Origin of the sequence: Noviherbaspirillum sp., from assembly GCF_035254865.1 — a bacterium.
Classification (GTDB): Bacteria; Pseudomonadota; Gammaproteobacteria; order Burkholderiales; family Burkholderiaceae_D; genus Noviherbaspirillum.
Genome location: NZ_DATFAF010000004.1, coordinates 56,566 through 111,863, shown reverse-complemented (window position 1 = coordinate 111,863; position 55,298 = coordinate 56,566). Strand labels below are relative to the sequence as shown.

The 55,298-nt window shown below is 61.9% G+C and carries 54 protein-coding genes (1 of these 54 running past the window's edge); 20 read left to right on the top strand and 34 right to left on the bottom strand.

Annotated elements, in window-relative coordinates:
• Positions 1-591 (top strand): DMT family transporter (locus tag VJ651_RS01315; RefSeq protein WP_324105692.1); only part of this gene is annotated, 591 nt, incomplete at its 5' end.
• Positions 592-619: 28 nt separating this feature from the next.
• On the opposite strand, the gene VJ651_RS01310 is transcribed toward VJ651_RS01315, so the two are convergent.
• Positions 620-1,525, bottom strand: a complete 906-nt coding sequence (locus VJ651_RS01310; RefSeq protein ID WP_324105691.1) for a crotonase/enoyl-CoA hydratase family protein — start codon at positions 1,523-1,525, stop codon at positions 620-622.
• Between the two features lie 40 nt (positions 1,526-1,565).
• Positions 1,566-2,294 (bottom strand): aspartate/glutamate racemase family protein, encoded by a 729-nt coding sequence (locus VJ651_RS01305; RefSeq protein WP_324105690.1) that lies wholly within the window; start codon positions 2,292-2,294, stop codon positions 1,566-1,568.
• Positions 2,295-2,792: 498 nt separating this feature from the next.
• On the opposite strand from VJ651_RS01305, the gene VJ651_RS01300 reads away from it, so the two are divergent.
• Entirely contained in the window at positions 2,793-3,461 is a 669-nt protein-coding gene (locus tag VJ651_RS01300; RefSeq protein ID WP_324105689.1) for a hypothetical protein, read from the top strand.
• A gap of 139 nt (positions 3,462-3,600) precedes the next feature.
• On the opposite strand, the gene VJ651_RS01295 is transcribed toward VJ651_RS01300, so the two are convergent.
• Positions 3,601-4,473, bottom strand: a complete 873-nt coding sequence (locus tag VJ651_RS01295; protein WP_324105688.1) for an alpha/beta fold hydrolase — start codon at positions 4,471-4,473, stop codon at positions 3,601-3,603.
• 372 nt (positions 4,474-4,845) lie between these two features.
• On the opposite strand from VJ651_RS01295, the gene VJ651_RS01290 reads away from it, so the two are divergent.
• On the top strand, positions 4,846-5,889 hold the full coding sequence (locus VJ651_RS01290) for a hypothetical protein (RefSeq protein WP_324105687.1): 1,044 nt from the start codon (positions 4,846-4,848) through the stop codon (positions 5,887-5,889).
• A gap of 119 nt (positions 5,890-6,008) precedes the next feature.
• Here the strand turns inward: VJ651_RS01290 and VJ651_RS01285 are convergent, their stop codons facing one another.
• The 3 genes from VJ651_RS01285 to VJ651_RS01275 form a co-directional block, all read right to left on the bottom strand.
• Positions 6,009-6,491, bottom strand: coding sequence for a hypothetical protein (locus VJ651_RS01285; RefSeq protein ID WP_324105686.1), 483 nt, complete (start codon positions 6,489-6,491; stop codon positions 6,009-6,011).
• A 161-nt stretch (positions 6,492-6,652) separates the two neighbouring features.
• A complete protein-coding gene (locus VJ651_RS01280) occupies positions 6,653-7,303 on the bottom strand; it encodes an MlaC/ttg2D family ABC transporter substrate-binding protein (RefSeq protein ID WP_136418065.1) in 651 nt (216 codons plus the stop codon).
• Positions 7,304-7,472: 169 nt separating this feature from the next.
• Positions 7,473-8,027: a hypothetical protein gene (locus VJ651_RS01275; protein WP_324105685.1), complete on the bottom strand. Its 555-nt coding sequence runs from the start codon at positions 8,025-8,027 to the stop codon at positions 7,473-7,475.
• Positions 8,028-8,179: 152 nt separating this feature from the next.
• Here VJ651_RS01275 and VJ651_RS01270 point away from each other — a divergent pair, with 152 nt between their 5' ends.
• Both VJ651_RS01270 and VJ651_RS01265 read left to right on the top strand, forming a co-directional pair.
• Positions 8,180-8,719, top strand: a complete 540-nt coding sequence (locus VJ651_RS01270; RefSeq protein WP_324105684.1) for a Crp/Fnr family transcriptional regulator — start codon at positions 8,180-8,182, stop codon at positions 8,717-8,719.
• 170 nt (positions 8,720-8,889) lie between these two features.
• Complete coding sequence (locus tag VJ651_RS01265) at positions 8,890-9,093, top strand: hypothetical protein (protein WP_136417979.1); 204 nt, start codon at positions 8,890-8,892, stop codon at positions 9,091-9,093.
• A gap of 86 nt (positions 9,094-9,179) precedes the next feature.
• On the opposite strand, the gene VJ651_RS01260 is transcribed toward VJ651_RS01265, so the two are convergent.
• Positions 9,180-9,791, bottom strand: coding sequence for a hypothetical protein (locus VJ651_RS01260; RefSeq protein WP_324105683.1), 612 nt, complete (start codon positions 9,789-9,791; stop codon positions 9,180-9,182).
• A gap of 308 nt (positions 9,792-10,099) precedes the next feature.
• Between VJ651_RS01260 and VJ651_RS01255 the strand changes: the two genes are divergently transcribed.
• Positions 10,100-10,324: a hypothetical protein gene (locus VJ651_RS01255; RefSeq protein ID WP_324105682.1), complete on the top strand. Its 225-nt coding sequence runs from the start codon at positions 10,100-10,102 to the stop codon at positions 10,322-10,324.
• Here VJ651_RS01255 and VJ651_RS01250 read toward each other — a convergent pair.
• Entirely contained in the window at positions 10,321-10,971 is a 651-nt protein-coding gene (locus tag VJ651_RS01250; RefSeq protein WP_324105681.1) for a LysE family transporter, read from the bottom strand. The two genes, VJ651_RS01255 and VJ651_RS01250, sit on opposite strands and share 4 nt — an antisense overlap.
• Before the next feature lie 237 nt (positions 10,972-11,208).
• Between VJ651_RS01250 and VJ651_RS01245 the strand changes: the two genes are divergently transcribed.
• The 5 genes from VJ651_RS01245 to VJ651_RS01225 all read left to right on the top strand — a co-directional run bounded on the left by VJ651_RS01245 (position 11,209) and on the right by VJ651_RS01225 (position 14,399).
• A complete protein-coding gene (locus VJ651_RS01245) occupies positions 11,209-11,487 on the top strand; it encodes an acyl carrier protein (RefSeq protein ID WP_136417975.1) in 279 nt (92 codons plus the stop codon).
• A complete protein-coding gene (locus VJ651_RS01240) occupies positions 11,481-12,704 on the top strand; it encodes a beta-ketoacyl-[acyl-carrier-protein] synthase family protein (protein WP_324105680.1) in 1,224 nt (407 codons plus the stop codon). Before VJ651_RS01245 ends, VJ651_RS01240 begins: the two co-directional genes overlap by 7 nt.
• Positions 12,705-12,976: 272 nt before the next feature.
• Entirely contained in the window at positions 12,977-13,399 is a 423-nt protein-coding gene (locus tag VJ651_RS01235; protein ID WP_324105679.1) for a VOC family protein, read from the top strand.
• Positions 13,400-13,439: 40 nt separating this feature from the next.
• Complete coding sequence (locus VJ651_RS01230) at positions 13,440-13,967, top strand: N-acetyltransferase (protein ID WP_324105678.1); 528 nt, start codon at positions 13,440-13,442, stop codon at positions 13,965-13,967.
• Between the two features lie 24 nt (positions 13,968-13,991).
• Positions 13,992-14,399, top strand: coding sequence for a cupin domain-containing protein (locus VJ651_RS01225; RefSeq protein ID WP_414691279.1), 408 nt, complete (start codon positions 13,992-13,994; stop codon positions 14,397-14,399).
• A gap of 207 nt (positions 14,400-14,606) precedes the next feature.
• Here the strand turns inward: VJ651_RS01225 and VJ651_RS01220 are convergent, their stop codons facing one another.
• The 4 genes from VJ651_RS01220 to VJ651_RS01205 all read right to left on the bottom strand — a co-directional run bounded on the left by VJ651_RS01220 (position 14,607) and on the right by VJ651_RS01205 (position 18,051).
• Positions 14,607-15,362 (bottom strand): transporter substrate-binding domain-containing protein, encoded by a 756-nt coding sequence (locus VJ651_RS01220; RefSeq protein WP_324105676.1) that lies wholly within the window; start codon positions 15,360-15,362, stop codon positions 14,607-14,609.
• A gap of 64 nt (positions 15,363-15,426) precedes the next feature.
• Positions 15,427-16,200, bottom strand: a complete 774-nt coding sequence (locus VJ651_RS01215) for an ABC transporter permease (protein WP_136417965.1) — start codon at positions 16,198-16,200, stop codon at positions 15,427-15,429.
• Positions 16,201-16,285: 85 nt separating this feature from the next.
• Positions 16,286-17,281 carry an ABC transporter substrate-binding protein gene (locus VJ651_RS01210; RefSeq protein ID WP_324105675.1) on the bottom strand — a complete coding sequence of 332 codons (996 nt, stop codon included), beginning with the start codon at positions 17,279-17,281 and terminating at the stop codon, positions 16,286-16,288.
• Positions 17,278-18,051 (bottom strand): ABC transporter ATP-binding protein, encoded by a 774-nt coding sequence (locus VJ651_RS01205; RefSeq protein ID WP_324105674.1) that lies wholly within the window; start codon positions 18,049-18,051, stop codon positions 17,278-17,280. Before VJ651_RS01205 ends, VJ651_RS01210 begins: the two co-directional genes overlap by 4 nt.
• Positions 18,052-18,400: 349 nt before the next feature.
• Here VJ651_RS01205 and VJ651_RS01200 point away from each other — a divergent pair, with 349 nt between their 5' ends.
• The gene (locus VJ651_RS01200; protein ID WP_324105673.1) at positions 18,401-19,129 is read left to right on the top strand and encodes a glutathione S-transferase; all 729 of its coding nucleotides are present in this window, start codon (positions 18,401-18,403) and stop codon (positions 19,127-19,129) included.
• On the opposite strand, the gene hpaR is transcribed toward VJ651_RS01200, so the two are convergent.
• Complete coding sequence (gene hpaR / locus VJ651_RS01195; protein WP_324105672.1) at positions 19,124-19,624, bottom strand: homoprotocatechuate degradation operon regulator HpaR; 501 nt, start codon at positions 19,622-19,624, stop codon at positions 19,124-19,126. The two genes, VJ651_RS01200 and hpaR, sit on opposite strands and share 6 nt — an antisense overlap.
• A 253-nt stretch (positions 19,625-19,877) precedes the next feature.
• On the opposite strand from hpaR, the gene VJ651_RS01190 reads away from it, so the two are divergent.
• Positions 19,878-21,419: an acetyl-CoA hydrolase/transferase family protein gene (locus VJ651_RS01190; protein ID WP_324105694.1), complete on the top strand. Its 1,542-nt coding sequence runs from the start codon at positions 19,878-19,880 to the stop codon at positions 21,417-21,419.
• Between the two features lie 9 nt (positions 21,420-21,428).
• Here VJ651_RS01190 and VJ651_RS01185 read toward each other — a convergent pair whose 3' ends face one another.
• The 6 genes from VJ651_RS01185 to VJ651_RS01160 form a co-directional block, all read right to left on the bottom strand.
• Positions 21,429-22,979, bottom strand: a complete 1,551-nt coding sequence (locus VJ651_RS01185) for a fatty acyl-CoA reductase (RefSeq protein WP_324105671.1) — start codon at positions 22,977-22,979, stop codon at positions 21,429-21,431.
• A 63-nt stretch (positions 22,980-23,042) separates the two neighbouring features.
• Complete coding sequence (locus tag VJ651_RS01180; protein ID WP_324105670.1) at positions 23,043-24,050, bottom strand: DUF2156 domain-containing protein; 1,008 nt, start codon at positions 24,048-24,050, stop codon at positions 23,043-23,045.
• A 150-nt stretch (positions 24,051-24,200) separates the two neighbouring features.
• Positions 24,201-24,848, bottom strand: coding sequence for a class I SAM-dependent methyltransferase (locus tag VJ651_RS01175; RefSeq protein WP_136417960.1), 648 nt, complete (start codon positions 24,846-24,848; stop codon positions 24,201-24,203).
• A gap of 388 nt (positions 24,849-25,236) precedes the next feature.
• Positions 25,237-25,623, bottom strand: coding sequence for a nucleotide pyrophosphohydrolase (locus VJ651_RS01170; protein ID WP_324105669.1), 387 nt, complete (start codon positions 25,621-25,623; stop codon positions 25,237-25,239).
• A 69-nt stretch (positions 25,624-25,692) separates the two neighbouring features.
• Positions 25,693-28,200 carry a sensor domain-containing protein gene (locus VJ651_RS01165; RefSeq protein ID WP_324105668.1) on the bottom strand — a complete coding sequence of 836 codons (2,508 nt, stop codon included), beginning with the start codon at positions 28,198-28,200 and terminating at the stop codon, positions 25,693-25,695.
• 177 nt (positions 28,201-28,377) lie between these two features.
• Positions 28,378-28,614 carry a cache domain-containing protein gene (locus tag VJ651_RS01160; RefSeq protein ID WP_324105667.1) on the bottom strand — a complete coding sequence of 79 codons (237 nt, stop codon included), beginning with the start codon at positions 28,612-28,614 and terminating at the stop codon, positions 28,378-28,380.
• A 316-nt stretch (positions 28,615-28,930) separates the two neighbouring features.
• Here VJ651_RS01160 and VJ651_RS01155 point away from each other — a divergent pair, with 316 nt between their 5' ends.
• A complete protein-coding gene (locus tag VJ651_RS01155; protein WP_324105666.1) occupies positions 28,931-31,144 on the top strand; it encodes a sensor domain-containing protein in 2,214 nt (737 codons plus the stop codon).
• A 160-nt stretch (positions 31,145-31,304) separates the two neighbouring features.
• Here the strand turns inward: VJ651_RS01155 and VJ651_RS01150 are convergent, their stop codons facing one another.
• From VJ651_RS01150 to VJ651_RS01140, 3 genes are all read right to left on the bottom strand, one after another.
• Positions 31,305-31,697: a DUF4148 domain-containing protein gene (locus VJ651_RS01150; RefSeq protein ID WP_324105665.1), complete on the bottom strand. Its 393-nt coding sequence runs from the start codon at positions 31,695-31,697 to the stop codon at positions 31,305-31,307.
• Between the two features lie 233 nt (positions 31,698-31,930).
• Positions 31,931-32,335 (bottom strand): ANTAR domain-containing response regulator, encoded by a 405-nt coding sequence (locus tag VJ651_RS01145; protein ID WP_324105664.1) that lies wholly within the window; start codon positions 32,333-32,335, stop codon positions 31,931-31,933.
• Between the two features lie 146 nt (positions 32,336-32,481).
• The gene (locus tag VJ651_RS01140) at positions 32,482-35,334 is read right to left on the bottom strand and encodes a sensor domain-containing protein (RefSeq protein WP_324105663.1); all 2,853 of its coding nucleotides are present in this window, start codon (positions 35,332-35,334) and stop codon (positions 32,482-32,484) included.
• Between the two features lie 285 nt (positions 35,335-35,619).
• Between VJ651_RS01140 and VJ651_RS01135 the strand changes: the two genes are divergently transcribed.
• Positions 35,620-36,075 carry a universal stress protein gene (locus VJ651_RS01135; protein ID WP_324105662.1) on the top strand — a complete coding sequence of 152 codons (456 nt, stop codon included), beginning with the start codon at positions 35,620-35,622 and terminating at the stop codon, positions 36,073-36,075.
• A 58-nt stretch (positions 36,076-36,133) separates the two neighbouring features.
• On the opposite strand, the gene VJ651_RS01130 is transcribed toward VJ651_RS01135, so the two are convergent.
• From VJ651_RS01130 to VJ651_RS01120, 3 genes are all read right to left on the bottom strand, one after another.
• Positions 36,134-37,588, bottom strand: coding sequence for an alpha/beta hydrolase (locus VJ651_RS01130; RefSeq protein WP_324105661.1), 1,455 nt, complete (start codon positions 37,586-37,588; stop codon positions 36,134-36,136).
• Between the two features lie 347 nt (positions 37,589-37,935).
• The gene (locus tag VJ651_RS01125) at positions 37,936-38,397 is read right to left on the bottom strand and encodes a DUF1854 domain-containing protein (RefSeq protein WP_324105660.1); all 462 of its coding nucleotides are present in this window, start codon (positions 38,395-38,397) and stop codon (positions 37,936-37,938) included.
• Positions 38,394-40,673 (bottom strand): ABC transporter ATP-binding protein, encoded by a 2,280-nt coding sequence (locus tag VJ651_RS01120; protein WP_324105659.1) that lies wholly within the window; start codon positions 40,671-40,673, stop codon positions 38,394-38,396. Before VJ651_RS01120 ends, VJ651_RS01125 begins: the two co-directional genes overlap by 4 nt.
• 261 nt (positions 40,674-40,934) lie before the next feature.
• Here VJ651_RS01120 and cphA (VJ651_RS01115) point away from each other — a divergent pair, with 261 nt between their 5' ends.
• Together cphA (VJ651_RS01115) and cphA (VJ651_RS01110) are read left to right on the top strand one after the other, a co-directional pair.
• Entirely contained in the window at positions 40,935-43,106 is a 2,172-nt protein-coding gene (gene cphA, locus VJ651_RS01115) for a cyanophycin synthetase (RefSeq protein WP_324105658.1), read from the top strand.
• A 141-nt stretch (positions 43,107-43,247) separates the two neighbouring features.
• Positions 43,248-45,815 carry a cyanophycin synthetase gene (gene cphA, locus VJ651_RS01110; protein ID WP_324105657.1) on the top strand — a complete coding sequence of 856 codons (2,568 nt, stop codon included), beginning with the start codon at positions 43,248-43,250 and terminating at the stop codon, positions 45,813-45,815.
• A 12-nt stretch (positions 45,816-45,827) separates the two neighbouring features.
• Here cphA (VJ651_RS01110) and VJ651_RS01105 read toward each other — a convergent pair whose 3' ends face one another.
• From VJ651_RS01105 to VJ651_RS01090, 4 genes are read right to left on the bottom strand one after another with little or no spacing between them, the layout of a single operon-like run.
• Entirely contained in the window at positions 45,828-46,082 is a 255-nt protein-coding gene (locus VJ651_RS01105; protein ID WP_324105656.1) for a hypothetical protein, read from the bottom strand.
• Positions 46,083-46,087: 5 nt separating this feature from the next.
• Positions 46,088-47,224, bottom strand: a complete 1,137-nt coding sequence (locus tag VJ651_RS01100) for a PQQ-dependent sugar dehydrogenase (RefSeq protein ID WP_324105655.1) — start codon at positions 47,222-47,224, stop codon at positions 46,088-46,090.
• A 59-nt stretch (positions 47,225-47,283) separates the two neighbouring features.
• Positions 47,284-47,583: a hypothetical protein gene (locus VJ651_RS01095; RefSeq protein ID WP_324105654.1), complete on the bottom strand. Its 300-nt coding sequence runs from the start codon at positions 47,581-47,583 to the stop codon at positions 47,284-47,286.
• Positions 47,584-47,587: 4 nt separating this feature from the next.
• Positions 47,588-48,067 carry a hemerythrin domain-containing protein gene (locus VJ651_RS01090; RefSeq protein WP_324105653.1) on the bottom strand — a complete coding sequence of 160 codons (480 nt, stop codon included), beginning with the start codon at positions 48,065-48,067 and terminating at the stop codon, positions 47,588-47,590.
• A 191-nt stretch (positions 48,068-48,258) separates the two neighbouring features.
• On the opposite strand from VJ651_RS01090, the gene VJ651_RS01085 reads away from it, so the two are divergent.
• Both VJ651_RS01085 and VJ651_RS01080 read left to right on the top strand, forming a co-directional pair.
• Positions 48,259-49,158 (top strand): DMT family transporter, encoded by a 900-nt coding sequence (locus tag VJ651_RS01085; protein WP_324105652.1) that lies wholly within the window; start codon positions 48,259-48,261, stop codon positions 49,156-49,158.
• A gap of 341 nt (positions 49,159-49,499) precedes the next feature.
• Positions 49,500-49,796, top strand: coding sequence for a YkvA family protein (locus VJ651_RS01080; protein ID WP_211097343.1), 297 nt, complete (start codon positions 49,500-49,502; stop codon positions 49,794-49,796).
• Here VJ651_RS01080 and VJ651_RS01075 read toward each other — a convergent pair whose 3' ends face one another.
• On the bottom strand, positions 49,797-50,618 hold the full coding sequence (locus tag VJ651_RS01075) for a metal-dependent hydrolase (protein ID WP_324105651.1): 822 nt from the start codon (positions 50,616-50,618) through the stop codon (positions 49,797-49,799).
• A 98-nt stretch (positions 50,619-50,716) separates the two neighbouring features.
• Here VJ651_RS01075 and VJ651_RS01070 point away from each other — a divergent pair, with 98 nt between their 5' ends.
• Positions 50,717-51,313, top strand: coding sequence for a helix-turn-helix domain-containing protein (locus VJ651_RS01070; protein ID WP_324105650.1), 597 nt, complete (start codon positions 50,717-50,719; stop codon positions 51,311-51,313).
• 21 nt (positions 51,314-51,334) lie between these two features.
• Here VJ651_RS01070 and VJ651_RS01065 read toward each other — a convergent pair whose 3' ends face one another.
• The 4 genes from VJ651_RS01065 to VJ651_RS01050 all read right to left on the bottom strand — a co-directional run.
• On the bottom strand, positions 51,335-52,759 hold the full coding sequence (locus VJ651_RS01065; protein ID WP_324105649.1) for a diguanylate cyclase domain-containing protein: 1,425 nt from the start codon (positions 52,757-52,759) through the stop codon (positions 51,335-51,337).
• A complete protein-coding gene (locus VJ651_RS01060; RefSeq protein WP_324105648.1) occupies positions 52,756-53,163 on the bottom strand; it encodes a response regulator in 408 nt (135 codons plus the stop codon). The genes VJ651_RS01065 and VJ651_RS01060 overlap by 4 nt, the downstream gene beginning before the upstream one ends.
• Positions 53,150-55,000 (bottom strand): PAS domain S-box protein, encoded by a 1,851-nt coding sequence (locus VJ651_RS01055; protein ID WP_324105647.1) that lies wholly within the window; start codon positions 54,998-55,000, stop codon positions 53,150-53,152. Before VJ651_RS01055 ends, VJ651_RS01060 begins: the two co-directional genes overlap by 14 nt.
• A gap of 273 nt (positions 55,001-55,273) precedes the next feature.
• Positions 55,274-55,298, bottom strand: the 3' portion of a protein-coding gene (locus tag VJ651_RS01050; protein WP_324105646.1) for a hypothetical protein. It continues 179 nt past the right edge of the window; only the last 25 of its 204 coding nucleotides appear in the window; the start codon falls outside the window, past its right edge; its stop codon occupies positions 55,274-55,276.

Genomic DNA, 55,298 nt, shown 5'->3' with positions numbered 1-55,298 from the left:
CGCATCGGAGCGCGCATCTGGGCGGCGGTGGCCTGCGGCGCGCTCGGCATCGGCCTGCTGTCGCTGGCCAAGCCATCGCATGCGGCGGGGGATGCGCAGCAGGCGGCCTGGCTCGGCAATCTGCTGGTGTTCGGAGCGGTGCTGTGCGAAGCGTCTTATGCGGTGATCGGCAAGAAACTCACCGCTGTGCTGAGTCCCAAGCGCATCAGCGCCATCATCAATCTGTGGGGCTTCGCGCTGATGACGCCGCTCGCCCTGTCCATGGCGCTCGGCTTCGGCTTTGCGGCTGTGAAGCCCGGGATATGGCTGCTGCTGGTGTTTTACGGACTGGCCGCGAGCGTCTGGACCGTGTGGCTGTGGATGACCGGGCTGAAGTCGGTTCCCGCCGCGCAGGCCGGCGTGTTTACCGTGATGCTGCCGGTGAGCGCTGCGCTGGTCGGCGTGCTGGCGCTCGGCGAGACGCTGACCGGCATCCAGATGGCCGCCTTCGCCGTCTCGCTGGCCGGTATCCTGCTCGCCACTGCACCGGTGCGGAGTTCGGATGCTGCGCTGTCCCGTCAGGCCGGCAGCACCGGGAAGCGGCAGGTTTAGCGCATCCGCCGCTGCACAACCCGCATCTTTACTTGTACTCTTTCTCCTCCCACCACGGGAAGAACGACGGCATGTCCTGCGATACCTTGTTGGTGAATTTCGCCGGGCGCTTTTCGAGGAAGGACATCACGCCTTCCTTGGCATCCGGTGCGGCGCCGCGGGCGTAGATGGAACGGCTGTCGATGCGGTGCGCGTCCATCGGGTGTTCCGCGCCGAGCATGCGCCACATCATTTGCCGTGTCAGCGCAAGCGAGACCGGGGCGCAGTTGTCGGCGATCTCGCGTGCCAGCGCGCGGGCCGTGGGAAGCAGGTCTTCCGCCTTGCACACCTGTTGCACCAGCCCGCCTTCAAGTGCTTCCTGGGCTGAAAACACCCGGCCGGTATAAGTCCATTCCAGTGCCTTGCTGATGCCGACCAGGCGCGGCAGGAACCAGCTTGAGCAGGCTTCCGGCGTGATGCCGCGGCGGTTGAAGACGAAGCCGAAGCGCGCATCCTCGGAGGCAATGCGTATGTCCATCGGCAATTGCATGGTGACGCCGACACCGACGGCTGCGCCGTTGACGGCGGAAATCACCGGCTTGAGGCATTCAAAGATGCGCAACGATACGCGCCCGCCGCCATCGCGCACCGACGCATGGCTCCAGTCCACCTCACCGTCCGGCGTGCGCGGCGTGCCTTGCTTGTCGGGCCGGTCTTCGCGCGCCGCGAAGTCGAAGGTCTTTGCGCCGGACGATAGGTCCGCGCCGGCGCAATAGGCACGGCCCGCGCCGGTCACGATGATCGCGCGCACCTCGTCGTCCGCGTCGGCCTTGTCGAAGGCGTCGATCAGCTCCAGCATCATGGTGCCGGTAAAGGCATTCAGCTTTTCGGGGCGGTTCAGCGTGATGGTAAGAATGTTTTCCTGGATGTCGTATGTGATTGTCTCGTAGTGCATCGTTTTTCTTTTCCGTTCAAGTAATGGAGGCCGCTTTTCATCATAAATCGAGGGAGGAAACGGTGTGCGGTGGCACCGGTGCGCCGACCGCCCGCTTCAGCGCCGCCCGCGCCAGCAGCCGTGTCGAATCCAGCGTCGGCAATGGTGAATTCGCATCATGGATAATCAACGGGATCTCGGTGCAGCCGAGCACAACTGCGTCACATCCCTGGTCCTTCATGCGTGCAATCACTTGCTGGAAGCATGCAATCGACTCCGGCCTGAAAACACCAAGCACAAGTTCTTGCATGATGATGCGTCCGATCTCGTCGCGTTCGGCGCTGGTCGGGCGCACAAACGCGATGCCGCGCGCCGCGAGTTTTTCCGGATACACATCGCTGTCGACGAGCCAGTGCGTGCCGGTGAGGCCGACGCGCCGGAAGCCGCGTGCGACCGCTTCTTCCGCAACGACTTCGGCGATGTGCAGCCACGGCAACGGCGATTGTGGTTCGACATGGGGGAATGCCTGATGAATGGTGTTGTCGGGGCAGATCAGGAAATCGGCACCGGCCTTGGCGAGCTTGTGCGCGGAGGAGAGCATCAGCTCGGCGACACCATGCAAGTCGTGGCGCTCCAGGCAGCGAACGTAGTCGGCGAGCGAGTGCGTGTGCATCGAGATTTCGGGATGGGCGTGCGGACCGAGAAGCCGCGCGCCTTCGGTGCATATGGTGCGATAACACAACGCTGCGCCTTCGGCGGAGCAACCGATAATACCGATGTGATGAATCATGATTTGATCCTTCAATGCGCGACGGTTCCCGTGATCATAGCAAAGGCGGAAGTGCAGTGCGGCATTCGACCAAAGGTTTCACATACTTGACATTCTTGGCTGCGGAATCGATCGCATCAAACAATGATGCATGGCAGACGCGACACTGATGCAGTGTATCGATCAATAGCGGTGCAATCGCTCTCCTGCGCGAATCTGTTCGCACCACGCGGCAATTCTTCCTGCAATAAAAATTCCCCGACGCCGTCTTGCTCGCGCACGCCGTGCGTGCATCAACCACGCGGGTTCGACATCCATCAAGCCACCCTGATCGGCACTGCCTATATTGGAGCGGGGCTGCCGCATTTGCCGGCCTTGCCGTAACGACTGCGCCTCGCTCGGCAATGCCGTGTGTCATGAGTGGATCGGCATGCGCCGCGCAACGCAAGTCCGCGGCAGTGTCGGCGAAGCCCCTTCATCCTTGATCTTCCAGACAATCTTGAAAGGAGTATGGTCGATATGACTAACGCAACTACGAACGAAACAGATACCCCTTCGGTCCCGCGCTCGCTGACATCCGCATTTCGCCGGCTGGGCGTGGCGGCACTCGTTGCCGCTGCACTGGCCGGTGGCGCGACCTCGTCCGGCGCCACCAACGGGCCGGCGCTGTTCGAGATGGTGCGCTCGCCCGGCATCGTCAACGCCGGCTGCCTGCCGAACGCAAGAGCGACCGTCACGATACTGCCGCAGGGGCCGGTCGAGGTGATGTCAGTGTTGGTGCGAGGGCTGCCGCCAAGGACCGGGTTCGATTTCTTTGTAATCCAGGTGCCGAACGCGCCGTTCGGCCTGTCATGGTATCAAGGAGATATCGAAACCGATGCCAACGGAAACGGACATGCGACATTCATCGGTCGTTTCAATGAGGAGACCTTCATCGTCGCACCGGGCGTGGCCGGGGCGCCTTCGGTACACAACAATGCCTTCCCCGATGCGACCTCGAATCCGCAGAGCGGTCCGGTGCACACCTACCACCTCGGCATGTGGTTCAACTCGCCGCAAGATGCCGCCGCTGCCGGTTGCCCGAGCGCCGTGACGCCCTTCAATGGCGAACACAATGCGGGAGTGCAGGTGCTGAACACCAGTCAGTTCCCTGATGCCGCAGGTCCGCTGCTGAAAGTCAAACCCTAACGTACCCTAACGCGCGGCGAGGCAGCATGAACATTGTCCAGCCGGAGCGTACACGTTTCACCGTGTGCGGACATGCAGTACAGGGGGCCAGGCTCTGCCGCCGACCATTATCGAGTCTGCTCCCTGCCGAAATGGGCCTTTATGCCGCGTCCTGCGCACGTGCGAGGCGCGTCTCCATCCAGGTCTGGATCTTCGCGAAAATTTCCTCGCGATTGAGCTCGTTGAAATTCTCGTGGTAATTGTCCGGATAAAAATGGTATTCCAGCAGATCGGGGCGGACCGTCTTTAACATCGCCGCAACCGCCTGCGCGTCGGCCAGCTTGTCATTGCCGGCAACCACGGCGAACATCGGATACGGCCACGACGACAGCTTTCCTGTCAGTCCTGCCTGGGCCTGCGCCAGTTCATTCGCGAAGCGGAACGTCACCTCGGTCGCGCGGATATCATCCTTCTCGTCCGCATAATGCCGCGCGGTGATGTCGGGATCGTGGGTCAGCGCGTCGGTCAGGGATGCCAGCGGCACTTTTGCCTTGGGCATGAGCCTGGCCAGCACGGTGGACAGCGAGACCAGCAGTGCCGGCACCTTGATTGCATTGACGTAGTAGGGCGAGGAAATGATGAAGCCCTTGATGTCGCGATCGCGCGGGAAGCGGGTGAGGCCGAGCCAGGTGCTGATCAGCGCGCCCATCGAATGGCCCATCACGAAGATCGGCAGGCCGGGGTAGCTGCGCTGCACCCATTGCAGGAACAATTCTCCGTCATCCAGAAAGTTGTTGAAGGAAGGAATGTCGACGCGCTTCTTGCGGTCGTGGCCGCACATGTCGTAGCTCACCGTGGCGAAGCCCTTGTCACGGAAATACAGCGCCGGCGTGACATAGTCTCCCGCATGCGCCATGCCGCCGTGCAGCGCGAGGATGACCGCTCGCGGCTGCTTCGGCTCCCAGATGTGGATGCTGCGCTCGATGCCGTCGCTGCATGCGAGCGATGCCAGCCTGTCCTCGGAAAATCTCATTGGTCACCCCGGATCATGTTTGCTCAGAACTTTCAACTCGGCGAGCGGGCCGCACGAGGGCTGCACGGTACGCGATATTATGCGCGCGGCGGGAAAATGCCTACCGTCAACGCTTGATTCTCCCGGCCAACGACTTGTCTTTGCGGGCCATTCTCGAATTATCTCAGATCAAGATATTCCGTTTCCACTGCCAAGCGGGACTGGCGCGCAGGGAAAAATCGGCTGTAATTGTCTTATGGACGACCGTTTTGCCATGCCGCGTCGCAAGCGGCGGGAAGACCGGGCCGGCATTCATTTTATCGACGCGGGAAACGCGGCATTCTGCCTGTTTCCGCGATATTGTTTTTCCCATCTGACAGAGGGAGTTTTACCATGCAACCCCGTCTTCGCAAGTTTTCTTCCCTGGCATTATCGATCGGCTTCGCGCTGTTGCTGGCCGCATGTGGCGGCGGCGGATCGTCCGGTTCGCCGGGTTCGTCCACGCAGGCCGCATCCACCATCACCTCCGCCAATGCCAGCGATGTGGCCGCGCAGGCCTACGCTGCCTCCGATGCGCTCAACAGCCAGGCCGTCGCGGGCGGCACCGCCGGCGCCGATCTTGTGACGGCCGTGTCGGTGCAGACGCCGATGCCGACGACCGGCCTGATCGATGCCGGCCTCCAGCAGATGTACCGGGTGCTCGCGCACAAGCCTGCCGACATGGTGCTCGGCGTGATGGGCACGGGAACCATCACCTGCAGCGGTGGCGGCATGATGACCGGTTCGTACAACATGATGAACGCGAACATGGTCTCGAACGGCGATACGCTGACCGTCACCAGCAGCGGCTGCCGTGAAGGCATGCATCAGTTCAATGGCGGGCTGACCATCGCCTTCAGCAATATCAGCGGCTTGCCATCGTCCATGGGAGCGTGGAACGCGACGATGAGGATGACGCTCAACAATTTCTCCGTCATGCAGAACAACATCACGGAGACGGCCAACGGCGACATCAGCCTGAACTATGGCCAGAACCTGTCCGGAACACGGGCTTTCACCGTCAGCGGCAGCTCGCTGCAGATGAGTACGACACGGGGTGGAGCGATGGTGACGCGCATGCTGACGAACTACAGCTATGACGCCTCCGTGACTTCCGCCAACCTGTACACCTATCGCTGCGACTACACGCTGACGGGCGACCTGCCGCGCATAGGCAACAATGTTTCCTACACCGTACGCACAATGACCCCGTTCCAGCAGCAGGGCGGCCTCTATCCGAACCAGGGCGTGATGACGGTGAGAGCGAGTGACGGCACCAGCCTGACCATGACGGTGCGCGACGCCACGAGCGTGCAGATCGCCATCGACAGGAACGGCGACGGCATCGTCGATGAAACGATCGTCAAGACCTGGACCGAGCTGAGCGCCTTGATCTAGCAGGCTGTTGAAAAACTAGCCGATCCTGGGGCCTGCGGTGCTCTGCGTACAGGCGTACGCGTGCGCTCCTCGGCCCCAGTCGCGGCCCGCTCGCTACGCTATTGAACAGCCTGCTGGCACTACTGCTTGCCGCCGCTCGGCGCTTCGCCCGCCTTGGTGTTGGGCGCGGCATCCGGCGCCGAGGTCGCGGGCGGCAGGGTGACTTCCTTGTATTCGCGGTAGATGCCGCCTTCGGACACGCTGCCGCTGGTGACGCCTTCGTCGCGCGTGCGGCGCTGGCAGGCGTCGCGTTCTTCCGCGGGCAGCGCTTGGCAGCGGGCGAGCGCGTTCTGATCGTAAGTGGTCTGCGCGTCGTTGAGCTGTCCGTGCCGCGCTTCCGCCCTGGCGGCGGCGGCTTCGCGCAGGCATGCCGCGCGGTCCTGGCTCGGCGGTGCCTTGTCGCAGGCCGCGCGCTCGCTCTGGTAACGCGCCTCGATGTCGGATGACTTGCTGCCTTGCGCCGGCGCGTGCGCAGATAGGGCGGCGCCCATGACAAGAACGGCAAGGGAAATCAGCTTGCGGACAGTGCGGACATCGCCGCTGGTTGGCATTGCATTGGGCATGTGGACCTCCATGAAGCGGGACGCCGGCGGTCCGTGGTGGCGAGGCCGTGCCGCGCGTCGATCAATGCTTCTTTCTCATGGTAGGGCAGCTTGTGGCCGAGGAGAATGCCGCATTCTTGATCCAGGACAGCTTGCGGCGAACGCATCGCTGCCGGCGCGAATCACGAGGCCTTGCCGTCCTGCGGTGGCTGCGCGGCGAGGCGCTTGTTCTTTTCGGACAGCGTACGGATCAAGCCGTCGATGCCGCCATTGGCGATCTCCGCCGAGAAGCTTTCCTTGTAGGTTTCGATCAGCCATACGCCCAGCACATTGACGTCGTACACCTTCCATCCATCCGGTGTCTTGTACACGCGATAGGTGACCTGGACCGGATCGGGATTGCGCGGCTGCAGCACGTCGAAGCGGACTTCGACTTCGGTGGCGCCCGGCTCGGCGCGCAGCGGTCGGAACACCACCTTCTGGTCGCCCACCTGGGACAGCGCGCCCGCATAGGTGTACATCAGGAGCGCGCGGAATTCCTTGGTCACTTGTGCGCGCTGCTGCGGCGTCGCTTCACGCCAGTGGCGCCCGAGCGTGAGCTCGGTGGTGCGCTCGAAATCGATGTGCGGCAGGATCAGATTGTCGACCAGTTGATGGATGCGGCGCCGGTCGCCGGCCTTGATCGCCTTGTCCGTCCTCGCGGTATCCAGGACTTCCATCGTGATGCGCTTGATCAGGACATCCGGCGCTTCTTCAGAAGGCGCCGGCGCGGCGAAGGCAAGTGTGCCCAGGGCCAGTGTGGCCAGGAAAACCAGTTTCGTGAGTATCTTCATCATTTCTCTTCAATCCGCCAAACATGATGCCTGACAACACCAGCACCGAAAAGTTTTGGCCAAGCGGTCGATCTGTTCCAGCGATGCGGACCAGCCAAGGTTTTGGCAGTGGAGAAAGGAAGCCTTCACGTGAATGACAACAGGGTCAAGACGATGGGGCCCGCCAAAGTCAATTGTACCCGCGCAAGTGCATGTACATGTTGACTTGTTCGTGATTAAGTACATCGAGCATGCTCACGTGATAACGCAGGTGCGCCGCACGCAAGCGGCCTTGCGCCTGCGCCGCGTTTGCCGTTGCCTGCTCGAGCGACGCGGCGCTGGCCTTTCTTTCGCGGAACAGGCGGTCGAGTTCGCGTTCGGCGGCGATCAAGGCAAGACCGAGCGTCTTCGTTTCCGACTGCATCTGTTCGAACAAGGCCTGCGTCTTGCGCTTCTGTTCATCGCTCAGGTCGAGCGGCGCTGCCAGTTCGAGCACATGCGCAGGCCCTGGATAGCCGTTGAGCTCCGCCGGCAGCGCGAGCGCCATGCCCTTGCCGGCACGCAGATCGTTGAGTTGCTGTTCGGACAGCGCCTTGATGCTGCGAGCCTGCATGCCGGCGTAGGGCGAATGCGCGTGCGGCATGGCCGGCGAGGGCGCATCCGGCGCCGCCTGCGGATGCATGTGCTGCGCCCAGGCGGGAATCGAGGAAATGGCGAGCGCCAGTGCGAAGATGAGGGTTTTCATGCGGTGTCTCCTTCATGCGGTGAGCGTGCATTATTGCCCGGCAGCTGGGCGGCGCATATGATTGCAATCATATGGTAAAAAAATCATTCATACCCGATGATGCGCCCGCGGCGACATCCCTGCCTGCCTGTTTCGCCAATGTGAAACCGGAGATGCGCCACCTCCAGGCCGGCGACATGCTGTTTCGTCAGGGCGACAGATCCTTCGGCATGTTCCGGCTGGCGACAGGCCGCGTTCGCCTGTTGCGGACGACGCCGGGCGGCGCCGACATGCCGATGCACACCGTGCGCGCCGGCGAATTGTTCGCCGAGGCTTCGCTCTTTTCAGAGCGCTACCATTGCGATGCCATCGCGCTGCAGCGCTCCGAGGTGCTGGTCTATCCCAAGGCCGCCTTGCAAGGGGCGCTAAGGCAGGATCCGGACGCGCTGTGGGCGTTCGCCGCCGAACTTGCGCAGCGCGTGCAGGGCCTGCGCACCCGGCTGGAACTCAGCCGCATCCGCTCGGCGCCAGAGCGCGTGCTGCAAGCCTTGCGGCTGCGTTGCGACACGAGCGGGACATGGAAGTGGGACGCGACGCTCAAGCGATTTGCGGAAGAAATCGGGCTCACGCACGAGGCCTTGTACCGTGCCTTGGCGGTGCTGGAACGCGAGGGCCGCATCGCGCGGCACAACGAAGAACTCAGGCTGCGTTAGCAAGCTGTTCTGGATCAAGCAAAATCATTTTTCCTCTCTCGATCGGTGTGCCAAACGGCAAGAAAGCGCGTTAAATGCCGAATGAACTACGTGTGTTTGAACAATATCGGCAACATCGTATTTCACGCTCCGCTCAAGTGCGCGATCCGCACGGAAAACAGGAGGTCGACATGGCCAGTTACTACGTGAACAGACATGCTGAAGCGAACGGCGATCACGAAGTGCACAAGCACGACTGCCCTCGGTTGGCGCTTGCGGACGACAAGCAGTTCCTGGGCGACTTTGTCTCCTGCTACGGAGCCATGGCCGAGGCGCTACGCCTGTATCCCACCGCGAACGGTTGCATCGACTGCGCGCCGCACTGCCATTCCTGATTCGGGCCGACACCGCTGATGCAGCAAATGCCATGCGCCGGGAAGGCGAAGGCTTTGCCGCATTCATTGATGCATCCCGGCGGAGATCAATCGCTCTTCGCGCTCGCCGGTGCCGCATCCACCACGTGCTGACGCACCGCGAGCGGCAACACCGCACCGACCACCTGTCCAATGCCGTCGCTGGCGCCGAGCGCGACATCCTTGATGGTCTTGATCGCCAGCTTGCCGATCCTGCCCACACCCTCGATGCTGCCCTCGGCCGCACGCCGCGCCGCCGTGCCGGCGTCGGCGCCGACCGATGCGACATGCAGGATGATCGCGTGCGCGGTTTCGGCGGACGCGGTGATGACGTCGCCACCCACTTCATGCACGCCCAGCACGATGCCCTTGGCCACGCTCTTCATGCTCGCGGTCAGATCGAGGCCGAGCTGTTCCACCGCCTGAATCGCGCCGCGCACGACATCGTGAATGAGCTTGGTTAGCTGATGTGCGGCGCTGCCGCCGGCCTTCAGCGCATCCGCCACCGTGGCCTTGACCACGATCACGATATCGGCGTCGATCGCCTTGGCGCCGGACAGACGGCGGACAATGCCTTCCCTGACCGCGTCCGCCGCCGCGCTTGCGGGCGCGTGCTGCTCATGGTCGGCATGGCCGTCATCCAGTTGCACAGGACTTTCCTTTGCGTCGATTGCACTCATGCGGTTTCCTTTTTAGTCGTTGAGGGAAATGCGTCGGGCCGGCGCCAGAGACGCTGCGGCCGACGGTCAATAAGACGGGGTTAACTTTCGTCGGTCGAGCCCCGCAGGAGCTTGATCCATCTCACGCGAACCGGATGCAAGACGGTGAAAATACAACAGCTTGCGGCAGGGAAAATGCATGCCGGAAAAGCAGGCACCAGAGATTGAGGCGATTCAAATCCGCGCCCTGATGCGGCACAAGCCGGGGCTCGCAAGGTCAATACAGGATGTCGTTACGGGATGTGGCGTTTTCACGCGAGGAGGTGCAGATGGAAGAGTGCGCTGACTGCAAGGCGCTCGACGGCAAGAATGCCGTCGTCTCGCCGCATGCCAACTTGCTGCTGCACTCGCAGGCGGGCATCAATTTCGGCGGCACCGCCACCGGCCATATCGAGTATTACGTGTGCCACGCCTGCGGCGCCCGCTGGGAACGCAATGTTGCCCGCAGCGAGCCGGGCGCGGTGTGGCGGCACACCGCGCGACGGCTCGACTAGCCCGGATTGCGCTTGACGAAGAACAGCGCCGCGCCGACCGCCATCAATACGCTGCCGAAGAACATGTTCTGTTTTTTCACCGCATGCGCGTTGCGGAAAAAGCGCTGCATCGAGGACGCCGCGAATGCGTAGCCGTGCATCACCGCCAAATCGACCGCGCACATGGTTGCCGCCAGGATCAGCAACTGCGGCAGCAGCGGCGCATTGTGCGCGATGAATTGCGGCAGCACCGCGACCATGAAGATGATGCCTTTCGGATTGGTGGCATTGGTCAGGAAACCGGTCAGCAGGCGCTTGCGCAACTGCGGCACTTCGGTGCGCGCCGTCATCGGAGCGCGCTGGAGCTGGTCGGGTTGCACCTGCACCTTGGCGCGCCACTGGCTGAAACCGAGATAGATCAGATATAGCGCGCCGACCGTCTTGACCACGTTGAAGGCGACTTCCGACGCCAGCAGGATGGAACCGACGCCGGCACCGGCGATGAACAGCACCAGCAGCAGCCCGAGCTGCAGGCCGAGGATGGTGCCGGTCGTCTTCCTGACGCCGTAGGCGAGGCCGTGCGACATCGACAGCACCGCGCCCGAACCGGGGGAGACGGCGATGATGCAGGCGGCGACGAGAAAAGTGATCCAGGTAGTGAAGCTCATGCGTGTTCCGGGTTTGACTTGTGAAGACAAGATTATGCAACGGCGCGCGCAATCCTGCCGACGCGGCTTGACCCTGGAAACCAAGACTTGACCCTGGAAGCCATGCCCTGTTTTTCCCTCGGATAGCTTGTCGGGGATCAAAGTTGGTGATGATTGCAATGATATTTTCTTCCAAGGAATAGTTTCGCGGACGCGCAAACTGCCTGAAACCCCGCCTACAAAAATCGTGGAGACAACATGCAACTCGCCAATATCAAGGAAAAAATCGCCGCCTGCCTGGAGAAGAACCTGGAAACGGACAAGCAAAAGCTCATGTCCGACACCCCTTTTAGCGAGCTCGACTACGATTCGCTGACCATGGCCGAAGTCATCTTCATGCTGGAAGATGAATTCAACGTGAAATTCGACAACCTCAGCAGCACCGACTATCCCACCAACCTGACCGAACTCGCCAAACAGATGCTGCAACTGATGCCGGCCGCATCCATGCTGCATCCCGAGGCACAACAATGCTAGCCAGGCAGGGGCGGCGCGTTGCCGTCACCGGCATCGGCCTGATGACCTGCGTCGGCGAGACGCCGAACACCTTCTTCCAGAACCTGATGGACGGCGTTTCCGGCATCCGGCGATCGGCCAGATTGCCCGAGACGCACAAGGTCGGCGGCGTGGAATTCGATTCCAGCCGCCATTTCAGCAAGATCCAGCTGCTGTCGCTGGATCGCGTCTCGCAGATGGCGATGGTGGTGTCCGACCGCGCGCTCGATGCGGCGCGCCTCAAGCCGGAAGACACCTCGCGCTGCGGCGTGTTCCTCGGTACCGGCATGGGCGGCGCCGAAAGCCTGGAGAACGCCTACTGGAATTTCTTCAAGGCCGAGCAAAAGAAACGCCTGCTGACGGTGCCGCTGGCGATGAACCACGCGCCCGCCTCGCAGATCGCGATGCGGCACGGCATCCATGGCGAATGCCAGACCTTCTCCGCTGCCTGTTCCTCATCCTCCATCGCCATCGGCGACGCCTACCGTCGCATCAAGGACGGCTATCTGGACACGGTGCTGGCCGGCGGTGCGGAATGCATGCTCACACCCGGCGTCATCAACGAATGGCAAACGTTGCAAGTGCTGGCCACCTCGCAGGGAGAACCCTCCACCGGCTGCCGTCCCTTCAGCAAGGGGCGCACCGGTTTTCACATCGCCGAGGGCGCGTGCATCGTGGTGCTGGAAGAAATGGACGGCGCGATGCGACGCGGCGCGCGCATCCTGGCCGAGATCATCGGCTACGGACTGAGCAACGACGCCTCGCACATCACCAAGCCGGATGAAGCGGGGCAGAGCAGGGCCATCGAAGCAGCGCTGTGCGATGCGCAAGTCGAACCGCAGGATATCGACTACATCAACGCGCATGGCACCGCGACCCTGGTCGGCGACGTGGTGGAGACGCGCTCCATCAAGCGTGTGTTCGGCGACTATGCGCACGCCATTCCGGTGTCCTCCACCAAGTCCTCGCACGGCCACGCGATCGGCGCCACCGGCGCCATTGAATTCGCCGCCTCGGTGCTCGCCATGCAGCATCGCGCCGTGCCGCCCACCGCGTTCTGGCAAGAGCGCGATCCGGATTGCGATCTGGATTACGTGCCGGGCAAGGGGCGCCCGGTCGATCGCCTCAAGACCGTGATGTCCAATTCATTTGCCTTCGGCGGCAACAACGCGGTGCTGGTCGCGCGCGCCGTGGAATAGATCAAGCAGTGCGGCAGGGAGAAGGCCGGACCGGTTTGCGGAATGTACAACCGGATCCGGCCTTGCGCTGCTTGTTGCTGATGGTCAGTAGGGGCGCGTCCCGTATCGAGGTCTGACCAATGCCTTGTCAGGTCTTGTCGCTGTGGCGGGCTGAAAATAATCGGCGTATTCTTTTATACTTCACATATTCGTCTCCTTGCCCAAGCCGCCAATCACCTGCCAGCGCAGCGCGGCTGAACATCTCAAAGCTTATTTCCGCGAAAGGCCACCGAATGAAGCCGCGCATTTCCGTTATTACCCTGGGTGTCGACGATCTGGAACGTGCCGTGCAGTTTTATCGCGACGGGCTTGGCTTCGCGTCCGAAGGCATTGTCGGCAAGGAATTTGAATACGGAGCAGTCGCGTTTTTTGATTTGCAGGCTGGGTTGAAGCTGGCCCTTTGGCCGCGCAAGAGCATTGCGCATGACACCGGCCTTGCGCAAAGCGCACCCTGCGAAACTGCGCTGACATTGGGACATAATGTTGGCTCGAGAGAGGAAGTCGACGCCGTGATGAGGCAGGCCGAGTTGGCCGGGGCAGTTGTCGTCAAGCCGGCTCACGAAACTTTTTGGGGCGGCTATGCTGGCTACTTTCAAGATCCGGACAAGCATCTGTGGGAGGTGGTCTGGAATCCGCAATGGTTGCCTCAGGACTGAGGTTTAAGGTCGCTACATACTGACTCCATCGATGAAATCCATGAATCAGCAGGTCAAACTCAGGAGCGAAACCGACGCCGATGCCGACGCCGACGCAATAAGCGAGGTGACAGTAGCTGCATTCAAGACCCTGGAGATCAGCAATCACACCGAGCAGTTCATCATCGCGGCGTTGCGTGCGGCCCAGGCTCTCACGGTATCGCTCGTCGCAGAAGTGGATGGCCGGGTGGTTGGTCATATTGCCTTTTCCCCCGTGACCATTTCGGACGGCACACGCAACTGGTACGGCCTTGGGCCGGTTTCAGTCCAGCCAGCGTATCAGCGGCAGGGCATAGGCAAAGCACTGATACAGGAAGGGCTGTCACGATTGAAAGCGATGCATGCTCAAGGCTGTTGTCTTGTCGGACATCCCGATTACTACAGGAAGTTCGGATTCAGAAACATGCCGGAACTCGTGCTTGAAGGAGTGCCACAAGATGTTTTCTTCGCGCTGTCATTCGACGGTCATACCCCACATGGCACTGTCACTTTCCACGACGGATTCAAGGCCGGTGGCGTGACGCTCTAGTCTGACCTTGCTCGCAGGGAACATATGAACATGGAACAGCCAACAGTCAAGGGCCTGCGCCCCGACACCGAAGTCATGACGACGCAGCGTCTTCCCTATTTCATTGGCATTTCGGGCCAGACGGTCGGCGCCAAGGGCTTGTCGATGCATGTCGTCGTCATTCCGCCGGGCGGTCGTGCGCAGCCGCACATCCACATGGGTTACGAAACCGGCATCTATGTGCTCGAAGGCAAAGTCTGTACGCGCTGGGGCGCGATGCTGGAAAATGAAATCGTGAGCGAGGCGGGAGACTTTCTCTTCGTGCCGCCCGGGGTACCGCATGAGGCGATCAACCTCAGTGAAATCGATGCGGCACGCGCCATCGTTGCGCGCAACGACCCGGCCGAGCAGGACAAGGTGGAGCCGTATACCGGTAACACAGTATTGCCCTAGCAGGCTGCGCGGACCGATTTTTGGGTCTGCGGTACTCTGCGTACTGCTTGTACGCTTGCGCTCCTCGACCCAAATCTCGGCCCGCTCGCGACGTTTTTCAACAGCCTGCCAGTCACGGCATTGCTGGGGCCGCATTGTCGTGCGCCCTGGCCGCGTTTCACCGAAAGCGATGACGCAGGAATGTGGCGAGCTGCTGAGGGCGCCGCTTCAATGGCAGTCCGGCACGGCCTGATCCAGATACACCTCGAACGCGATGTTCTGCACGGCCTTCTTCGTCAGCTCGTTCACAAATCCGCTGGCGGTCCAGTCCTGCACGACTTGCGTGAGAAAGGCCGTGGTATTCGTGTCCATCTTCGTGAGGACCAGCGCGAGCGGGGCGCGCTGCGGAGTGGTGAGCGTGGCGGAGAACTTCTTCCATTCCGGCAGCTTGATCAGCTCTTCCAGCAGGGTGTTGTCGTGGACGGTCGCGTCGCATGCGCCGGTGCGCAGGGCGATGAGTGCATCGGCGGGGGCCCTGAAGCGCATTTCGATGGCGCCGTATTGCAGGGCGGGCATGCCGACATAATGGCCGCTTTCCGCGACGCAGACCTTGCGGCCTTTCAGGTCGTCCCAGCGCTTGATGTCGGTATCGTCGCGCATGATGGCCATCGGGCCGGCCGTGTAGCCGGTGGGGATGATGGTTGCCGAGCGCGGCAAGCGGCGCTTTTCCGTCAGCGTGACGAGGGCAATGTCGGCATTGCCGGTGTCGGCGCGCACGGTGACCAGCGGCAGTTGCAGGCGTTTGGCGATGTCTTCCGCGAGTGCGGTGTCGATGGTTTCGGGCGTGCGAAACTTCGTGCCTGCCTTGTATTCGGGCGCGACGTAGTGGACGGCCGCAACCAGCTTCTTGCGCTTGCGCGCATGGTCGAGTGCCGGTGCCGCCAGGGCGTCGGCAAAGAGCGCGATCAGCGCGAGACCAAGCATGGACATCTTCATTCGGCGATGAGCGAATGAGGATGGCGACACGCAGCGTTGAAAAGTCGTCGTCTCAGACATATTGATAGCGCAGCACGCGATGCTTCAGCTTCTCCAGCAACAGTTGGTCGATCAGCGGGGCGAGGATGGCGATCGCAAGAATGTTGGTCATCACGCCCACCATGTCGGCGGTTTCACCAGCATAGGACAGCGAGCGGCCCAAACCTTTCCCGAAACCGACCAGCATTTCGCAGGAAATCAGCGCGCGCCAGGCATTGCCGAAGGCGAGTTGCGCGCCGGTGATGAGTTCCGGCATGACGGCGGGCAGGTAGACGCGCTTGATCATGTCCCAGCGCGATGCGCCCATGACGCGCGCGGCGGAAACATGCACGTGTTGCACGCTCTCGGTCGCATTCATCACGGACAGCGCAGCGGGGAAGAAGGCGGCGACGGCGACCACGACGATGATCGGCATGTTGCCGAAGCCCATCAGGATCAGGAACAGCGGCACCCAGGCGATCGAGGGGATCGATTGCAGGATGATGATGGCGGACTTGAGCACTTCACGGAAGAAGAACAGGATCGCGCCGATCAGGCCGAAGCCGACGCCGAACAGCATGGCCGAGCCGTAGCCGACGGCAAGGCGCGACAGGCTGCCCCAGAGCGCGGCGCGGAAATTGTCGGTCTGTACTTCCTGCCACAGACGCGCGATCACCGTGGGCACATCCGGCATCAGGTAGGCGGGCAGCGACCAGGCGGCCACTTGCCAGCCGAACAGGATGAAAACAACCGCCAGTCCGAAGGCGAGTTGTTTGCGATAACCGGAGATGCGGGTTCTGGTGCTCATGTTTGTCTTTAAACGAGATGGCCGGCGCGAGCCGGCCATTTTATCGATGTTTCCTCCCCTGCGCAGGTGCGGAGAGTGGTGCTGCTTACAGCTTGCGTTCCTTCTGCCAGCTCAGATCCAGGATGTTCTTCACGTCATACGGTTTGCCGTCGCGCGTCTTGAGCGAACCCTGTTCTTGCAGGATGCCGGCGATTTCCTGCATGCGTGCCTCGTCCTTCGCGGCGATGATCGGGCTGAAGGTCTGGCTCTTGATGGCGCTGGTGATGACGGTTTCGCGCGGCACCTCGCCTTTCTTCAGGGTCTTGAGCGTCGGCTCGGCGATGAAATAGCCGGCGATCAGCTTGGCCGCGTCAGCCGGCTTTTTCTGCAGCATCTCGATCGCGTCGCGTTGCGCGTCCAGCGATTTCCATACGGCTTCCTTGCGCTTCTTCAGCGTGTCGCCGGAGGTGATGACGACCATGCAGGGGAAGGGCCAGACTTCGCCGATTTCATAGATTTCCTTGACCGGCGCCACCAGCTGCGCGATGGATGCCTGCGGCTCGAACAGGAAGGCGGCATCGACGCGCTTGCCGACCAGCGATTGCACCGCGACTTGCGGGCTGACGCCCATGATGTTGACTTCGTCCGGCTTGAGATGCGCCTGCTTGAGCACCACACCCTTCAGCACGGTGTCGGCGGTGCTGCCTTCGGCTTGCGAAGCGAGCGTCTTGCCTTTCAGGTCGGCGACAGTCTTGATGCCGGCGTCTTCACGCACCACCAGCGCGTGGTAGCCTTGCTGCGCGCCGCCCACCACTTTCAGGTCTGCGCCCTTGGAGGCCCAGGCCAGCGCATTGGTGAAGCCGAGCACGCCCGAGTCGAGCTGGCCGCCGACGATGGCCTTGATCAGGTCGGTGCCGGACTTGAATTCGACCAGTTCCACATCGAGCCCCTGCTTCTTGTAGAAGCCGGCTTCCTGCGCGACGATCGCCTGCGCATCGTCCATCACGCGCAGGTAACCGACCTTGAATTTTTCATTGGCAGCGGCTTGTCCGGCGATGGCGAATATGGCCAGCGCGGAGATGAGAAATTTCGACAACTTCATATTCCTGCTCCTTCCAGTAAGGCGGTGTTTTCTTCGTGCTCGGCATGGATGCCGAGCAATCCCAAAATCTGACGGCGCACCGGCGCGAACTCCGACAAGTCGTGCGTCTTTTCGTAGTGCGCCAGATTGAATTCCTGCAGCACGGTCGCGGGCCGCTTGCTGAACACCAGGATGCGGTCGGCGAGAAACAAGGCTTCGTCGACATCATGCGTGACCAGCAGCACGGTCGGGCGCGCTTCGCGGATCAGGTCGCGCAAGGCATCCTGCAGCGTCATGCGCGTCAATGCGTCGAGTGCGCCGAACGGCTCGTCCAGCAGCAGCACTTTCGGATGCGAAATGAAGGCGCGTGCCAGGGCGGCGCGTTGCCGCATGCCGCCGGAGACCTGGTGCGGGTAGTAATCTTCGAAGCCTTTCAGGTTGACCTTGTCGAGCCATTCGAAAGCCTGCTTGCGCGCCTGCTTCTTCTCGACCTTTTGCAACTCCAGTGCCATCGCCACGTTTTGCGCCAGCGTCATCCACGGATAGAGCGCGTTTTCCTGAAACATCAGCATGCGCTCCGGATTCGGCCCCTGCACCGGATTGCCGTCGGCGAGCATGCTGCCGGCGCTCGGCTTCTCCAGGCCGGCGGCGATGTGCAGCAAGGTCGACTTGCCGCAGCCGGAAGGACCGACGAGGGCGATCAACTCGCCTTCTTCGACCTCGCGACTGAATGTCTTGATGACATGCAGGTCGGCAAAACGCTTCTCGATGTTGTTAAACGATAGTTTCATTCAAATCATTTCGTGTCGCCGCGGGCGACGTCGCAAGAAAGACAGTGGAGGCGATGCGCCGATGTGCGCACCTGGGTAATGTGAATGCGGGGCTTAATTACTTTTCGCAATATCGAACTTTAATGATGGACGGTGGCAAGTACAACAATTTTTCCGAACTATGCTTATGCGCAAATCGAATAAGAGCTGAGGCGGCGCAATGCACTGCTTGCAGAATTGGCAAGCATGGATGCGTCGGCCGACAAAAGGGTGAAGCATGATGACAATTCATCAACACGCTGGGCAAGGTCGTTGTGCGCAATGCCTTTTTGACCGCGGCGCTATCGATTAGATGCACGAGGGAGAGGCCATGCGCTATGAACTGTATTACTGGCCCGAGATACAGGGGCGCGGCGAATTCATTCGACTTGCCCTGGAAGAAGCGGGTGCCGATTATGTCGATGTCGCGCGGCGCGCGGAGCGCAATGGCATGGGAATGACGGCCATGATGCGCCTGATGGAAAGCCAAGCGGTTTCTTGCCCGCCGTTTGCGCCGCCGTTCCTGAAAGCGGGCGAACAGATCATCGCGCAGACGGCGAACATTCTGCTGTTTCTCGGATCGCGTCACGGGCTTGCCCCGGACGATGAGGCGGGCCGCTTGTGGGTGCATCAATTGCAGCTCACCATCGCGGACATGTTGTTGGAAGTGCATGACACGCATCATCCGATCGCCGCCAGTCTTTACTACGACGAGCAGAAGCCGGAAGCCTTGCGTCGGGCAGAGGAATTTACCGCGTCGCGCCTGCCGAAATTCCTCGGCTACTTCGAGACTGTGCTTGCACGCAATCCGAGCGGGGAATCATGGCTGGCCGGCGATACGCTGACTTATGTTGACCTGTCGATGTTTCAGATGATCGCCGGTTTGCGCTTCGCGTTTCCGCGCAACATGAAGCGCCTGGAGTCCGACTATCCCTTGCTGATTGCACTGCATGATCGCGTCGCGGCGCGCACGCGAATCAAGGCTTACCTGAAGTCGAAACGGCGCATCCCCTTCAATAACGAGGGCATCTTCCGCCACTACAAGGAGCTGGACTTATGATTTTTCGCTGCGCCTGCCGGCATTGCGGCGCTCGGCGGCGGATGGCAGTTCCACCGCAGGCACCGGGCTCTCGTTGGCCGCGATGAATGCTTCCAGCGAGCCGAACAGCGCGTTGATGGCCGGCTTGCCGAAAGTCTTTTCTATCTCGTCGTATTGCGCGTCGATCAGGGGCGCGATCTCCGCGATCAGCCGGTCGCCCTTCGGCGCCAGTCGCACCATCACGCGGCGTTGATCTTCCGGCAAGCGCGCGCGGCGCACCAGGCCCATGTCTTCCATGCGCGCCAGCACCCCGGCCATGCTGGGACTCTGGATCTGGCACAGATCGCAGAGCTCGCGCGGTTCGAGCTGGCCGCGCTCGTCCAGCACCCGCAGGATGCGCCATTGCTGCTCGGTGACCCCGAAGTGATTGAGAATCGGGCGGAAATGCGACATCAGGCACTCGCGCGCCTTCAAAAATAGCTGGGGCAGGTTGCGGTATGTAATGCGATGTTTCACGGAACCTCCATGTTCGCCGGTGTCGTCCGTCAAAGCGGATCGATGGGGGAACTATTATACTCATTGACTCACTAACATATTAGTGATTTAATCGCTCATATATTAGTAAACTGCCCGCCGGCCGCCATCGACTTTCATTGTGATTTGCATCGGGGCGAGCCTCTCTCCGACGACGCCTCCTGAAGGCAACATCATCGCCATGCCGGTGCGCCGGCTTGAGCCGCGCGGCGGTTTCCCGTTCCCGACCGATTTCATGAAGGAGACCATCTTGCTGAATCCGATCAAGCTGACCCGTTACGATGACCGCATCCGTCTTCCGCAACTGCGGGAAAAAGTCACGACTGCGAGCGCCGCGGCCGCCTGGGTGAAAGACGGCATGACCGTCGGCATGAGCGGCTTCACGCGCGCCGGCGATGCCAAGGTGGTGCCGTTCGCGCTGGCCGAGCGTGCTCGCCACGAGCAACTCAAGATCACGCTGATGACAGGCGCCTCACTCGGCGCCGACGTGGATCGCACGCTGACCGAAGCCGGCGTGCTGGCGCGCCGCATACCCTTCCAGTCCGATCCCGTGCTGCGCGCGGCGATCAATCGCGGCGAGGTGATGTACGTCGACCATCATTTGTCGGAGACCGTGGAATTGCTGCGCACGCGGCAGATCGCGCCCATCGACGTCGCCATCATCGAAGCCGCGGCCATCACCGAAACCGGCGCCATCATCCCGACGACCTCGGTCGGCAACAGCGCCAGCTTCGCCATCCTGGCCGACAAGGTGATCGTCGAGATCAACCTGACGCAACCGGCCGAACTCGAAGGCCTGCACGACATCTTCATTCCCAAGCCCCGCCCCAACCGCGAGCCGATTCCGATTACCGGCGTCGAGGACCGCGTCGGCACCACTGCCATCCAGATTTCGCCGGAAAAGATCGTCGCCATCGTCATCACCGAAAAGCTCGACAGTTCCTCCACCGTCCTGCCGCCGGACAACGAGACGGCGGCCATCGCGAAGCATCTTGTCGCGTTCTTCGAGAATGAAGTGAAGCTCGGGCGGCTGACGGAAAGCCTGTTGCCGCTGCAGGCAGGCATCGGCACCATCGCCAATGCCGTCATGTCGGGCTTCATCGACAGCCCGTTCAAGCACCTGCGCATGTATTCGGAAGTCCTGCAGGATTCCACCTTCGAGCTATTCGATGCCGGCAAGCTGGATTTCGCATCCGGATCGTCGATCACCCTGTCGCCGCAAAAAAGCGCGCATGTGTTCGCCGACATTGAGCGCTACAAGGACCGCCTGGTCCTGCGTCCGCAGGAAGTGAGCAACCACCCGGAAATAATCCGGCGCCTGGGCATCATCGCGCTCAACACCGCGCTGGAAGCCGACATCTACGGCAACGTGAATTCGACGCATGTGCAGGGCACGCACATGATGAACGGCATCGGCGGCTCGGGCGACTTCGCGCGCAATGCCTATCTATCGATCTTCGCCACCAAGTCGATCGCCAAGGGCGGCAGGATTTCCAGCATCGTGCCGATGGTGACGCACGTCGACCATACCGAGCACGATGTCGATATCCTGGTGACCGAAGTGGGTCTGGCGGATTTGCGCGGCCTCGCACCGAGGGAAAGGGCGCAGGTCATCGTTCGCAATTGCGTGCCTTCGCCCTATCGCGAAATGCTGGAAGCGTATGTGGCGGAAGCCGATCAGCGCGGCGGCCACACGCCGCATGTGCTGGAAAAAGCCTTCTCCTGGCACGAACGCTATCGCGAGACCGGCTCCATGCTGCCGGCCGCGCAAGCGTAAGCAAATTGATCAGGGCACGGCCTGCGGTGCCGGCAAGGCAGCGTCGAGCGTCGCTTCCACCGTGCTCACTGCCGGCGCAGCACCCTTGCCGCGCAGCGCATAACGATTGAGCCCGGCCATGTGGACACGGCACAGGTAGTCCGGCCAGCTGATCAGCCGCGCATCGACCGGAAACAAGGCCTTCTCCTCGGGGCTGAAACGCTCCGCCAGCGCAAGCAGGCGCGTGTTGTGGAAACGGTAGCGCGGCAGGGTATAGAAAGAGAAGGTCACGGCCAGCGTCTGCGTGGTGCGCAACTTTTCCAGCGAGCGCGATTCGCCCTGGCGTCCGAGCAGGCGGCGCGCGCCCGACCATAGGCTCACCCCGGCGTGCATCGCCGCCATCGCCAGATGGAAGCTGGTGTGATTGACCACGCGGAAATCGTGCGTCGGCTCGCTCAGGAACAAGCGATCATAGCTGCGCCAGTTGCGCTTGCATTCCTCCTGCAATAAACCGATCACCTCACCGATCCGCACCGGATTGCCCAGGCTGCTGCTGCATTGATAGATGCGATGCTGGGTCGGTTCCATCAGGGCCTCGGCGGTCGCCATGATGATGCTATTGGCAACCAGGTCGGCCGGGATGATATCGATGACGCCATCCGGTTTCGCCGGAAAGAAATCCGTCTTGCCGCGTGCATAGGCGAGGATGATCGCGTCCGCCACCTTGACGCCTTCAACCCAGCCGGCAGTCGGCTCCTGCAAGGTGCTCTCGATGATGGCGGGGCGCACGATGCTCAGTGCGCGACCCTGCATGCCGCGCATGGCAAGCTGTTCGCCCATCCATTTTGTGAAGGTGTAGGTATCGTTCCAGCCGTAGCGGTTTGCCTCGCGGATGCCGAGTTCGGTCAGCTTGCGGTCGCGCAGCTTGGGTTCGCTGAAGCTGGCTTTTACCTGCTCGATCTTGTGCTGCAGCTTGCAGATCAATCCTTCGACGTCGTAGTAGCCGTCGCGATGGCGCGTGATCGCCGCGCCCGCCGGATGCACCATTTGCTCGCGCATCTCGCCGCGGTTGTAGCCGTTCACGTAACAGGTGGAAATCTGGATCAGCGGCACATCGGCCGCACGCGCCAGCGAGGTGATGTGGTGCAGGCTCAGCGCGTTGATGGCGAGCGCCTGATCGAGCGGCTCGCGGAAATCGACGCTGGCCGCGGCATTGATCACCACGTCCACGCGCGTGGCGAGTTCGACGAACTTGCCTGCTGACAGTCCGAAGTTCGGCTCGGTCACTTCGGCGGTGATGCATTCGATCCGCTCGTTGAAAAAGCGCTCGAGGTAATCCGGATTCTCGGCGCGCAGCTTGTCGAAAACCGACGAGGTCGCGACCTCCCTTTCGAATCGCTCGCGCGCGCTGTCGCTGCCGCGCCCGCGCCGGATCGGCAGAATCACGCGATCGACATCGGGAACGGCACGGATGAGCTTCTCCAGCACGACCTTGGCCAGGAATCCGGTGGTGCCGGTCAGCAGGACACGCTTGCCGCACAATGCGGTCCAGACGCTCAGGTTGCGCGCGTTTCGTTTCATTTCTTCTTCTCTCATTCTGGGCGGGACCATGCAAACCGCTCCCGCCTTGCGGACAAAGCTTGCTCAGATAATGCGGGTCAGGCGGAACATCGCGAACATCGCCAGCCCGGGCATGGCGTTGCGATGGCAGCAGTAGGTCTTCTCGACCACGCCCTGGAAGCGCGACTTGGCGAACTCCAGTCCCTTGAAGTTGTACAGAAAATCCATGCGCTCGCGGATCACCGACATCGTGCTGCGCAGCAGGCGCGATTCCTGCGGCTCGACGCCGTCGGCCAGCATCAGCGGCACCAGTCCGAGGTCGAGGTAGGGCACGCCTTCGGCCTTGAAGACTTCCATCGCGTGCACCATCAGTGCGTACCACAGGCCCTGCTTGAAGTTGGCCGAGGAACGCGAAATGTTCGGCACGTAGCTGATCAGCTTGCCGTTCTGGTAGATCGGATCGAAAAAGACGAAGCCGACCGCTTCGCCATGGTGATAGGCGTAGAAGTAGCGCGTACCTTCGCGGTAATCGATCAGCATCGGCCGGATCAGGAAGCGGATCTCGTTGTTCTTGCAGCGGCGTGTGCGTATCCAGGCTTCGGATATCCGCTTCGCATCGGAATTGAAGCCGGTTTCGCGGATCTCGATGCCCTGGTTGCGCGCCTGGTTGATCGCGGTGCGGATCACCTGTTTCTTCGCGCCGCGCAGCGACCAGTTCGCCAGATCGACTTTCGATTCGCTGCCGAACTGGGTGCCGTAGTAACCGTAGCGGCGGTGCAGATGGTCGACCACCGGTTTGCTGACCTGCACGAACATGGCATTCGGATATTCCGCGAGAAAGCGGTCCAGCAGCATCTCGCGGTGGTGCGGCGCGCAGACCGGATCGGCCAGCGCAAAGCGCATGCCCCAGTGGCGCGCGTAGGCGACGTAGCCCATGCCGGACACCTCGAAATACGACATGTCCGGCTGCATGGTCGAGAACGCCATCGAATGCGAGCCGAATTGCTTCAGGCAGGCAACCCGGCGCGCCATGTCGAGATGCGCGATGCTGGTGTTAATCGGCCTATCCAGCGCAAAAGCCTGATCAGACAAAGTGACCTCCGTGATGTTAGGTAGAGGAGCCAGCGATCGATCATTCTTCAACGGACGCACGGGCGACAGCGCGAGTGGCGCCTGCGAACGCCGCACAGCGGCATTCGCGCCCGATGCGATGAGAAAAACGTGACGGACCGCCTGCCCGGATCAGACAGGTTTCTTGCCGAGGACCGACCAGTAGCAGTTCAGCAGCAACAGGCGGAAATGCCTTTGCTCGCGGATATGCAGGCCGAGCCGCTTCATCCATTCGGGATAGTTGTAGATCTTGTGGACGGCATTGCCGGCAAAGGCCCAGAAGAACAGGACCGCGCCGTACCAGTAGGCGACCTTGACCGCGCGCGAGAGGATGTTTCCGGTCGGGTAGGAGAAATCGCCGACCACGACGTCGGCGCCGGGCTTGCCGAGCTTGATCAGATGCTCCAGCACGCGCACCATCATTTCTTCATCGAACACATTGAGGAAGAAGTTCGCGACCACCATGTCGTACTGCTCATACTCCTCGACCTTCATGATGTCGCTGTGCACCTGGCGGATCTTGACGGTGATGCCTTCCTTGTCCATGTTGCGCTGAAAGTTCTTCAGCATGGTTTCCGACAGATCGACCACGGTGACCTCGGCGCCGAGCTTGGCCGCATGCACCGCATCCTTGCCATGGCCGACTCCGGCGAACAGCACCTTGTCGCCGGGCTTCAGATGGTCCAGCATCGCGACCTTGCAATGATGAATCGACTTGCCGCTGTAGAACGCGCTCAACCAATCGTAGACGGGACCAACCAGCTTGTATTTGTCTTTCATCGCTTCTTCCTCAGGTCTTTTCAACCTTGTCGTAGGCGCCGGCGGTGTGACCCGCCGGCGTGTCTCCTCGCACCCGGTATCGGGTGCTCTTCACCGCAATCATTCAGTGCCGCGGGGGGCGCAATAGAGTGGCTGCACTAGAGCGTTAAGATTAAGCCAAGACAAAAAATAAACATCGTGTTTCACCTTGGCTTCGCAGGCCAAACTTATGACCTTGAAAGTCACGACGCGGGGAGTTTTCGCGGAGTAATTTTTGTGCTTGAAAGGAAAGTTTCGCCAGCGCAACGGATGGCCGGCGAAAGCTCTGATCGAGGACTATCGGTTCTTGTTCCGAAGGGGGCAGCGTGATTTTTTGTGGAAAAGGACGATCAGACCTCTGCGGCGAGGCTTAGCGCTCATCCTCTTGGCCGCGGGCCAAGGCCTTCAGCTCGGTGTACTTGCGCGCGGAGCCGTACGACTGGTCGACCGGGTAGCGTTGCGCGTTCTTGGCGATCTTGTCCTGCGCGGCCTGCAGCAGGTCAATGCCGCTTTCTTCCGCAATCAGCAGCAGATACAGGAACACGTCCGCGCATTCATCCTTCAGCGCCTGTCGGAAGCGGTCGTCGTTCTGCAGGGAGGAAAGCTCTTCATCCGTTTTCCATTGCGTCAGTTCCAGCAGCTCGGCCGATTCGAGATTGAGCGAGATGATGAGGTTCTTCAGCGTGTGAAACTGCTTCCAGTCCCGCTCGTCGCGGAACCGGAGCAGCAGCGTCTTTACCGAATCGATGGTGGCCATGGCATGCGCGCGTTGAAAGGGGGTAAGGAACGAGTATAGCGCTGCTGCTGCTGATGCTGATGCGTGGCCTTAGAGAATCGTCATTTGCAGGTGCGCCGTCATCAGCGTGACGAACTCGCCCGCCGGCACTGGCTTGCTGAACAGGTAGCCCTGCATCTCGTCGCAGGCATGTTCGCGCAGGAAGGTTTCCTGTTCCTGCGTTTCCACGCCTTCCGCCACCACCGTCAGCTGGAGCGTCTTGCCCATGGCGATGATGGCCTCGGTCAGCGCCTTGTCTTCCGCATTGGTGGCGATGTCGCGGATGAAGGAGCGATCGACCTTGAGCGTGTCGATGGGGAAGTTCTTCAACTGGCCGAGCGAGGAATAGCCTGTGCCGAAATCGTCGATCGCCAGGCGCACGCCCATCGCCTTGATCTCGCGCAGCAGGCGCAGCGCATGGTCCGGATTCTGTATGACCATGCCTTCGGTGATTTCGAGTTCGAGCAGATTCGGCGCCATGCCGGTTTCCTGCAGGATCGCGGCGATGTCCTGCACCAGGCGCTCGTCGGTGAACTGGCGGGCGGAGAGGTTGACCGCCATATGGATCGGCGGCAGGCCCATGCGTTGCCAGGCGACGTTCTGTTCGCAGGCGGTTCGCAGCACCCACTTGCCGATCTGGACGATCAGGCCGGTGTCTTCCGCGATCGGGATGAAACGCGCCGGGGAGACTGTGCCGAGTTCCGCGTTGTCCCAGCGCAGCAGCGCCTCGACGCCGGTGATGCGGCCCTTGTCGAGTTCGCGCTTGGCCTGGTAGTGCAGGGTGAACTCCTCCCGTTCCAGCGCCTGCCGCAGATTGGTCTCCAGCGCCAGGCGTTCCAGCGACTGGGCGCGGATGTCCTTCGAATAGAACTGGTAGTTGTTCTTGCCTTCATCCTTGGCGTAGTACATCGCAATGTCGGCGTTCTTCATCAGCGACTGTTCGTCGCCGCCGTCCTGCGGATACATGGCAACGCCAATGCTGGCCGTGATGTGGCAGTCGCGCCCGCCCAGCGTGATCGGTTTGAGCGTCGCCGACAGGAGCTTGCGCGCGACCGTCGCCGCCTGGGTCTCTTGCTGCAAGTCCTGGATCAGCACCACGAACTCGTCGCCGCCAAGGCGCGCGACCACGTCGCTGGCGCGCAGCGCCTTCTTGAAGCGCTTGCTGATTTCCTTGAGCAGCTGGTCGCCGGCTTCGTGGCCGAGCGAATCGTTGATGAACTTGAAGCGGTCGAGGTCGATGAACAGCACCGCGCAATTGCGCTGGTAGCGCTGCGCCGAGGCGATCGCGTTGGCGACCAGATGGCTGAACATCACCCGATTGGGCAGGCCGGTCAGGCTGTCGTGCGTGGCGAGGTGCTGGATGCGTTCTTCCGCGATCTTCTGCTCGGTGATCTCGCGCGATACGCCGCGATAGCCGGCGAACGCGCCGCTGGCGTCGAACACCGGTTCCGCGCTGACGCTGATGTAATACGGCCGGCCGTCGGCGAGCAGGCGGTGCATGATGATGTCGCGGAAGGACTGGTGCGCGGCCAGCAGGTCGCGATGGGTCTGCCATCCGCCGAAGCCCTCGATCTCCAGTTCGGTTTCCCATGGACGTTTGCCGAGGAAGGAATTCTCGATCGAATCGGCGCCGGTGCGCCGGCTTTCCATGCGGGTGTAGCGAAACTCGTTATCCTGTTCCCAGTACCAGTCGGAGGACAGGTTGGTCAGCGCACGGAAGCGCGCCTCGCTCTCGCGCAATGCCTGCTCCATGTTTCTGCGTTCGGTCACATCGCGCAGGATGCCGCGAAATCCGATCGCTTGGCCGTCGAGGTCGCGCACCAGTTGCACCGAGCCTTCGCCGGTGATGGTCCGGCCATCCTTGCAGATCATCTGCCAGTCGAAGCTGTGCGCCGGCACGCCGGTGCGATAGACCTGGTTGAAGGTTGCATAGACGGTAGCCGCGGCCTCCGGTCGCTGAAAGCGGCGGTTGTTCTGGCCGAGGAGTTCCTCGGCGCTGTAGCCGAGCATGCGGCAGAAGGCGCTGTTGCACAGCACGATATCGCCATGCAGGTCGACTTCGTAGTAACCGTCTTCGATGGTATCGAGGATGCCGCGGTATTTCGCCTCGCTTTCCCGCAGCGCCTGTTCGGTCCTGCGGCGCTGGGTCACGTCGCGCAACATGCCGCGAAATCCGGTCGCCTCTCCCTGCAGTCCTCGCACCAGATGCACCGAGCCTTCACCTACCACGGTGCTGCCATCCTTGCGGATCATCGCCCAGTCGAAGCTGTGCGTGGGTGCGCCGGTGCGAAATACCTCGCTGAAGGTGGCATACACGCTGGCTGCAACCTCGGGTGTCTGGAAGCTGCGGTTGTTGAGGCCGATCAGTTCCTCCGCCGTATAGCCGAGCATGCGGCAAAAGGCGCTGTTGCAGCGCACCACATTGCCCTTCAGGTCGACCTCATAGTAGGCATCCTCGATCGATTCGAGAATGTCGCGATATTTTTCTTCGCTCGCGCGCAGCGCTTCAATCGCGCTGTCACGCTCATTGCGCTCGTTATCTCCTGCGCGGCTGTTCACGCTATCTCCTTCGCTGTCGATTCCCGGCATTTCCGGAAACCGCCGGTCTATCCTAACAGGCTGTTGAAAAACGTAGCGAGCGGGCCGAGACTGGGACCGAGGAGCGCACGCGTACGCCTGTACGCAGAGCACCGCAGGCCCCGGGATCGGCCCGCGCAGTAGTTTTTCAACAGCCTGCTAATTCTTGTAAAAACCCGTGGTGATCACCACGTCTTCCGCCTTCTCCGGATAGGCGGATTTCTGCTGGATTGCATTGGATGCCGGATTCACCCACTCATAATTCACCCGTCCGCGGCCGACGCTCCCGGCTTTCGCCAGGATCTCCTTTATGAACGGCTTGTTGTCGGCATCCTTTAATTCGCTGCTTGATGCCGTCCGTGCGAAAACGCCGGCGGCTTGACGCAGCCGAAACACATACTACGCCGATTTGAAAAAAATTGCTGTACGGCAATAAATTGATCTGAAATAGACTTCTCTTGTTGCAATCGCGTGATTCACTTCCTTCATTGTCATTTTCTTATTTTTTCGAGGCGATTAGAGCGCTAATTCTGTTGCTGGGGTTCAATCGCGCCGATACCATGGTCGAGATAAATATCCAATAGGCAATCCAGCATGCCCTACCAAGCCAATATTTGCTTCCCTGCGCGCAGATCGCCAAGCGCTGCCCGCACGGCATGTTCACCGATGGATGATTGAGCCGATGGAATGGCCATCCGAACTGAACAAGCGAATGAAGAAAATGCCGCGGCAACGCGTCGGACTGGCCGTCGGTCTTGCGGCAGCGGCCGGGACATTGATGGCGGCCTCGCTGCCGCATTGGCTGGTCGCCGCGCTTGCGGCGGGGCTGTGCGCACTGATCTATTTTGTGGTTGCCGGGCCGCTGCCGGAAACCGACCACAGCTTGCGCGAATCGGAACGCAAGTTCCGCAACTTCGTCGAGCAATCGCTGGTCGGCCTGTACGTGGTGCAGGACGGCAAAATCGCTTACGCCAACAGCAAGTGCGCGGAATTCCTCGGTTATGACTCGCCGGAACAACTGGTCGGCACGCCGGTCGCCGCGCTCACCCATCCGGACGACCTGCCCACCCTGCAGGAAAATCACCGCCGCCGTCTGTCCGGCGAAGTGACCAATCTGCGCTACACCTACCGCGCGGTGCGCCGCGACGGCAGCATCGGCTGGGCCGACGTGCATGGCAGCGTGTGCGAATACGAGGGCCGCCCGGCCATCATGGGCGTTGCGCTCGATGTCAGCCAGCAGGTCGCCTTTGAGCAGCAGTCGCGTCTCGCCAACCGCGTGTTCGATTCGGCCAGCGAAGGCATCGTCATCACCGACGCCGAATGCCGCATCGAGGCGGTCAACCCGGCCTTCACCCGCATCACCGGCTACAGCGCGCCCGAGGCGACCGGCAAGTTTTCGCGCATGATGACCGGACACGGCGCCGAGGTGAACCACGACATGCTGTCGCATCTGGCACGCGACGGCCATTGGCAGGGCGAAATGCTCGACCGTCGAAAGAGTGGCGACTGGTACCCGGCCTGGCTGTCGATCTCGACCGTGCGCGACGTGGAAAAGAAGATCACCAACTACGTCGGCGTGTTCACGGACAATACCAGCCGTAAGGAAGTCGAAACGCGCCTGCAATTCCTCGCCAGCCACGACAGCCTGACCGGCATGCTCAACAGGACCGGCATGATGGCGAAATTCGCGCAGCAGATCGAAGGCGCACGCATCGCCGACCGCCAGATTTCCCTGCTGTTTATCGACCTCGACCGCTTCAAGACCGTCAACGATACGCTGGGCCACCTGGCGGGCGACCAGTTGCTGGTCGCCGCCGCCGACCGCTTGCGCCGTCAGCTCAAGGAAGGTGACATCGCGGCGCGCCTGGGCGGCGATGAATTCACGGTGCTAATGGACGACCCGCCGTCCTCCACGGCAGCCGCTGAATTGGCGGAACGCGTGATCGCCGCCATGGCGCAGCCATTCACGATCGACGGCCAGGAAATGTTCGTCACCGCCAGCATCGGTATCGCCTGCTTCCCGGCGGACGGCCATGACGCGGCCACGCTGCTGAAGAATGCCGATGTCGCCATGTACCGCGCCAAGCAGCGCGGCCGCAACACCTACCAGTTCTTTACCAGCGACATGAACACGCGCGCCTTCGAGCAGCTGCTGCTCGAAAACAGCCTGCGCCATGCGCTGGAGCGCGGCGAATTCGTGCTGCACTACCAGCCGCAGTTCGACGCCCTCAGCGGTCGGGTCGCCGGCGTCGAAGCCCTGATCCGCTGGCGCCATCCGGAACTGGGGCTGGTGCTGCCGGGCACCTTCATTTCGCTGGCCGAGCAAAACGGCCTGATCGTGCCGATCGGCGCCTGGGTCTTGCAGGAAGCCTGCCGCCAGGCCAAGGAATGGCTGGACGCCGGCTGGCGCATCGGTCATATCGCGGTCAATCTGTCGGCCAAGCAGTTCTCCGCCGGCGACCTGCTCGACACCATCCGCAGCGCACTCGATCGCAGCGGCCTGCCGCCGGCCATGCTGGAGCTGGAGATCACCGAAAGCACCATCATGAACAATCCACCCGAAGCGGTGCTGCTGCTCGACCAAATTCGCGACATGGGCGTGGCGATCTCCATCGATGATTTCGGCACCGGCTACTCGTCGCTGGCCAGCCTCAAGCAATACCCGCTCGACAGTTTGAAAATCGATCGCGGTTTCGTGAAGGGCATCCCGCATGACGCCGACGACGTCGCGATTACCGAAGCGATCATTGCGATCGCGCACAAGATGCGACTGAAGGTGGTGGCGGAGGGTGTGGAAAACAGCGAACAGGCCGATTTTCTGCGGGCCGCGGGCTGCGACATGGAGCAGGGCTTCCTGCTCGGAAGGCCGATGGCCGCCGCTGACCTGGCTCGCCAGTTCGCCGGCAGGGGCCTGAGCGTTTCCTGAATTTGCGCTGAACGAGCAATAAAAAAGCCCGCGAATCAGGAGATTCGCGGGCGTAAATCCAACTCTTGGAGGGAGTGGAGGAGACGCTTTACACGGAAGACGGCGCCATCACGGGCGGCTTCCCAATGCAGGCGAAGGTCTCGCCTGCATCTTCATTCGATCAGCTTCCGGAATGGTTGCCCTGGGCATTGCGCGCTGCCTGCATGGCTTCATTGCGCACTTCTTCGCGGCTGCGGGTGGATGCAACATGCGTGAACTCGACGTATTCATTGTTGCCGGTGGCTACCTGGCCGGATGCATACGCTTGTTCCAGTTCGGCGCGTACTTCGGCGCGAGTCTTGCCGGGCACTGCCGCGGTCTTGAATTCGACGTATTCGGTATTCTTTGCCTGCAGTTCTGCCGGAGTCGCAGCCTGCATTTCGGCGATCACTTCGGCGCGGGTCTTGGTCGACGCGTGGTTGGAGAAATCGACGTAGGGGTAGGTTTGGTCGGCCAGGGCCGATCCGGCGGCGGTCAAAACGGCGACAGCGGCAATCAGGTTTTTCGCATTCATTTTCATTCTCCACAGATTAATTGATGACTCCGGGCTCGGCGGTTCAGGCGTATGTGCAGCCGTCGGGTCCTGCCGTCGTGAGTCGCACTGCGTTGTGTTGTGTGCTCATCGATGACTGCAGTGTAGCGATACCGGACTGTTTGAAAAACAGCAAAGAATACAATGATTTATTTCTGATTCAGAAATAATCAAGGGGGTGGGGAGTCAGAGGAAACTTTTATGACGGTAAGCGTTTACTCCGCGGCCTGCTCAGCGCCGGCGCGATGCTGGTGTGCGACCTTGATGACGGTCTTGCGGATCGTGTTGAGAACGGTGGCCGATTTGAAGGGCTTGACGATGAAGCCGTGCACGCCGCGTTCCAGCGCGATCTGCACGGCGACGGGATCGAAATTCCCCGACACCATGAACACCAGTGCCTTGGGCAGGCCGGCGCGCAGCGTGTCCAGCCGCTCCAATCCTTCCGCGTCGACGGCACCGATGTCCACGCAGATCATTTGCGGTTTCAGCTTGATCATCGCGGCCAGTCCCGCCGAGGTGGAACTCGCATCGCCCACCACATCGAAACCGCCGTCGACCAGCACGGAAGTCAGCAGATTGCGCGAGATGGCATTGGCGTCGATAACGACCACTTTGAGCATGTGGGGCGGTCCTCAGGCTTGTCGCGGGCCGGGTGCGCGGGCGCATTCCGGCGTCTCCGTGTTTGTATTTTTGTCATGTGCACGGTCATCGAATTTTCCGTGTCCACGGCGCAATAGTGTCACGCTTCCGCCCTGGCCGCAATCCGTCACACCGTCGTTTCGCCCCAGACAGAGGCGAACGCATCGCTCGTCACCGGGCGGCCGAACAGATAGCCCTGCGCATGATCGCAGCCGGCATTGCGCAGGAAATCCACCTGCGCCTTGGTCTCGACGCCTTCGGCCACGGCGTTCAAGCCCAGAGTCTTGGCCATCGCGATCATGGCCCGCACGATCGCCTCGTTGTTGCCATCCTCGGTCACATCGGTGATGAAGGAACGGTCGATTTTCAGCTTGCGCACCGGCAGGCGCTTCAGATAACTGAGCGATGAATAACCGGTGCCGAAATCGTCGACCGACAATTGAATGCCGAGCTTATCGAGCTCTTCGATCACTTCGAATGCCTCTTCGGTCTGCATCAGCACTGATTCGGTGATCTCCAGTTCCAGCGCGGAAGCCGGCAGCTCGTGTTCGTGCAGGATGCTCGCAACCAGCCTGGCGAAACCCTTGCGTTCCAGCTGTCTGACCGACAGGTTGACCGCGATCTTCGGCAAGTCGAATCCGGCGCTTCTCCAGTCGCGCATCTGGCGGCATGCGGCGCGCAGCACCCATTCGCCCAGATGCGTGATCAGACCGCTGTCTTCCGCCAGCGGGATGAACTTGCCCGGCTCCAGCACGCCGAGTTGCGGATGATTCCAGCGCACCAGCGCCTCGGCGCCCACCACCTGATGTGTTTGCAGATCGATCTGCGCCTGGTAGCACAGCAGGAATTCATCATTGATGATGGCCTTGCGCAAGGCCGATTCCAGTTCCAGCCGCTCCAGCGCGTAAGCCGTCATTTCCTGTTCGTAGAAATGGAACTGGTTCTTGCCGTATCCCTTGGCGCGGTACATGGCCGCGTCGGCGTTTCTGATCAGCGTATTAGTGTCGCCGCCGTCGGTTGGATAGAGGCAGATACCGATGCTCGCGGTCACATACAGCTCATGGCCTTCCAGGGAGAATGGCTGCTGAAAGACCGCCGCCAGTTTCTCCGCCACCAGGGCCGCGCCGCGCGGGCCGTCCAGCTCATTGACGAGCACGATGAATTCATCGCCGCCCAGCCGGCCGATGGTATCCGCCTTGCGCAACTGCGACTGCAATTGCTGCGCCACTTCGCGCAGCAGGCGGTCGCCCACATGATGGCCGAGCGAATCGTTGACGTTCTTGAAGTTGTCGAGGTCGATGAAATAAACCGCGAAGATCGTTTTCTCGCGCGTGGCGCGCTGGATGTTCTGCGCCAGCCGATCATTGAACAGCAGGCGGTTCGGCAATTGCGTCAGCGGATCATGGTAGGCGAGGAAACTTACCTTATCCTGCGAACGCTTGATCTCCGTGATGTCGGAGAACACGCCGACGTAGTGCGACACATCGCCGCGGTCGTTGCGCACGGTGCTGATCGACAGCCATTCGGGGTAGATCTCTCCGCTCTTCCTGCGGTTCCAGATTTCGCCTTTCCACTGGCCCGACTGATCGAGAGCGGACCACATCTCGTCGTAGAACGCCTTGTCCTGGCGACCCGAGTGCAGGATGCGCGGCGTCTTGCCGAGCACCTCCTCTTCGAGATAGCCGGTGACCTCGGTGAACGCCTTGTTGACGGCCAGGACCTGCGTGTCGCAGTTGGTGATGATGACGCCTTCCTGCGTATTCTCGAACACCTTGGTCGCCAGCCGCATCCGTTCTTCGGCCTTCTTCCGTTCGCTGATGTCGGCAAACACCCAGACGCTGCCGCCCTTGAAGCGCTCCGAGGTCAGCGCATGACCGGTCAGCGCGCCCCAGAAAATGCTGCCGTCCTTGCGCACCAGCTGCGTTTCGCGATGGAACGACAGCCCCTTGCGCAGGGCGGCATAGGCGTCGCGCGCCAGCGCGCGGTAGGCATTGCGGTCGGTGTACAGGCGGTCGCTGCGCTTGCCGAGAAATTCGCCGGGCGCGAAGCCGAACAATTCCTCCATGCGGCGGTTGCAGGTCAGCACCGTGCCCTGCTTGAGGAAGGCGACGCCTTCCGAAATCGTGTTCAGGATTGCGTCCTTCTCGATCAGCAGGCGCTTGGTTTCCTCTTCGGCACGGCGGCGCTCGATGATTTTTTCGCTCAGCACGCGGTTTGCCTCCAGCAGAGCGGCGGTGCGATCGCGCACCCGGGCGTCAAGCTGCTCATTGCTCTTTTCAAGCTTGCTGCGTTGCGTCTGGATGATCCGATGCGCGCGTGCTACGACAAAGTGCAACGCCGCATACAGCAGGGCCAGCAGCCCGACCACCGAGGCTACGACCATCACCAGCGCTTTCTGCATCTGCAGCACGAAGGGCGTGACGTCGGAGGAGAGCTCGAAGACCGCGACGATGCGCTGCCTGTCGTCCAGGACCGGCAAGTAGCTCGATGCCAGGTCGCGATTTTCGATGACGCCTTCGAAGGCATCGACACTGTCGCGATGTGTCAGCTCGCTGATGACCCGGCCGGCGGCGGCGGTCGCGAAACCCGGGTTGTTCCGCCTCATCTCGCCGATCTGTTCATCCTTGGTCGAAAAGATCGTCAGTCCATCCAGGTTGTAGATCTTGATCTTCGCCACATTGGTGCCGTTCATGAGCGACACGGCGCGTTGGCGCAGCAGCGGAATATCGATGGCCGTTTTCAGATCGCCGGCCGGCATGGAATGCGAGCGGCGGACCATTTCGGCAACGTCGGGCCACAGCGAATTCCTGAAGGTGGTCGCCATCGCGACGTTCTTTTGCTCGCTGAGCGAGAGCAGTTCGGCGACCGCGAAATGGTGGCTGATCACGCCGAGCGCAATGGCGATGACGACGATAAAGCCGAAGCTGATGACGGAGTAGTAGTGGCGAAGGTTGAAACTTCTCGCGTTGCTGGCATCCATCGCGTGTGGTCTGGCCGGTCGAAGCGGCCAGGGACGGAAATGAAAAAATCATTATATCGACGAGGTTATTTCTTTTTCGCAACCAACAGTAGCGACGTCGAAAAATCTTGACCTGGAATCAGAAACCGGCGCCCGGCGATGGCGTGACGGCCGATTTCAGCTCGCCCCGAAAGCCGTACGCGTTGTATCAACGTCCCGACAAAAACGAATTGCCGGACGAGCGCGCTGCAGTATCATGTTATTGACCGGACACACCGGTTCCCCATCGAGCAACAGGAGGCAAGCATGTACCGCAAAATACTGGTCGCCTACAACGGCACCCCGGAAAGCCGTCTCGCGCTGCAGGAATGCATACTTCTTGCGCCCGGACCCAGCGCGCAAGTGCATCTGCTCGCCGTGGTGGCGCCTTCTCCCATCGTGCTGGCGGGGGAATTCGTCGCGGCGGTTCCCACGCTGGATGAAGAGCAGGCCGAGAGGGATGCGATGGAACAAGTGCTGCAGGCCGGACGCAAGCTGTTGACCGACGCGGGGCTCAATGTGGCGACGCATCTGGAAGTCGGCGAGCCGGTGAACGTCATCGCCGACCTCGTGAACAAGCATGGCATCGAGCTGGTGATCGTCGGGCATTCTCGTCAGAAAACCTTCGCCATGCGCTGGTGGCGCGGATCGATGGACGCGGTGTTGGTGGACAAGATCCGCTGCAGCGTGCTGGTGGCGGCGGATCCCAAGATGTCATCCTGAACCCGCCGCTTTGCCCGACATGAGCGCGGCACGCTCTACGCATGCCGCGCCCGGGTGATTACGGACAAGGCGTCAACTGCGGCGCGATGACATTGCGCGTGTTGATCGTCGTCGGATTGTCATCCGTCCCGCCCGTGTTTTTGGTGAAGGTGCATCCGTAGGTCGGGCTGGCAACGGTTGCCGCCGTCAATACATCATCCCCTGCCGGCTTCACGCCGGATTCCGCCCACGCCACCATGGCGGTGAAGGCGTCCACCTGTTCCTGCACGGTGAAGTCGCAATGGCTCGGCGCGCGAATCGCACGCTGAACCAGCCACCCGCCATTGCCCGCCGCCTCGGCCCGGCGGCGATAGATTTGCTCCATGCTGAACGGCACATACATGTCACCCAGCGTGTGCAGCGACACCACCGGAATATGGAACTGGCCGTTGACCTTGGGAATCCAGCGCAGGCCGTCGCTGCGCAGGCGATTGGCGTCGGCGGCGCCGGTGAGCTTGGGAATCGAGGCATTCAGCGCGGCTTCTTCCGCCGATACCGCCGGATCGCTGTCGAGCTGGTAGGTGAAGCGGTTGGTGTCGAGCGTCGACTTGGTGAGGATGCCGTTCACCGTACCGTCGCTGCCGAAGGTGCCCCAGACCACGCTCTGCAGGGCGGTATTGCCGAAGCCTTGCGCGAAGACCGGGCGTTCGCCGCCGGTCAGGTTCTTGACGATCGCGGCCAGCTTGGCGCCCTGCGCGGTCGGCGCCGTGCTGAAGGTGGTGAACAACGCGCTGCGCACGCTGGCGGCGATGTCGGCGAACTGTGCCGTTGGATAGTTCGGCTGGCCGGCCAATGTCTGCGCGGCCAGCTGGTAGCCGGCGAAATAGTCGAACAGTTCGGTGTCGCCCATCACGCCGCACATCGGCACTGCGCCGTCGTAGCGCATCTTGTTCTTCGCGGTGTTGAAGGTTTCATCCTCGATCGCCGCGCCCGTGATATGGCCGCCCATCGAATGGCCGATGATGTAGGTCTTGCTCGGCATGCTCAGGGTGCGGCCCTTGGAGGAGGCGATGCTGGCGAAATTGAGCGCCAGCGCATTGGTGTCTTCCACCCCGGCGCGTACATCGTAGTAATTCTTGCTGTAACTGGAGGCCGCCCAGGCGTAACCGTTTTCGATCAGGTAGCGACGGATCGAGGGCGTGGTGATGGCCAATTGCGGCACCGTGCCGACATAGCCGTGCGCATACATGACCAGCCTGCCGTTCCAGTTGCGCGGTACTTCGATGCGATAGCCGGCGCCGTTCAGCACGCCGGTCCAGCGGTCGGTCTGCACCGTGGTGCCAGCCAGGGCCTTGAAGCTGGCGCCACCGCTGGTGTCGGTTTCATAGTCCGGTGCGGTGACGAAATTCGGTGCGGTGAAACTGCGGGTATCCTGCGCGCGGGCTTCTTCGGTATCGTTGCCGCCGCCGCATCCGGCCAGCCAGAAGGCGCTTCCCAATGCCAGCGCGACGGCTCGTAGAGTCGTGTTGTTCACTTATTGTCTCCTCGTTGTTGAGTTGTCCGGGCCTAGCCGACTTCATGCGCCCGAAGCTGCGCCACCGGCCCGTGGCGGAGCAGCGAGTCTTTCATCTGGCGCTTTCATTGTTCTGCAGGGCAGAATATCGTTTTGTTTTTCGTTTAGTGTATAGACTGGCAACTTGCATGTAAACCAACTGTCGCATGTAGCGCAGTTGCCGGGTGGCAGAAATGCGATTGCATTGCGCAAACACAATGTTGGTTATTGAAAAGACAATGAATTGGGAGGGAGTTATTCTGCATTGCAGAATAATCAGGTAAAAAGGAAGGGCTGCATCCGCCGCCGGCGGATGCAATCAGCGGGCGTTACAGGAAGCGGTCGAGCAATTTGCGGCTGGCCTTGTCGAGCGCCTGCACGTCGCGGATCAGGAATTGCACGCCATGGCTGTCTGCGATCAGCAGGGTCTCATTGGCGACGCGGCGGATGTCCTCTTCGCCTTTCAGGACGAAGCTGGCAAGGCCGCGGTCGGTCTCGACTTCCCAGGTGCTGGGCACGGCAAAGGTCGAGACATGCCGGATCTGCCGGATCTCCGGCAGGAATTCGCGGTTCTTCAATTCCTCTTGCAGCAGCGCGCGCGCCTCCGCCGGCAACTCGTCCAGACTGTCGATCCAGGCGAGTTCATGCCCGTCCACATCGACCAGCGCGATGCCGGATTCGGGCGCGGCAATCGGGAAGGCGCGCACCGGCACCACGCCTTCGAACACGCCTTCTTCCGATGCAAGGACCAGCTTGCCGAAGGCATTGCGGCTCAATTCAAACTTGTTCATGCGATGTCATCCTGAAGATCGGCAAGCGCTTCATTCTCCGCCTGACGCTGCTGCGCCTGGTAGAGGCGGTAATACGCGCCTTCGCGTGCCAGCAATTCCTCGTGCTTGCCGACTTCGACGATCTGGCCCTTGTCCAGCACCACCAGTCGGTCGGCCTGGCGCAGCGTGGACAGGCGGTGTGCAATGGCAATCGTGGTGCGGCCGCGCACCAGGTTGTCGAGCGCTTTCTGGATTTCCTTTTCAGTCGAGGTGTCGACCGAGGAGGTGGCTTCATCGAGGATCAGCAGTTGCGGATCGATCAACAGTGCGCGCGCAATCGAGATGCGCTGGCGCTCGCCGCCGGACAGGGTCTGGCCGCGCTCGCCCACCATCGAGTCGTAGCCATGCGGCAGGCGCAAGATGAATTCATGCGCGTTGGCTGCGCGCGCGGCGGCAATGATTTCCGCGCGCGTGGCGCCCGGCTTGCCGTAGGCGATGTTGTCGGCGATGGTGCCGAAGAACAGGAAAGGCTCCTGCAGCACCAGGCCGATATGGCGCCGATATTCCGCGATCGGCAGCGAACGGATATCCACGCCGTCCACCAGGATGGCGCCGTCCGACACGTCGTAGAAGCGGCAGATCAGGTTGACCAGCGTGCTCTTGCCGGAACCGCTGTGGCCGACCAGACCGATCATCTCGCCCGGCTTGATGGACAGATCGACACCGCGCAGGACCGCGCGATTGCCATAGCGGAAACCGATGTTGCGGATGTCGATGCGTCCTTCGATGCGCGACAGGTGCACCGGGTTTTGCGATTCCGGTACGGAGGATACATGGTCGAGGATGTCGAAGATGCGCTTGGCGCCGGCCGCCGCCTTCTGGGTCACGGAGACGATGCGGCTCATCGAATCCAGCCGCGTGTAGAAGCGTCCGATATAGGCGAGGAAAGCGGTCAGCACGCCGACCGTGATGTCGCCTTTCGACACCTGCCAGATGCCGACCGCCCATACGATCAGCAGGCCGATCTCGGTGAGGAAAGTCACGGTCGGCGAGAACAGCGACCACACCTTGTTGACGCGGTCATTGATCAGCAGGTTGTGCCTGTTGGCTTCGCGAAAACGCGCCGCCTCGCGCTTTTCCTGCGCGAACGCCTTCACCACGCGGATGCCCGGAATGGTATCGGCCAGCACATTGGTCACTTCGCCCCACACCCGGTCGATCTTCTCGAAGCCGTGCCGCAGCTTGTCGCGCACCACGTGGATCATCCACGCGATGAAAGGCAGCGGCAGCAAGGTCACCAGCGCCAGCCAGGGATTGATCGAGACCAGGATCACTGCGGTCATGCCGATCATCAGCACGTCGGTCGCGAAATCCAGCAGATGCAGCGAGAGGAATACGCAGATGCGGTCGGATTCCGAGCCGATGCGCGCCATCAGATCGCCGGTGCGCCGGCCGCCGAAATATTCCAGCGACAACCGCAGCAGATGCTCATAGGTGGCGGTGCGCAGGTCCGCGCCGATGCGTTCCGACACCAGCGCCAGGATATAGGTGCGCGCCCAGCCGAGTCCCCACGCGAACAGGGCGGCGCCGGCCATGCCGGCCAGGTAGCTCGCGACCAGCATGACATCGATCTGCTGGCCGTTCTGGTAAGGAATCAGCACCTTGTCCATCAGCGGCATGGACAGGTAGGGCGCTACCAGCGTTGCGGCGGTCGATGCGAGTGTCAGCAGGAAGCCGGCCAGCAACTGGCCCCGGTACGGCCGGGCGAAGCGCCACAGGCGGAACAGCGTCCAGGTCGACGGCGGCGTGTGAATTTCGCGCGTGCAGATCGGGCATTCGTCTTGATCGGCCGGCAAGGGCGCCTTGCAACTCGGGCAGATGGCCTGTTCCGGTTCCTGCACCGGCGTTCCGGTCAGCGCCGCATCGCGTTGCTGCTCGAAGTGGTCGATTACGCGCAGGGCTTCGGGATTGTGGCCGAGGGTGTAGCGCCAGCATGCCAGGCGCCGGGTCTCGTCGTGCAGTTCGAGCGTGCCGACGCCCGCATGGTCATGATGCGCCAATGCAAGATGTTGTCGATAAGACCACGTTTTCCATTCGACATTGCCCGCTGTCTTCGCCAGCAGACGCTGATCGGTCACGACCACGATGCCCGGTGCGAAATGCAGGCTGTCATCGAGATCGAGCTCGACGCTGGCGACGGCCGTTTCGCCGGCGCGCAGGCATGTTTGCAGCGCGCTTTGCCAGTGTGCGGGCACGGCATGCCTGGCTGACAAAGCGATGGGGGATTCTGTGTTCATTGATGCTCTGAAAAGGCAAACAAACGACGCTTTGTTTGCAAAATATAAATGAATTCGGGTGCGCCTTCACTGGAATGCGCGTCAGGGTGGCGCTAAGTATACCGAGAGGCGATAATGTTGTTCGCGGGTATTTACATCACTCTGCGATAATTTCTGCTGCGTCCAGTAAACTAGCGCGGGTGAGAAGCGTTAAACCAAGCACAGGCCAATAAGAGACCGCCATTGCCCACAAAGGCCTTTATCCTTCAGCTTCAGTATTAAATGAACAACAAAACCATTGAGATCATCAATGTGATGTCTCTGCGCGGACCGAATATCTGGACTTATCGTCCGGTCATCGAGGCATGGGTCGACATCGGTGATCTGGAAGATTCGCCCTCCAATACCATACCCGGTTTCTATGAGCGCCTGACCGCATGGTTGCCAGGCCTGATCGAACACCGCTGCGGCGTCGGCGAGCGGGGCGGCTTCCTGCAGCGCCTGCGCGAAGGCACCTGGCCGGCGCACATCATGGAACACGTGATGATCGAACTGCAAAACCTGGCCGGCGTGCAGACCGGTTTCGGCAAGGCGCGTTCGACCTCGAAACGCGGCGTGTACAAGGTGACCGTACGCGCGCGCTATGAACAGGTCAGCCGCGTCGCGCTGACTGCGGCGCGCGACATCGTGATGGCGGCCATCGAGGATCGCGCATTCGACATTGCCGCCACCGTGGAAAACCTGCGCGACCTCGCCGAAGCTGTCGCGCTCGGACCGAGCACCGCCAACATCGTCGATGCCGCCACCGACCGCTCCATTCCGCATATCCGCCTGAACGACGGCAACCTCGTGCAGTTCGGCTACGGCGCGCGTTCGCGCCGCATCTGGACCGCGGAAACCGACCAGACCAGCGCCATTGCCGAAGGCATCTCCAGCGAAAAGGACCTGACCAAGAGCCTGCTGAGTTCGTGCGGCGTGCCGGTGCCGGAAGGACGCATCGTCAACGGTATGGAGGATGCCTGGGACGCCGCGCAGGACATCGGCCTTCCGGTGGTGGTCAAGCCGTCCGACGCCAACCATGGCCGCGGCGTCTCGACCGACCTGAAGACGCGCGAGGAAATCGAAGCCGCCTACCGCCTGGCCGACGAAGAAGGCAGCGACGTGATCGTCGAACGCTTCGTGCGCGGCAACGAGCACCGCCTGCTGATCGTCGGCGGCAAGCTGATCGCCGCCGCCAAGGGCGAGAGCGCGTACGTGACCGGCGACGGCGCGTCCAACGTCACCGACCTGATCAACTCGCAGCTCAATACCGATCCGCGACGCGGCGAGCATGAGGAATTTCCGCTCAACCTGATCACTTACGAAGAAGATCCGACCGTGCTGCTGGTGCTGGAGCGCCAGGGGTTCGGTCCGGATTCGGTGCCGCCGGCTGGACAGCAAGTGCTGATCCAGCGCCACGGCAATGTTGCCTTCGACTGCACCGACGACGTGCATCCGAGCACTGCGGCGGCCGCCTCGCTGGCTGCGCGCATCGTCGGACTGGATATCGCCGGCGTCGATCTGGTGACGGAAGACATTTCCCGTCCGCTGGAAGAGCAGGGCGGCGCCATCGTCGAAGTCAATGCCGGCCCAGGGCTGCTGATGCATCTGAAACCGGCCAGCGGCCAGCCGCGCCCGGTCGGACGCGCCATTGTCGACCACTTGTTCCCGCAACACGACAATGGCCGCATTCCCATCGTCGGCGTCAGCGGCAGCCACGGCAAGACCGCGGTCGCGCGACTGGTGGCGCGCATGCTCAAGCTGCGCGGCACGCATGTCGGTCTGGCCTGCAGCGACGGCCTGATCGTGGGCGAGCGCCAGATGAGCAAGAGCGATTGCGCCAACTGGCAAGCCGCGCACCGCGTCCTGATGAACCGCGCGGTCGAAGCGGCGGTGTTTGAAAACGGCTTCCGCGCCATCCTGGCTGAGGGACTCGCCTACGACCGCTGCCAGGTCGGTGTGGTGACCAATATCGATCCGGACGCCAGCCTGCCCGATCTGTGCATCGAGGACGCGGACCAGATGGCCAACGTCGCACGCACCCAGGTCGACATCGTCCTGCCGGAGGGCGTCGCGGTACTGAACGCCGCCGATGCGCGCGTGGCCGACATGGCGCGCTTGTGCGACGGCAGCGTGATCTTTTTCAGCGTATCGCCGGATGCGGCGCCGCTCGCGCAGCATCGCGCGGACGGCGGACGTGCGGTATTCGTGCGCGACGGCCAGGTGACGCTGGCCAGCGGTGCGCAGGAAACGCCGCTCATCGCCCTCGACCGCTTGCCGATTGCGGGCCTCGACAGGCGTGCCGGCCTGATTGAAAACATTCTCGCTGCCGCGGGTGCCGGCTGGGCGCTCGACGTCGGCACCGACGTGTTGCGCGCGGTGATAGAAACCTTCGATTACGACAGCGCGGCATAGGCTGCACGTATCGGCACATATCGACACATTCGACACATATCGGCACGCTTGAAAGAATACGGTTCGTCATTGACCACGGGCCCATGTAGAAAGCGTGGCTGCGACAACATCGCGACAGCCAAGCGCACAAGGAACATATAGATGGAAATCTCGCGTATCCGCGCCTTGCGCGGCCCTAATCTGTGGAGTCGGCACACGTCGATCGAAGCTATCGTCTCGTGCACCGAGGCCGAGCGCAATATCGCCTCACTGCCGAACTTCGAGCCGCGGCTGCGCCTGCGTTTCCCTCAAATCAAGTTCCTCGAACCGACCAGGGACGGCTGTCCCGTCTCGATGGCGCATGCGCTGGAAGCCGCCGCGCTCAATCTGCAGGCGCAGGCCGGCTGTCCGGTGACCTTTTCCCGCGCGGTGGAAACCGTCCAGCCCGGCACCTATCAGGTCGTGGTCGAATACACCGAAGAGCCGGTCGGCCGTCTGGCTTTCGAGCTGGCGGAACAACTGTGCCGCAGCGCGCGCGAGGACACGCCCTTCGATCTGGAAGGCGCGCTGTCGCGCCTGCGCGAACTGGATGAGGACATCCGCCTCGGACCCAGCACCGGCGCCATCGTGCAAGCGGCAGTGGCGCGCGGCGTACCCTATCGCCGCCTGACCGAAGGCAGCATGGTGCAGTTCGGCTGGGGCAGCCGCCAGCGCCGCATCCAGGCCGCGGAAACCAGCCGCACCAGCGCGATTGCGGAATCGATCGCGCAGGACAAGGAACTGACCAAGATGCTGCTGAACGCCGCCGGCGTGCCGGTGCCGAACGGGCGCGCGGTGGCGGACGCGGAAGATGCCTGGCTGGCCGCCCAGGAAATCGGCGGCCCGGTTGTGGTCAAGCCGCGTGACGGCAACCAGGGCAAGGGCGTCGCGGTCAACGTCAGGACGCGTGACGAAGTGCTGGCCGCGTTCAATGCCGCCTACGCGATCAGCCCCGACGTGCTCGTCGAGCGCTATATTTCGGGCCACGATTTCCGCATGCTGGTGGTCGGCAACCAGCTGGTCGCCGCGGCACGGCGCGCACCGCCGCAAGTCGTCGGCGACGGCGTGCACAACATTGGCGAACTGATCGAAGAGGTGAACAAGGACCCGCGCCGCAGCGAGGGCCATGCGACATCGCTCACCAAGATTCGTCTCGACAATATCGCGCGCGCCACGCTGGCCAAGCAAGGCTACACCGTCGAGAGCGTCCCGCCCAAGGGCGAGCCGGTGATCCTGCGCAACAACGCCAACCTCAGCACTGGCGGTTCCGCCACCGATGTCACCGAAGACGTGCATCCGGACGTGGCGGCATGCGCCGTCGAAGCCGCGCAAATGGTCGGCCTCGACATCTGCGGCGTGGACGTGGTGTGCGAAAGCGTGCTCAAGCCGCTGGAAGAACAGGGCGGCGGCATCGTCGAAGTGAATGCCGCGCCGGGCCTGCGCATGCACCTGCAACCCTCGTTCGGCAAGGGCCGTCCGGTCGGCGAAGCGATCATTGCCTCCATGTTCAAGGAAGGCGATGACGGCCGCATCCCGGTGGTGGCGGTGGCCGGAACCAACGGCAAGACCACCACCGTCAAGCTGATCGCGCACATCCTCGCCGCCAACAAGTACCGGGTCGGCATGACCGGCACCGACGGCGTCTACATCGGCAGCCAGCGCATCGATACCGGCGACTGCAGCGGCCCGCGCAGTGCGCGCAATGTGCTGCTGCACCCGGATGTGGACGCGGCCGTCTTCGAGACCGCGCGCGGCGGCGTGCTGCGCGAAGGACTGGGCTTCGACCGCTGCAATGTCGCGGTCGTCACCAATATCGGCGAAGGCGACCACCTCGGCCTGAACTTCATCACCACCGTGGAAGACCTGGCGGTGGTCAAGCGCGTGATCGTGCAAAACGTTGCGCCCAACGGCACGGCGGTGCTCAACGCCGCCGATCCGATGGTGGCCAACATGGCGGCCGTCTGCCCGGGCAGCGTCACCTTCTTCGGCAGGGATGTGCATCATCCCGTGATGACCTCGCATCGCGCGCAGGGCCGTCGCGTGGTGTATGTCGACGGCGATGCGATCGTCGCGGTCGAAGGCAAGAATATCCACCGCATCGCGTTGGCCGACATTCCGCTCACGCGCAACGGCAGCATCGGCTTCCAGGTCGAAAACGCCATGGCGGCGATCGGCGCGGTGTGGGGCCTGGGCATCGATTGGGAGACCGTGCAGGCGGGGCTGAAGACCTTCATCAACGACGCGCGGAGCGCACCGGGCCGCTTCAACCTGTTCTCCTGCAAGGACGCGACCGTGATTGCCGACTACGGCCACAATCCGGATGCCATGCATGCGCTGGTGAAGGCGGTGGAAAGCATGCCGGCCAAACGCCGCAGCGTGGTCATCAGCGGTGCGGGCGACCGGCGGGACGAGGACATTCGCCGCCAGACCGAGATTCTCGGCGCAGCCTTCGACAGCGTGATCCTGTACGAGGACCAGTGCCAGCGCGGGCGGCAGGACGGCGAAGTGATCCGCCTGTTGCGGCAGGGACTGGCCAACGCCCGGCGCACCACGTCGGTCAAGGAGATCAAGGGCGAGTTTGCGGCGATCGATGCGGCGCTTGCGGATTTGTCGGAGGGAGATCTTTGCCTGATCCTGATCGATCAGGTGGAAGAGGCCTTGGCGTACATCGGGGAGCGCGCTGCGCGCTGAGCCGCTTCCGCCCTAATGCAGAAATAATCGGATCGACATCAAACCGATACCGAGCGCAATCGAGGTGAGTGCGATCCGGTGCAGCCGGTCGACCTTGGCTTGTCTTGCACGGACGCGCTGGAGGAAGTGGCGGTTTTTGCGGCGGCGCATGGGCATTCCGGATGGGTGAGTGGACGACCATTTTGCCGCCGTCGTGCCGGGCGGAACTTGATTTTTCGCAATGCTCGTGCCTGACTGGCAAGACTGCTGCAACGCCGCAGCGATCATCGTGCCTACTCCGGCCGCAAGCGAATCAACTGTCCCTTGCGCTCGTCGGTCAGCACATATAGCAGGCCGTCGGGTCCTTCGCGCACGTCGCGTATGCGCTGCTTCAGATTCTGCAGGAGCTTTTCCTCCTTCACCACCTTGTCGCCTTGCCATTCGAGACGCGCGAGATACTGGAATTTCAGCGAGCCGACAAACAGGCTGCCCTGCCAGGCCTCGCCGTATTTGTCGCTGTGCAGGAAGGCCATGCCGGATGGCGCGATCGACGGCGTCCAGTAGTGCAGCGGCTGTTCCATGCCTTCCTTCGCCGTGATGCCCGCGCCGATCTTTCCGCCACCGTAGTTTTCGCCGTAGGTGATCACCGGCCAGCCATAGTTCTTGCCTGCCTGCGGGCGATTGATTTCATCGCCGCCTTGCGGACCGTGTTCATGCATCCAGAATTTGCCGTCCGGTCCGATCGTCGCGCCCTGCGAATTGCGATGGCCGTAGCTCCAGATTTCCGGCAGCGCGCCCGGCGGCGCGGATTTCCGGTCGGCGAACGGATTGTCGGGCGGCACCGAGCCGTCCTTGCGGATGCGGACCACCTTGCCGAGATGGTTGTCGAGCTTTTGCGCATCCTCCTTGCGGCTGTAGCGTTCGCCCAGGGTCAGGAACAGACTGCCGTCGCCGAAATCGACGATGCGGCAACCGAAATGCGCATCGCTTTCGACCTTCGGCTTCTGGCTGAACAAGACCTTCATCTGTTCGATGCGCTTGCTGTCCCCGGAGAGCCGGGCCGAGGCCAGCGCGGTCGAGTTCACGCGCCCTGATTCGCCGGGTTCGGAGTAACAGAAATAGATGGTGCGGTTACGCGCGAAATCACGATCGGTGATCACGTCCAGCAGGCCGCCTTGTCCGCCCACATCGATTTTGGGCAGGCCCTGCAGTGGCGGTCCCAGACTGCCGTCCGGCTGCACCACGCGCATGCGGCCCGGCCGTTCGGTGACCAGCATGCGGCCGTCGCCGATGAAGGCCAGCGCCCAGGGATGATCGAGATCGCGCGTGAGCACTTCCGGATGGATGGTCGCGGATTGCGCCTGCGCGCCTGCCAGCAAGGTGAACGCGCACAGTGCGCCCAACTCACCCACTCGTCTACAGTGGTTCATATATTCCCCCTGATGCAACACTATCCGGAAACTCGGCGTCGGCCATCTCCAGTTTGGCTTCACTTCGCCTTTTTGTCCTGCGATTTTTTTCGATTTTTCCTGTCGATGTCCGGCGTCGCATCGTCCATGCCGGGGTCGACATTCGGGGGCGGCTTGACGATGGCTTTCGGGTCGGTCGTCGGCGGCACTTCGACCGAGCCCGGGTCCGATGGCGGCTTCAACCCCGGCTCGGGCATGCGCCGCACGCCGGGATCGCGCGGCGTCTTCAACGAAGGCTCGGATTTGCTCGGCAAATCGGATTTTGCCGCCGCCGTCGAGACTGCGCACAGTGCAAGCAGCATCGCGCATAGTCGCTTCATCGCGCTAGTCGAGCCGCGCCGCCGAAGCCGTCTCGTTCTTCACCGTCCCGCGCGGCGCACCCTGCTGCGTCATGTCGAACTGCGCCGTCAGCATTTCGCTGCCGAGGGCGGCGCGTTCGTCGGCGTCGAGCAGCCGCCGCACCGCCGGGAACAAATGCTCTTCTTCTTCACGATGATGATGCTCGGTCTGCTCCTTCAGCACCTTGAACTTGGCTTCGAACGCCTTGTCGCCGGGGTCCAGCTCGAGCAGGTCCTTCAGCAGCCGCTTCAGCGAGAGATGCTCTTCCAGCGCCTCCAGCAGATCGTCCTCGGTCCGCGCACGGTGCACGGCCGGGTAGAACACCTCCTCTTCCGATTTGATGTGGACCGTCAGCAGGTCGGCGGCTTTCGTGAACAGCGCCTTTCTCGCTTCCGCGGTTTCGGCGCCGCGCACGAGCGCGAGCAGACGCTCCATCTCGCGATGCTGGGTTTCGAGCAATGCCACTGCGTCTGTTTCTTTTTCTGTCATCGTGATGCACTCCAATTGTTTGCCAAACAAGTTAGAGACGGGCTTGCACAACAGGTTCAGGCAACAGACTGCTTTCCTTCCACTTGCTGACATCACGCAAGATGCCGGTGCTTAACGAAAAAATCCGCCTCCGCTTACAATGGCGGATCGTATTTTTGCGGGAAGAAATGATGAGCAATCGCAAGCCGCTCGACGCCACGGCCGTCGGCCTCATGCTGATGCTGTGCGTGATCTGGGGCTTGCAGCAAGTCGCGGTCAAGCTGGCGGCGCCGCACATGGGCGCGATCATGCAGATCGGCTTGCGCTCGCTGGTCGCGGCCTTGATGGTCAGCGGCTTGATCTGGTGGCGCGGCGAGAAGCTGGACTTGCGCGACGGCACACTCTTGCCCGGCATCGCCGCCGGCGTCTTGTTCGCGCTGGAATTCCTGTTCGTTGCGCTCGGCCTGCAATACACCACTGCATCGCACATGTCGGTGTTCCTCTACACCGCGCCGATTTTCACGGTGCTCGGCTTGCACTGGAGCATCGCCGGTGAGCGGCTCGGGCCGATGCAGTGGGCCGGCGCGCTGGCCGCGTTCGCCGGCATCGCCGTTGCGTTTTCCAATGGCTTCGCGGCGCAGTCGCGCGGCTGGGGCGACATGCTGATCGGCGATGCGCTCGGCGTGCTGGGCGGCATATTCTGGGCCGCGACCACCGTGCTGATCCGCCGCTCATCCCTGTCGGAAGCGCCACCCGCCACCACGCTTCTGTATCAGCTCGGCAGCTGCGGCGTGATCCTGCTGACCATCGCGGCACTGAATGGGCAGGCCGCGTCATCCGCCTTCACCGGCATTGTCTGGGGGAGCCTGTTCTTCCAGTCGGTCGTCGTCGCATTCCTCAGCTTCCTGATCTGGTTCTGGATGCTGCGGCGTTACCTCGCGTCGCGGCTGGCAGTGTTTTCCTTCCTGACGCCGATGTTCGGCGTCGGCTTCGGCGTGCTCTTGTTGCACGATCCGCTCGATCCGCGCTTCGCCGCCGGCGCGGTGCTGGTGATGGCCGGTGTTGTCATGGTGAACATGCGGAAATAGTCTATGCCCGGATATTTCACCGGACCGGCCCTCAGCTTGACTCGAAGGTGCATGTTTGCACGGTTTGCGAGCTGCGAAGGGCAGATCCAATTTGTACCGGCGGCCTACGCGGGTGCTGGCGCGCGATTTGCGGCCATTTCGCGCCCCCGCTTCGCGCCAATAGCCCCGCTATTGGCTTGTCGCGAGAACGCAAACTGACTCGCAACTCGCACCCCATCACTCCGCATTCCGGTGAAATATCCGGGCAAGCGCTCGGCACTTTTTATTGCGGCGATTGCCCAAATATAGATTCTGGCGCCGCACCTGCGCGTCATGCCAACCGGAATGTTGAGGAGTTTGTCATGCTGTTTCGTCTGGGTCGTCTCATCCGCGCAGTGGGGCGCGATATCGTGGTGCTGTGGTACGCCTGCCGCAATCCCGCCACGCCTGCCATCGTGAAGCTGGCCGCAGTCCTGATCGCGCTGTACGTCATCAGTCCGATCGACCTCATCCCCGACTGGCTGGTCGTGCTTGGGCTGGTGGACGACGTCACGCTGGTGGCGCTCGGCATCCCCGCGCTGCTGCGGCTCGTGCCGGATCACGCGCTGCAGGAGGCGCATCACGCCGCGGAGGGCTTGCTGTCCCGATCGAAATCGTGATCAGCCGGCGCCAACCGGCGTGTATTGCCCGACGTTTTCCGCCAGCCAGCGTTGCGACAAGTCGCTGACACGCTGATTCGGATGGAAGTCGTCGCGGAAATATTCCCGCCACGGCTGGTATGACTGGCGCAGCAGGCCGCGCCGGCCGAACAGGAAGGATGCGCCGCTCTTCCACGTACGCCATTTCCAGAGCGTGCCGTCGCGGCGCAGGTTGTTGATCGTCTGCCGCAGCGCCTCGCTCAGGAAGATGAAGGTCACACGTCGCATCCAGGTGATGCGCCACGCATGCGAGCCGCCCAGTGCCTGGTACAGGTCGAAGGCGGTGCACTTGTGTTCCGCTTCCTCCGCGCTGTGCCACAGCCACAAGGTCTTCAGTCGCGCGTCGCAGCCGTCGAGCAGATCGTGGTTCTTCAGCATCCATTCGGCGAAGATCGCGGTGAAATGTTCATTGGCCGCCGTAATGCCCAGCCAGTGGCGCGGATCGACGCCTTCCAGCAGTTTCAGGCGCTTCTGCGCGCGCGGCCCCCATGCATTGACGAGGCCCTGCTTTTCCAGCTGATTGTTGAACAGGCCGTGAATGCGGCGATGCGTCGCTTCCTGACCGACGAAGCCCTGGACCTCGGCGCGGAACCGCTCCTGCCGGTCGGCCGGCAGTGCCTTGAATCCATTGCGCACCGCGTCGATGAAGAATTGCTCGCCCACGGGGAAGCTCATCGACAGGGCATTGAAAAAGGCGCTGCGGAACGCGTCGCCGCCGCACCAATGGCGTGCGAACGGTGTTTCCAGATCGATCAGCAGGCGGCGCACAACGAGATCGGCCATCGCGATACTCCCGTCAAGATAGATTGGTACGAGTCAGTACCAAGCATGGTGGTGTACATTTATGGTACTGTCAAGTACCAAATCACACCTGACCCGAAATGACGCAAGCTTTACAGGACAATGACATTGCATCCAGCCATCGCCAGCGATTGCTCGAAGGCATGGCGCATGCGGTCGCGGCCAAGGGCTACGCAGAAACGACCATCGCCGACATCGTGCGCGAGGCCGCGGTATCGCGCCGCACTTTCTACGAGCATTTCACCACCAAGGCCGATTGCCTGATCGCGCTCTATGAAGCCGCCAATCGCAGCGCACTGGCCGTGTTGCGCGAGGCCATCGACCCCGCGCAGGACTGGCAGGAACAAGTGGAAAAGGCGATGAGCGCCTACTTCGCCTGCCTGGCGCAAAACCCGACGCTGGTGCGCACCCTGTTCGTGGAGATCCTCGGCCTCGGTGCCGAAGGACTGGCGGTGCGGCGTCGCGCCAACGAGGAAATCGTCGCGTTCATGCTGCAGGTGATCAACGGCGGGCGCAAGCGCAAGGCGCCGCTGTCGGCCGAGATGGCGATGGCGGTGGTGGGGGGAATCAATGAGCTGGTGCTGCAGGCGATCGAACGCAATCGGGTCGGCGATCTCAAGGCATTGGCGGCGCCGGCCATCGCCTTGCTGCAAGCGGTCACCCGCGATACGGCGTGAACGGTTAATCGCTGCTTCGCATCAGGCGGCGCTGCCCGGCGAGTAATACCGGTACGCACTGCCGCCGAGTGCCTTTGCCTCATACATCGCGGCATCCGCCTTTTCCATCAATTCATCGATGCTGGTGCCGTCATCGGGAAAGATGCTGATTCCCAAGCTGATCCCGATTCTGATTTCCTTGCCGTCCACATCGAACGGCGCGGTCATTTCGCGAAGGACCTTGGCCGCCACCATCTGCACGTTCCTGTCTGCGCCTTTGCCCGCAACGGCCATGGTGAACTCGTCCCCGGACAGGCGTGCAAGACTGTCGCTTTCGCGTATGCAGCCTTGCAGACGCTGCGCCACGGATTGCAGCAAGTAGTCGCCGACCTGGTGGCCGAAGGTATCGTTTACCTGCTTGAACCCGTCCAGGTCAAGGAAGACCACGGCCAGCTTTTCATCATTGTGGCCGGCATGATTGATGGATTGCGAAAGGCGGTCGGTAAACAGCAGGCGATTGGGCAAATCGGTCAGCGCATCGTGCGTGGCCTGGTACATCAGCGCGTGAGATCGTGCGTGCAGCCGGGTGATGTCATGAAGAACCGTGACGATACCGATATCCTTGCCATCGGTGTCATGCATTTTTCCGCCGGTCGTTCTCACGAAGAGTTCCTCGCCGTCTTCGCGAACAAGGATCAAGACCGTGTCTTCCGGCAGGCCAGCGGCGAGGCCGGGTGGTTTCACCAGTTTGTGCCGGCTCGATTCTTCCAGAAACGTGATCCGGTCGCAAAGCAATTGGCCGATCAGCGCTTCGCTGTCGGTGCCGGTCATGTGCTCGGCCGCCGGATTCATCTGCAGGACGCGACCCTCGTTGTCCATCACGAATACCGCATCGACAATCGACGTCAGCGTGATCATCGCCAGCTGGCGTTCGGCAACCAGTTCGGCGGTGCGCTCCTGCACGCGCTGCTCCAGCCTCTCGTTGGTGGTGCGCAGCGCGTCTTCCGCCTGTCGCATCTGGTCCCTGAGCGCGCGTTCTTCGTGGATGCGGTCGAGCACCGCGGGCAACAGTTCGAGATAGGTCTTGTCCCCATCCTTCACGAGATAATCCCGCGCGCCAAGCCGCATCGCATCCACTGCGATATCCAGATCGCGCGCGCCCGTCATGATCACCACCGAAGGCGCTTCATTCGGGTGATCGTGTTCGACCTCGCCGATCTGCCGCAGGACGGTAATGCCGTCGGCGTCGGGCAGCCGATAGTCGAGCAGAACCATGTCCGGATGCTCGTCTTTCACCGCCCGGATGCCCTCCGCCCCCAGCGCGGCCTCCACGATCCGCATATCGAATGCGCGATGGCGCGCGAGCGTTCGCCGGCAGGCCATGCGATCGACTTCATCGTCGTCGATGATGAGAATCGTGCGTTTTGCCAGCGCACTGGGAGTGAGGTCCGGTGCCGGCTGCGTCATATTACTTCGCTGAGCGCCCAGTATTTGTCCAGGGCATGCATCAGTTCGATGAACTTCGGATAGCCCACCGGCTTGATCATGTAGCCGGCCACACTCAGGTCGAAGCAATTGCGCTTGTCGTCGACCTCGCACGAGGTGGTCAGGACCACCACCGGAATGCGGCGCAAAACGGCATCCGATTTCACCTTTCTGAGAAATTCCACCCCGTTCATCACCGGCATGTTCAGATCCAGCAGGATCAGCGTCGGCTTGTCCCGGCTGCTGTCGAGGACGCGCAGCGCCTCCTCGCCGTTTTGTGCGACGAGCAGCGGGACCTCGACCCTGAGCTGGCGCATGGCGCGCTCCACGGTCATCACGTCGACCGCGTCATCGTCGACCAGCAGGATCGGTCTATCTGTCGGCATGGGGCACCTCCGCTTTCCTTTCGTCCGCCGGCGGCAGCCTGGGCAGCGTGAACAGGAAACAGGCACCTTTGCCCATTTCCGATTCCACCCAGACCTTGCCGCCGTACAGTTCAACGATCTTTTTCACGATCGCCAGCCCGACCCCCGTGTTCTCCGACGTATCCTTGGGAACCAGGGTCTGGAATAGCTGGAAGATCCGTTCGAAGTTGCGGGGATCGATTCCCGGCCCGTTGTCGCACACGTGGAATCGCCAGGCATCTTCCATCTCGGTACAGCCGATGCGGATCTCCGCACCCGGCGCGTTCGCATGCTTGACGGCATTGCCGATCAGGTTCTGGAAGACCTGTTGCAAGCGCACCTGTTCGACTGCAAGCCTGGGCAATGGTGTCTCGACCTTGACCTGCATGTTGTCCGGAATCTCGATCAAGCCGATGGCATCGGCCAGCGCTTCGCCGGCATCCGCCATCGCCGGTGTCTCGGGCGAGCGGCCGGCGCGAGAATAGGCCAGGATGCCGTCGATCAGCCGATCCATGCGCTGAACGCGTCCGACCAGCAACTCGATCTGCCGGTTTCCTTCGTCGCCAAGCTTTCCTCCGTAGTCCTCCATCAGCCAGGCGGCAAGAGAACCGATCGCTCTCAGCGGCGCCTTGAGATCATGGGATATGACATAGGAAAAGCGTCTTAATTCCTCGTTCGCCGCGAACAGGTCGGCGAGCAGTTTCTTCTGCTCCCGCTCGGTCTGCTTGCGCGTGGAAATGTCGCGCACCGTGCCGATGAAGCGGCGTTCGCCTCCGGAACGTGTTTCTCCCACCGCCAGTTCCATCGGGAATACGCGACCGTCCTTGCGCATTCCGGCGACGTCACGGCCGATGCCGATGATCCGTTTTTCCCCGGTACGCAGATAATGCTCCAGGTAGCCGTCGTGCTCACTGCGATAAGGTTCCGGCATCAAGAGCTTGATGTTGCGGCCGACGACCTCTGACGGGGCATAGCCGAAGATCCGCTCCGCCGCGGGATTGATGCTCTGCACGATGCCGCGCGTGTCGATGACGATAATGCCGTCGACCGCCGCGCGCAAAACTTCCTGCAGGCTTTTCTCGCGATCGAGGAGATGCTGCTGAATGCCCTTTCTTTGCCGCACCTCCAGCCGTATCTGCCAGAACATGAGCGCAAGAAAGAATGTCATCGCCATCGTCATGACGCCGTAGAGCGCGATCATCCGGCGCTCGCGTCGGCGGGTTGTCGCCCATTCCCTGTTCTCGGCTTCGGTGAAGCGACGCTCGGCCTCTTGCGTCAGTGCCTCGATTGCCTCGAATTCGCGATTGCCGGTCTCGATGACGGCAACGATTTCGCTGGTCTCGTCGGGCTGCATGTCATGCAGGGCCGCAAGGCGACGGAACAGATCCAGACGACGGACGATACGTGCGCCGATTTCGTCGGCGATGTCTTGCCCCACAGGCAAATCTTCGCGTGAGGCCGCATCGCGCAATTTCTGCTTGAGCTCTTGCAAGGTCTGAAGCGCATGGTCATTGCCCGCGAGATAGCTTCGCTCGCCGGTAATCACGTAGGCACGGTTGCGTGATTCCGCTTTGCTCAGTTCCGCTCGGATGTTGGCAAGGGAAGCGCGTATTTCCTTCACGTAGACGGCCCGGAAAAGCGATTCCGCGTGTCGCGTCGTCGCCTGGAAGATCAGCGCTCCAAGAATAAGCAAGGACGCGACGACGGCAACAAAGCAGATCAGCAAGCGTCGTTCGATGGTGTCGGCCGCACTCAGCTCATCGTCCAGCGTGGTGTCGACTGCCGCGAACGCTTGCAGGGCTTTGTTGCGCAACTCCATGTGGCTGGTCCGCGAGAGGGCTTGTACGTTTCAAAAAGACAACAGGAACGGGAAAAAGTTCTGGTTGTCCTGCTGCCGCACGACCCGTATCAAGGCTTCGCCGGTGTGGCCGGCGTCAGACCTGTCGAAGAGGCTGCCCGGTTTTGTCCGGGCGCGGAGAGGACATTGCCTTCATTGGAAAAGCATCAGGATGTGCGCGAGGAGTGCCTCGGAAGGTGCCGGATCAAAAGGGATGCTACCACTCAAGCGTCAGCGCGGTCCGCCTACTGCCTCCTACTGCCTGTTACGCCCGGCGTCG

Coding starts and splice junctions, on each gene's coding strand:
- VJ651_RS01175 (WP_136417960.1), bottom strand. CDS start 24,848: ATGAAAGACAAATACAAGCTGGTTGGTCCCGTCTACGATTGGTTGAGC.
- VJ651_RS01080 (WP_211097343.1), top strand. CDS start 49,500: ATGCTGTTTCGTCTGGGTCGTCTCATCCGCGCAGTGGGGCGCGATATC.
- VJ651_RS01105 (WP_324105656.1), bottom strand. CDS start 46,082: ATGATCGCTGCGGCGTTGCAGCAGTCTTGCCAGTCAGGCACGAGCATT.
- VJ651_RS01170 (WP_324105669.1), bottom strand. CDS start 25,623: ATGGCCACCATCGATTCGGTAAAGACGCTGCTGCTCCGGTTCCGCGAC.
- VJ651_RS01220 (WP_324105676.1), bottom strand. CDS start 15,362: ATGCTTGGTCTCGCGCTGATCGCGCTCTTTGCCGACGCCCTGGCGGCA.
- VJ651_RS01235 (WP_324105679.1), top strand. CDS start 12,977: ATGAAGCCGCGCATTTCCGTTATTACCCTGGGTGTCGACGATCTGGAA.
- VJ651_RS01140 (WP_324105663.1), bottom strand. CDS start 35,334: ATGGATGCCAGCAACGCGAGAAGTTTCAACCTTCGCCACTACTACTCC.
- VJ651_RS01120 (WP_324105659.1), bottom strand. CDS start 40,673: ATGAACACAGAATCCCCCATCGCTTTGTCAGCCAGGCATGCCGTGCCC.
- VJ651_RS01185 (WP_324105671.1), bottom strand. CDS start 22,979: ATGAAACGAAACGCGCGCAACCTGAGCGTCTGGACCGCATTGTGCGGC.
- VJ651_RS01245 (WP_136417975.1), top strand. CDS start 11,209: ATGCAACTCGCCAATATCAAGGAAAAAATCGCCGCCTGCCTGGAGAAG.
- VJ651_RS01150 (WP_324105665.1), bottom strand. CDS start 31,697: ATGAATGCGAAAAACCTGATTGCCGCTGTCGCCGTTTTGACCGCCGCC.
- VJ651_RS01085 (WP_324105652.1), top strand. CDS start 48,259: ATGATGAGCAATCGCAAGCCGCTCGACGCCACGGCCGTCGGCCTCATG.
- VJ651_RS01125 (WP_324105660.1), bottom strand. CDS start 38,397: ATGAACAAGTTTGAATTGAGCCGCAATGCCTTCGGCAAGCTGGTCCTT.
- VJ651_RS01145 (WP_324105664.1), bottom strand. CDS start 32,335: ATGCTCAAAGTGGTCGTTATCGACGCCAATGCCATCTCGCGCAATCTG.
- VJ651_RS01055 (WP_324105647.1), bottom strand. CDS start 55,000: ATGGAGTTGCGCAACAAAGCCCTGCAAGCGTTCGCGGCAGTCGACACC.
- VJ651_RS01060 (WP_324105648.1), bottom strand. CDS start 53,163: ATGCCGACAGATAGACCGATCCTGCTGGTCGACGATGACGCGGTCGAC.
- VJ651_RS01215 (WP_136417965.1), bottom strand. CDS start 16,200: ATGAGCACCAGAACCCGCATCTCCGGTTATCGCAAACAACTCGCCTTC.
- VJ651_RS01200 (WP_324105673.1), top strand. CDS start 18,401: ATGCGCTATGAACTGTATTACTGGCCCGAGATACAGGGGCGCGGCGAA.
- VJ651_RS01250 (WP_324105681.1), bottom strand. CDS start 10,971: ATGAGCTTCACTACCTGGATCACTTTTCTCGTCGCCGCCTGCATCATC.
- VJ651_RS01210 (WP_324105675.1), bottom strand. CDS start 17,281: ATGAAGTTGTCGAAATTTCTCATCTCCGCGCTGGCCATATTCGCCATC.
- VJ651_RS01095 (WP_324105654.1), bottom strand. CDS start 47,583: ATGAAGCGACTATGCGCGATGCTGCTTGCACTGTGCGCAGTCTCGACG.
- VJ651_RS01270 (WP_324105684.1), top strand. CDS start 8,180: ATGCGCCACCTCCAGGCCGGCGACATGCTGTTTCGTCAGGGCGACAGA.
- VJ651_RS01290 (WP_324105687.1), top strand. CDS start 4,846: ATGCAACCCCGTCTTCGCAAGTTTTCTTCCCTGGCATTATCGATCGGC.
- cphA (WP_324105658.1), top strand. CDS start 40,935: ATGAACAACAAAACCATTGAGATCATCAATGTGATGTCTCTGCGCGGA.
- VJ651_RS01265 (WP_136417979.1), top strand. CDS start 8,890: ATGGCCAGTTACTACGTGAACAGACATGCTGAAGCGAACGGCGATCAC.
- VJ651_RS01070 (WP_324105650.1), top strand. CDS start 50,717: ATGACGCAAGCTTTACAGGACAATGACATTGCATCCAGCCATCGCCAG.
- VJ651_RS01300 (WP_324105689.1), top strand. CDS start 2,793: ATGACTAACGCAACTACGAACGAAACAGATACCCCTTCGGTCCCGCGC.
- VJ651_RS01205 (WP_324105674.1), bottom strand. CDS start 18,051: ATGAAACTATCGTTTAACAACATCGAGAAGCGTTTTGCCGACCTGCAT.
- VJ651_RS01225 (WP_414691279.1), top strand. CDS start 13,992: ATGAACATGGAACAGCCAACAGTCAAGGGCCTGCGCCCCGACACCGAA.
- VJ651_RS01155 (WP_324105666.1), top strand. CDS start 28,931: ATGAAGAAAATGCCGCGGCAACGCGTCGGACTGGCCGTCGGTCTTGCG.
- VJ651_RS01100 (WP_324105655.1), bottom strand. CDS start 47,224: ATGAACCACTGTAGACGAGTGGGTGAGTTGGGCGCACTGTGCGCGTTC.
- cphA (WP_324105657.1), top strand. CDS start 43,248: ATGGAAATCTCGCGTATCCGCGCCTTGCGCGGCCCTAATCTGTGGAGT.
- VJ651_RS01295 (WP_324105688.1), bottom strand. CDS start 4,473: ATGAGATTTTCCGAGGACAGGCTGGCATCGCTCGCATGCAGCGACGGC.
- VJ651_RS01075 (WP_324105651.1), bottom strand. CDS start 50,618: ATGGCCGATCTCGTTGTGCGCCGCCTGCTGATCGATCTGGAAACACCG.
- VJ651_RS01285 (WP_324105686.1), bottom strand. CDS start 6,491: ATGCCCAATGCAATGCCAACCAGCGGCGATGTCCGCACTGTCCGCAAG.
- VJ651_RS01255 (WP_324105682.1), top strand. CDS start 10,100: ATGGAAGAGTGCGCTGACTGCAAGGCGCTCGACGGCAAGAATGCCGTC.
- VJ651_RS01065 (WP_324105649.1), bottom strand. CDS start 52,759: ATGACGCAGCCGGCACCGGACCTCACTCCCAGTGCGCTGGCAAAACGC.
- VJ651_RS01305 (WP_324105690.1), bottom strand. CDS start 2,294: ATGATTCATCACATCGGTATTATCGGTTGCTCCGCCGAAGGCGCAGCG.
- VJ651_RS01135 (WP_324105662.1), top strand. CDS start 35,620: ATGTACCGCAAAATACTGGTCGCCTACAACGGCACCCCGGAAAGCCGT.
- VJ651_RS01230 (WP_324105678.1), top strand. CDS start 13,440: ATGAATCAGCAGGTCAAACTCAGGAGCGAAACCGACGCCGATGCCGAC.
- VJ651_RS01260 (WP_324105683.1), bottom strand. CDS start 9,791: ATGAGTGCAATCGACGCAAAGGAAAGTCCTGTGCAACTGGATGACGGC.
- VJ651_RS01190 (WP_324105694.1), top strand. CDS start 19,878: ATGAAGGAGACCATCTTGCTGAATCCGATCAAGCTGACCCGTTACGAT.
- VJ651_RS01310 (WP_324105691.1), bottom strand. CDS start 1,525: ATGCACTACGAGACAATCACATACGACATCCAGGAAAACATTCTTACC.
- VJ651_RS01280 (WP_136418065.1), bottom strand. CDS start 7,303: ATGAAGATACTCACGAAACTGGTTTTCCTGGCCACACTGGCCCTGGGC.
- VJ651_RS01240 (WP_324105680.1), top strand. CDS start 11,481: ATGCTAGCCAGGCAGGGGCGGCGCGTTGCCGTCACCGGCATCGGCCTG.
- VJ651_RS01275 (WP_324105685.1), bottom strand. CDS start 8,027: ATGAAAACCCTCATCTTCGCACTGGCGCTCGCCATTTCCTCGATTCCC.